Annotated in this window: 37 protein-coding genes and 2 pseudogenes (1 of these 39 running past the window's edge); 13 read left to right on the forward strand and 26 right to left on the reverse strand. The window is 36.5% G+C overall.

Annotation, left to right across the window (positions count from 1 at the left end; all coding sequences use genetic code 11):
• Positions 1-210: pseudogene (locus tag BW946_RS07895) on the reverse strand (T9SS C-terminal target domain-containing protein); the annotation flags it as partial.
• Between the two features lie 364 nt (positions 211-574).
• Between BW946_RS07895 and BW946_RS07900 the strand changes: the two are divergent.
• Positions 575-1,834 (forward strand): helix-hairpin-helix domain-containing protein, encoded by a 1,260-nt coding sequence (locus tag BW946_RS07900; RefSeq protein ID WP_076595655.1) that lies wholly within the window; start codon positions 575-577, stop codon positions 1,832-1,834.
• Between the two features lie 222 nt (positions 1,835-2,056).
• Here BW946_RS07900 and rluF read toward each other — a convergent pair whose 3' ends face one another.
• The 5 genes from rluF to BW946_RS07925 all read right to left on the reverse strand — a co-directional run bounded on the left by rluF (position 2,057) and on the right by BW946_RS07925 (position 5,833).
• Positions 2,057-2,779 carry a 23S rRNA pseudouridine(2604) synthase RluF gene (rluF, locus tag BW946_RS07905; protein WP_076595656.1) on the reverse strand — a complete coding sequence of 241 codons (723 nt, stop codon included), beginning with the start codon at positions 2,777-2,779 and terminating at the stop codon, positions 2,057-2,059.
• 222 nt (positions 2,780-3,001) lie between these two features.
• On the reverse strand, positions 3,002-3,700 hold the full coding sequence (gene truB / locus BW946_RS07910; protein ID WP_076595657.1) for a tRNA pseudouridine(55) synthase TruB: 699 nt from the start codon (positions 3,698-3,700) through the stop codon (positions 3,002-3,004).
• A 20-nt stretch (positions 3,701-3,720) separates the two neighbouring features.
• Complete coding sequence (locus BW946_RS07915; RefSeq protein ID WP_076595658.1) at positions 3,721-4,539, reverse strand: undecaprenyl-diphosphate phosphatase; 819 nt, start codon at positions 4,537-4,539, stop codon at positions 3,721-3,723.
• A 95-nt stretch (positions 4,540-4,634) separates the two neighbouring features.
• Positions 4,635-4,931: a DUF3098 domain-containing protein gene (locus BW946_RS07920; RefSeq protein ID WP_076595659.1), complete on the reverse strand. Its 297-nt coding sequence runs from the start codon at positions 4,929-4,931 to the stop codon at positions 4,635-4,637.
• 2 nt (positions 4,932-4,933) lie between these two features.
• Positions 4,934-5,833, reverse strand: coding sequence for a cell division protein FtsX (locus tag BW946_RS07925; RefSeq protein ID WP_076595660.1), 900 nt, complete (start codon positions 5,831-5,833; stop codon positions 4,934-4,936).
• 91 nt (positions 5,834-5,924) lie between these two features.
• Here BW946_RS07925 and rsmA point away from each other — a divergent pair, with 91 nt between their 5' ends.
• Positions 5,925-6,695 carry a 16S rRNA (adenine(1518)-N(6)/adenine(1519)-N(6))-dimethyltransferase RsmA gene (gene rsmA / locus BW946_RS07930; protein ID WP_076595661.1) on the forward strand — a complete coding sequence of 257 codons (771 nt, stop codon included), beginning with the start codon at positions 5,925-5,927 and terminating at the stop codon, positions 6,693-6,695.
• 128 nt (positions 6,696-6,823) lie between these two features.
• On the opposite strand, the gene BW946_RS07935 is transcribed toward rsmA, so the two are convergent.
• The 8 genes from BW946_RS07935 to BW946_RS07970 form a co-directional block, all read right to left on the reverse strand.
• Positions 6,824-9,079: a choice-of-anchor L domain-containing protein gene (locus tag BW946_RS07935; RefSeq protein WP_228402493.1), complete on the reverse strand. Its 2,256-nt coding sequence runs from the start codon at positions 9,077-9,079 to the stop codon at positions 6,824-6,826.
• A 550-nt stretch (positions 9,080-9,629) separates the two neighbouring features.
• Positions 9,630-13,214 (reverse strand): choice-of-anchor L domain-containing protein, encoded by a 3,585-nt coding sequence (locus tag BW946_RS07940; RefSeq protein WP_076595663.1) that lies wholly within the window; start codon positions 13,212-13,214, stop codon positions 9,630-9,632.
• Between the two features lie 168 nt (positions 13,215-13,382).
• Complete coding sequence (locus tag BW946_RS07945; RefSeq protein WP_076595664.1) at positions 13,383-15,743, reverse strand: choice-of-anchor L domain-containing protein; 2,361 nt, start codon at positions 15,741-15,743, stop codon at positions 13,383-13,385.
• A gap of 191 nt (positions 15,744-15,934) precedes the next feature.
• A complete protein-coding gene (locus BW946_RS07950) occupies positions 15,935-16,504 on the reverse strand; it encodes a DUF1003 domain-containing protein (RefSeq protein ID WP_076595665.1) in 570 nt (189 codons plus the stop codon).
• Between the two features lie 11 nt (positions 16,505-16,515).
• Positions 16,516-17,286, reverse strand: a complete 771-nt coding sequence (locus BW946_RS07955; RefSeq protein WP_076595775.1) for a TIGR02757 family protein — start codon at positions 17,284-17,286, stop codon at positions 16,516-16,518.
• A 7-nt stretch (positions 17,287-17,293) separates the two neighbouring features.
• Positions 17,294-18,208, reverse strand: a complete 915-nt coding sequence (locus BW946_RS07960; RefSeq protein WP_076595666.1) for a ribonuclease Z — start codon at positions 18,206-18,208, stop codon at positions 17,294-17,296.
• A 69-nt stretch (positions 18,209-18,277) separates the two neighbouring features.
• Entirely contained in the window at positions 18,278-18,853 is a 576-nt protein-coding gene (rdgB, locus tag BW946_RS07965; RefSeq protein WP_410493449.1) for an RdgB/HAM1 family non-canonical purine NTP pyrophosphatase, read from the reverse strand.
• Positions 18,854-18,893: 40 nt separating this feature from the next.
• Positions 18,894-19,724, reverse strand: a complete 831-nt coding sequence (locus tag BW946_RS07970; protein ID WP_076595667.1) for a CPBP family intramembrane glutamic endopeptidase — start codon at positions 19,722-19,724, stop codon at positions 18,894-18,896.
• A gap of 266 nt (positions 19,725-19,990) precedes the next feature.
• On the opposite strand from BW946_RS07970, the gene BW946_RS07975 reads away from it, so the two are divergent.
• On the forward strand, positions 19,991-21,586 hold the full coding sequence (locus tag BW946_RS07975) for a peptide chain release factor 3 (protein WP_076595668.1): 1,596 nt from the start codon (positions 19,991-19,993) through the stop codon (positions 21,584-21,586).
• Between the two features lie 362 nt (positions 21,587-21,948).
• The gene (locus BW946_RS07980) at positions 21,949-22,893 is read left to right on the forward strand and encodes a DUF4349 domain-containing protein (protein WP_076595669.1); all 945 of its coding nucleotides are present in this window, start codon (positions 21,949-21,951) and stop codon (positions 22,891-22,893) included.
• Positions 22,894-23,183: 290 nt separating this feature from the next.
• Here the strand turns inward: BW946_RS07980 and BW946_RS07985 are convergent.
• The 4 genes and pseudogenes from BW946_RS07985 to BW946_RS08000 all read right to left on the reverse strand — a co-directional run bounded on the left by BW946_RS07985 (position 23,184) and on the right by BW946_RS08000 (position 26,574).
• Positions 23,184-23,364 (reverse strand): annotated as a pseudogene (locus tag BW946_RS07985) (hypothetical protein).
• A 375-nt stretch (positions 23,365-23,739) separates the two neighbouring features.
• Positions 23,740-24,681, reverse strand: a complete 942-nt coding sequence (locus tag BW946_RS07990) for a hypothetical protein (RefSeq protein WP_076595670.1) — start codon at positions 24,679-24,681, stop codon at positions 23,740-23,742.
• 365 nt (positions 24,682-25,046) lie between these two features.
• A complete protein-coding gene (locus BW946_RS07995; protein ID WP_076595671.1) occupies positions 25,047-25,412 on the reverse strand; it encodes a hypothetical protein in 366 nt (121 codons plus the stop codon).
• 22 nt (positions 25,413-25,434) lie between these two features.
• Positions 25,435-26,574, reverse strand: a complete 1,140-nt coding sequence (locus tag BW946_RS08000; protein WP_076595672.1) for an acyl-CoA dehydrogenase — start codon at positions 26,572-26,574, stop codon at positions 25,435-25,437.
• A 335-nt stretch (positions 26,575-26,909) separates the two neighbouring features.
• Here BW946_RS08000 and BW946_RS08005 point away from each other — a divergent pair, with 335 nt between their 5' ends.
• Positions 26,910-28,688 carry an AMP-dependent synthetase/ligase gene (locus tag BW946_RS08005; RefSeq protein WP_076595673.1) on the forward strand — a complete coding sequence of 593 codons (1,779 nt, stop codon included), beginning with the start codon at positions 26,910-26,912 and terminating at the stop codon, positions 28,686-28,688.
• 294 nt (positions 28,689-28,982) lie between these two features.
• On the opposite strand, the gene BW946_RS08010 is transcribed toward BW946_RS08005, so the two are convergent.
• Positions 28,983-29,759, reverse strand: coding sequence for a zinc ribbon domain-containing protein (locus BW946_RS08010; protein ID WP_076595674.1), 777 nt, complete (start codon positions 29,757-29,759; stop codon positions 28,983-28,985).
• Between the two features lie 2 nt (positions 29,760-29,761).
• Entirely contained in the window at positions 29,762-30,859 is a 1,098-nt protein-coding gene (locus BW946_RS08015; protein WP_076595675.1) for a Nif3-like dinuclear metal center hexameric protein, read from the reverse strand.
• A gap of 447 nt (positions 30,860-31,306) precedes the next feature.
• Here BW946_RS08015 and BW946_RS08020 point away from each other — a divergent pair, with 447 nt between their 5' ends.
• Positions 31,307-32,134: an ion transporter gene (locus BW946_RS08020; RefSeq protein ID WP_076595676.1), complete on the forward strand. Its 828-nt coding sequence runs from the start codon at positions 31,307-31,309 to the stop codon at positions 32,132-32,134.
• Between the two features lie 44 nt (positions 32,135-32,178).
• Positions 32,179-32,337 carry a hypothetical protein gene (locus BW946_RS21370; protein ID WP_168801950.1) on the forward strand — a complete coding sequence of 53 codons (159 nt, stop codon included), beginning with the start codon at positions 32,179-32,181 and terminating at the stop codon, positions 32,335-32,337.
• Positions 32,338-32,525: 188 nt separating this feature from the next.
• Here BW946_RS21370 and BW946_RS08025 read toward each other — a convergent pair whose 3' ends face one another.
• From BW946_RS08025 to dnaE, 4 genes are all read right to left on the reverse strand, one after another.
• Positions 32,526-34,850 (reverse strand): GEVED domain-containing protein, encoded by a 2,325-nt coding sequence (locus tag BW946_RS08025; RefSeq protein ID WP_083688809.1) that lies wholly within the window; start codon positions 34,848-34,850, stop codon positions 32,526-32,528.
• A 171-nt stretch (positions 34,851-35,021) separates the two neighbouring features.
• Complete coding sequence (locus tag BW946_RS08030) at positions 35,022-37,799, reverse strand: T9SS type A sorting domain-containing protein (RefSeq protein ID WP_083688810.1); 2,778 nt, start codon at positions 37,797-37,799, stop codon at positions 35,022-35,024.
• 163 nt (positions 37,800-37,962) lie between these two features.
• A complete protein-coding gene (locus BW946_RS08035) occupies positions 37,963-41,241 on the reverse strand; it encodes a fibronectin type III domain-containing protein (protein WP_083688811.1) in 3,279 nt (1,092 codons plus the stop codon).
• A 346-nt stretch (positions 41,242-41,587) separates the two neighbouring features.
• Positions 41,588-46,255 carry a DNA polymerase III subunit alpha gene (gene dnaE / locus BW946_RS08040; RefSeq protein WP_076595680.1) on the reverse strand — a complete coding sequence of 1,556 codons (4,668 nt, stop codon included), beginning with the start codon at positions 46,253-46,255 and terminating at the stop codon, positions 41,588-41,590.
• A 264-nt stretch (positions 46,256-46,519) separates the two neighbouring features.
• On the opposite strand from dnaE, the gene BW946_RS08045 reads away from it, so the two are divergent.
• The 4 genes from BW946_RS08045 (at position 46,520) to BW946_RS08060 (ending at position 53,308) form a co-directional block, all read left to right on the forward strand.
• Positions 46,520-48,643, forward strand: coding sequence for a S8 family peptidase (locus BW946_RS08045; protein WP_076595681.1), 2,124 nt, complete (start codon positions 46,520-46,522; stop codon positions 48,641-48,643).
• 75 nt (positions 48,644-48,718) lie between these two features.
• On the forward strand, positions 48,719-50,791 hold the full coding sequence (locus BW946_RS08050; protein ID WP_076595682.1) for an alpha-ketoacid dehydrogenase subunit alpha/beta: 2,073 nt from the start codon (positions 48,719-48,721) through the stop codon (positions 50,789-50,791).
• Positions 50,792-50,997: 206 nt separating this feature from the next.
• Complete coding sequence (locus BW946_RS08055) at positions 50,998-52,029, forward strand: bestrophin family protein (RefSeq protein ID WP_076595683.1); 1,032 nt, start codon at positions 50,998-51,000, stop codon at positions 52,027-52,029.
• A 196-nt stretch (positions 52,030-52,225) separates the two neighbouring features.
• On the forward strand, positions 52,226-53,308 hold the full coding sequence (locus BW946_RS08060) for a serine hydrolase domain-containing protein (RefSeq protein WP_076595684.1): 1,083 nt from the start codon (positions 52,226-52,228) through the stop codon (positions 53,306-53,308).
• A 26-nt stretch (positions 53,309-53,334) separates the two neighbouring features.
• Here the strand turns inward: BW946_RS08060 and BW946_RS08065 are convergent, their stop codons facing one another.
• Entirely contained in the window at positions 53,335-53,793 is a 459-nt protein-coding gene (locus tag BW946_RS08065; protein WP_076595685.1) for an Lrp/AsnC family transcriptional regulator, read from the reverse strand.
• A 157-nt stretch (positions 53,794-53,950) separates the two neighbouring features.
• Between BW946_RS08065 and BW946_RS08070 the strand changes: the two genes are divergently transcribed.
• Positions 53,951-55,180 (forward strand): aminotransferase class I/II-fold pyridoxal phosphate-dependent enzyme, encoded by a 1,230-nt coding sequence (locus BW946_RS08070; protein WP_076595686.1) that lies wholly within the window; start codon positions 53,951-53,953, stop codon positions 55,178-55,180.
• A gap of 207 nt (positions 55,181-55,387) precedes the next feature.
• Here the strand turns inward: BW946_RS08070 and BW946_RS08080 are convergent, their stop codons facing one another.
• Positions 55,388-56,146: a glycosyltransferase family 2 protein gene (locus BW946_RS08080; RefSeq protein WP_076595688.1), complete on the reverse strand. Its 759-nt coding sequence runs from the start codon at positions 56,144-56,146 to the stop codon at positions 55,388-55,390.
• A gap of 538 nt (positions 56,147-56,684) precedes the next feature.
• On the opposite strand from BW946_RS08080, the gene BW946_RS08085 reads away from it, so the two are divergent.
• Positions 56,685-57,671 carry the 5' portion of a vitamin K epoxide reductase family protein gene (locus tag BW946_RS08085; protein ID WP_076595689.1) on the forward strand. 657 nt of this gene lie beyond the right edge of the window, so the window shows 987 of its 1,644 coding nt (coding positions 1-987); the start codon lies at positions 56,685-56,687; its stop codon lies off the right edge, out of view.

Consider the following 57,671-nt stretch of genomic DNA (forward strand, 5'->3'; position numbering starts at 1 on the left):
ATCATAACCGTTGTTTTGTTTGCTGTTCTGTTGAAGTTTATCGCTTTGAATGGAACTTCCTGAGACAAGATACTGTCCGTCAATGGTTGTAGTAACCTGGCTTAGAAAATCCTGGGTAGAGGATTGGATGTCCTTCTGCCATACCACTTCCTGAGCAGATAGGCCCAGGGCTGTGCATAAAGTAAATGCACCGAGATAGATTTTTTTCATTCTATGTTTTCTGAGTTAGTAATTAGTTTCTTAAAACTGCGTAAATTTAATACTTTTTAAGACACAAAAATCACTCTTGTGTGCTTTAATGCAAATCATACTATTAATAATCAAATCCTTTTTATTTATATTAAATTTTATTTCATTCTGATACAAAAATATCTGTGCACAGCGACAGAACTTGTCGTGTTAAAAAATAAAAATCAAATCAGAGTATTTCAGTATCAATTACGAAATTATATCATCTAAAAAGCAAGATTCCTATTAGCTTTTAAAGAATAAAAATACAATCTCTATACAATCTTTAACCATTTCATTATCAGCTATTGTCGCGCTTTATTTTTATCTATAAGTTTACTCCATAATGAGAAAAAGCTATTACCAGAAATTGGCGTTGATGGTCACATTGCTGACTGTTTTATTGGTATATCAGAAATATACCAGCCATGAAAAAGAACCGTTCCCTGAAGTTACGTTCATTTCAGATGCTTCAATATCAGCGAATCTATCAGATTTTGATCCCAATACACTTGACAAAGAACAGTGGCTGAAACTTGGATTTTCAGAGAAGCAAACGGCTACCATTCTTAAGTATAAAGATATCTTAGGGGGAAAATTTAGTTCAAAAGAACAGTTGAAAAAATGTTATGCTATTTCTGAAGATAAGTTTAGTGAGCTGGCGGCTTTCATTTTACTTCCTGAAACAGCAGAAAAAAAAGATCCGAAAGGATTCACTACGCGCGGAAAGAAAGAAATTCTGATATCAGGAAAATTCAATCCTGATCAGTTTTCTTCACAAGATTGGCTTAAGATGGGCTTTAGTGAAAAGCAGGCAGAAGCAATTATAAAGTATAAAAATTATCTCGGAGGAAGTTTTATAAGTAAGGAAAAGTTTAAAGAATGTTTTATCATTTCTCCGGAAAATTACAGCAAACTTGAACCTTATCTTTTACTGCCCGCAAAAACTCCGGAAAACTTCAGAAATTTCACGAAGAATAATACTGTAAAATCCGGAATTCAATATCATCCATTTGATCCTAATCAGTTGGACTTAGAAGGTTGGAAAGTACTTGGATTTTCAGAAAAACAAGCAGCCACAATCATCAATTACCGGGATCGGAATTTACGGGGAAGCTTTAAAAGTCTGGACGACCTGCAGAAATGTTTTGTAATTTCCGCAGAGAAATTTCAGGAAATGAAACCTTATATCAAGCTTCAGGAAAAACAACAGGAAAAAACAGATTTTTCAAAAACAGATCTTAATACCATTACTTTTAAACAGCTTATTGAATTCGGACTGGATGAAAGAAGTGCTGGTTCAGTGATTGGTTTCAGAAACAAACTGGGAGGTTTCATGAATAAGCAGCAAATTCTAAGCACTTACAACATCGATCAGGATCTGGTTCAAAAACTGATTTCCATAGCTCCACTGAATACGTCAAATGTTCCCCGATATTCATTAGTAGAGGCACCCGAGGAATGGCTTAAAAATCATCCTTATTTCAAATATTCGGCAGACAAAATCATATTCTACCGGATCAGTAATCCTGATGATAAAAAAATATGGAAACTTTTAAAACTAAAACCTGAATATGAAGGAAGAATGAAGTTATATATAAAATAATACCGGATTAAACTTCTCTATAGTCTTATTTCGGAACATTACTGCCCGATAAAAAGTACAAATACATTGAAAATAGCAATATTTAAGACATGAATTAACAGGTCGCCCCTCTGGAGCTGGATTTGATCCCATCGGGTTCTACTGTTAATAGAAGAAAGTAAGATTTCCGGTGTATAATACCGGAAAATTGAGAAAGTAAACAGTAAAGGATCTTTCTATATTTTAATCAAAGGTTTTGCTGGAATCTGCCAGCAAAGAGTTGAGCGTGTTAAGTTCTTCATCGGTCATATCTCTCCATTTCCCGATTGGCAAATCAAGTTTGATATTCATGATACGGATTCGTTTCAGTTTTTTTACTTCATATCCAAGATATTCACACATTCTTCGGATCTGTCTGTTGAGTCCCTGAGTAAGGATAATTCTGAAATTCATTTCATCAATCTTCTCTACCTCACATTTCTTAGTCACAGTATCAAGGATAGGAACACCATTTCTCATTTTTTCCAGGAATCTTGGAGTGACAGGTTTGTCTACACGAACAATATATTCTTTTTCGTGATTATTGCGTGCCCGCAGAATTTTATTGACGATATCACCGTCACTCGTTAAGAAAATAAGTCCTTCACTTGGTTTATCCAACCTTCCGATAGGAAAAATTCTTTTCGGGTGGTTGATATAATCTACAATATTATTTTTTTCACGTTTGGTATCGGTAGTACAAACGATTCCTACCGGCTTATTAAAAACGATATACACAGGTTTTTCCTGTGGCTCTCTGATGGGTTTTCCGTCTACTTCTACAAGATCTTCATCAGAAACTTTGGTTCCCATTTCAGGAATTTTCCCGTTTATCTTAATTCTGCCCTCCTCCAATAGCTTATCTGCTGCCCTTCTGGAACAGTATCCTGCTTCTGATAAATATTTATTAATACGTGTCTTTTCCATTAGTCTTTCCGTAACCGGTATCATTTTTATTGCTGAAATAGTACTTCCATAGTTTAAGCTTATGGAAAAACCATCATCTCGTTTTCTGTATAGGTAATTCAAAAATAATCCCTCCTTCCTGGGTCAATCTTTTTTGAACAGGAACTAACTTTGTATTTCCTACTGCAAATTTAGGAAGAAAATTATATCCTTAAAATATATTGAGAACTGTTGGTTTGATTATTACAGCCCCTCAAACCTGTACTCATTATTCAGGAACTGATCTGTAGCATCTTCAATGGCATAATCACCAATTTTGGTACGTCTTAATTGTGTAAGATAAGCCCCTACTCCCAATTCCTGGCCGATATCATGAGCCAGACTTCTGATATACGTTCCTTTTGAACATCCTACCATGAAACTCACTAAAGGAAAATCGATTTTAATATCCCTGATGTAGTGGATCGTTGTTTTTCTTGCTTTCATTTCCACTTCTTCACCAGCTCTGGCAAGGTTATACGCCCTTTCGCCATCAATTTTAATCGCTGAATAAACAGGTGGTTTCTGTTCAATTTCTCCAACAAATTTTTCCAGAACTTCCTTTACCTGTTCTTCAGTAATATGAGAGATATCCTGTTGAAGGATTTCAGGTTTTTCAGTATCATAGGATTCCGTCTGTACTCCAATTTTGATCTCTGTCCAATATTCTTTAGGAGCATCCTGAATTTCAGGAATTTTCTTAGTAAATTTTCCGCAGCAGACGATAAGAAGCCCGGTTGCTCTGGGATCTAAAGTTCCGGCATGTCCGATTTTAAATTTTTTAGGAAGATCAAATTCCCTTTTAAGTTTATATTTCATTTTATTGACAGCCTGGAAGGAAGTCCAGTCCAAAGGTTTGTCCAATAAAAAGATGTATCCTGATTTCAGTTCTTCAGCAGTCATGAATGGGTATAAAAGATTTCTTATTTAAAGAAATAAAAATAAATCAACAGAGCAATTCCTACAAAAATACGGTACCAGCCCCAAGGTTTGAATCCATACTTATTAAGCACTCCTATGAAAGCTTTGATCGCGATAAGTGCTACGATAAATGCTACAATATTTCCTACAACGAAGATCATAATGTGATCCTGTGAAGACATGATCATTTCATATCCTTTCTGCGGATTTGCGGTCTCTTTTCCCCAGGTTTTAACAAAAACTGAGTACACTGTTACGGCCAGCATCGTAGGTACAGCAAGGAAGAAAGAGAATTCTGCAGCTGCCTTTCTGGTAAGCCCTTGAGTCATTCCCCCGATAATAGAGGCTGCACTACGGCTTGTACCCGGCATCATGGCAAGACACTGCCAGAAACCGATGGTAACTGCTTTTCTTATGGTAATTCCTTTTTCATCATCAATCTTAGGATTTTTAAACCATTGATCAGCAAACAGTAAAACAACACCCCCTAAAACCAATACAGAAGAGATGGCAATCTGATTTCCAAGAACGGCTTCAATTTTATCATCGAATAAATATCCCAATACCAAAGCCGGAACTACGGCAAACGCAAGTTTAAAATAAAACTGAATATTATTTAAATCAAAAAACTTTTTCCAGTAGGCTACTACCACAGATAAAATAGCTCCAAACTGAATAGACACCTGAAACATTTTTAAAAATTCTGTTTCCTCCAACCCCATAAGATTGGCGGTAAATCCCATATGTGCTGTAGAGGAAATCGGAAGATATTCTGTCAGTCCTTCTACAATGGCAATGATAATTGCTTTGATTAAATCCATATTCTTTTAAAAAATTAAAAGATTAAGAGATCCGGAAATTCAGAATATAATTCTCAATTTCTTAATCTCTTAATCTCAAAAATGTAAAAATTTATTTATTTTCTTTTTAAGATCGCATACACTTCTATGGCAAATCCTATAACAACAAATAAAGGTGCTATTCTGATTCTTCTGATAGAAAAGATACCGTCATTCCATGAGTCAGGATCAAATTTTCCATCTACCGTATTGGCATCCGGTCCCATCATCAGTAGAAATCCTACTACAATAAATGCCAATCCTATCAGCATCCATTTGAAATTCTGCTGTCCGAAATAGAAAGCGTTTTCCTGTGGTACTTCAGCTTCATGTCCAAAGTCTGAAGCGGAAAATTTATTTGTTTTTTTGCTCATTATTAAGAGTAATATAAATCGTCAACGTTTGATTTTAAGAATCTCCATGTAGCGAAAATCGTACTTAAGACAGAAATAAAAATTCCAACACCAAGTACGAGGATTACTAACCAGAAGTATTGGTTGTTGTCCTGTACGAAAGCAGAGCCAATCTGACTTGTGAAATAATACCAGACTCCGCCCAAAGCAAGAAGACCTATTAAAGAACCGATAGCTCCTAAAATAATAGCCTCCACAATGAAAGGTTTAAGGATAAATCTTCTTTTCGCTCCTACCAGCTGCATTGTTTTAATAATAAATCTCTTCGAGAATATTTTAAGACGGATAGAATTGTTGATCAATACAACCGCCAATATCAGGAACAGAATTGAAAATCCTAAAATCCATTTCAGAATTCTGCTCAGGTTATTGTAAACATCCACCATCAAAGTACTGTCATTTTTAACATCGATAATTCCAGGAACGGATTTGATCTCTTTGATGGCTTCATCAATTTTTGCGGGATCCACGAATTCCGGTTTTAAAGCAACTTCAATTGAAGATGGAAAAATATTTTCTTCGAACAATGCATCACTGTCGATTCCCATAGTCTTTTTGGCTTCTTTAGCCGCCATATCCCTTGAAATATAAGTCGCTTTTTTTACAGGAGCTAATAACTGTACCTTTTTAAAAGTTTCATCCTCAAGTTTTGCAATTTTTACAGAATCTTTAGCGTCATAGTTTTCATCAAAGTAGGCATTCACCACCAGCTGTTCTTTGATATAGTCAGAATACTTCTGGGCATTAATCAGAATAAGCCCCATTAATCCTAACAAAAATAACACTAAGGCAATACTTATCACTACTGTAATATTGCTGGACCGAAGCCTTTTCTTATTAAATTCATCTACAGATTTAGCCATTAATATTAAAATTTTTGGCTAAAATAGAAAAAATCTTCCGAAATTTGGGACGAAATAAAGAAAATCACTGTTAATAAAATCATAAAAAACTTTGAGTGTAAAAGCAAAAAAACATCTTGGACAGCACTTCCTGACAGATGAAAATATCGCAAGAAAAATCGTAGAAGGTCTTAGTTTTGAGAACTATACCAACATTATGGAAGTAGGTCCCGGAATGGGCGTTCTTACCAAATATCTTCTTGAAAAGGATCAGAAGATTTATCTTGCCGAAATAGATACAGAATCTATCGAATACCTGAAAAACAATTATACAAAGGTAACTGAAGAGACTTTTGTAGGAGATTTTCTGAAGCAGGATTTCAGTTTTATCAAAGATGATCAGATTGCAATCATTGGAAATTTCCCTTATAACATTTCTTCACAGATCCTGTTTCAGATTGTAGATCATTACCAGCTAATACCGGAAATGGTAGGAATGTTCCAGAAAGAGGTAGCGGAAAGAACAGCTGCTGTTCCGAGAACTAAAGATTACGGTATTCTTTCTGTTCTGATACAGGCTTATTATGATGTATCTTATATGTTTACGGTACATGAGAATGTCTTCAACCCTCCGCCAAAAGTAAAATCGGGAGTGATCAGGCTTACAAGAAACCCGAAGGAAGGGCTTGCAGGCAATGAAGTTCTGTTTAAACAAATTGTAAAAACAGGCTTCAATCAAAGAAGAAAAAAGCTGTCAAATGCTTTAAAAATGCTCAATATTCCGGAAGCCTTAAAAGGACACGAGTTTTTAGATAAAAGAGCGGAAGAACTTAGCGTAGCAGATTTTATTCACTTTGCGAATCTGTGGAAACAAAATCAATAAACAATCATTATCAGCTCCTTTACCGGGAGCTTTTTTGTTGAATACATTATAATAAGATTATTCATTAAAAAGTAGAAAGCCTTTCAGATTTATTCTGAAAGGCTTTCTTTTATAGTACATTATCAATTTTAGTTTCTGTTCTTCAGCATGATCCATCCTGACCAGTTCATCTGAGCTTTTGATTTTGGATACTCAAAGTTGAACTTGTACCAGTATGTAGCTGTAGGAAGTCTCTTACCGCCTACTGTTCCATCCCAGACAGGATTTTCTTTTGAGAACCTGAACATTTCCACTCCATATCTGTCATAGATAGAACCGGTAAAGTTTTTAAAGTCTCCAAGAGCTTTAAGATCCAGTACATCATTGATTCCGTCTTCGTTCGGAGTAATGATATTGTTGATCTGCAAAGTAAAGAATTCAAGAGAGCCCACACAATGTGTTCCTACTCTTCTTACTAAAACAGTATAGTTTGTATTGTCTAAAAGATTCGCAAATACATTGGAATCCTGCCATGTGATACCACCGTCAAGAGAATATTCCAATGTACTTGGCGTATTGTTCATTGGCGGGTTTTCGGCTGTAATCGTTACTGTCTTTTTGATGCTTTCATAATTTAAAGCGGTAACGAAAGGAGTTGCAGCGCCCATTACTTTGGCTTCAAAAACTTTCTTACAGATACCGTTATCAATTTCCACTGAGTAGATGCCCCATTGGTTTACATTAATTTTCTGCGTTGTAGCACCTGTACTCCAAAGATATTTATAACCATCACCAGCTCCTGCATCAAGTGTTACAACATCACCAACACACATTTCAACATCTTTCAATGTAGAGGTAATTTCTGGTGTTACTTCAATTCTAATCGTTGCCGGATTAAGAGATTTACAGCCTTTTGCTCCAAGCGCATATACTGTAAATGTGGTAGTCTGGTACAGAGTAACGGTCTGCATATTGCCTGTTCCCATGAAATTGCTCCAAAGATAAGTATCTCCACCTTCAGCGGTAAGGGTTACGGATTCTCCCGGACATATTTTTATTCTGGAAGCTTTCACTTTAGCGGTTGGGGTTGCTTCTTTCTGTAATGTCAATTCTACAATTTTGCTACAGAATCCTCCATTGGAAACCAGAACATACAAAATCTGTCCATCGTTACCATTATAGTTTAAAGGAGTCTGAATATAGTTGTTATTTTGTGCAACAGCATCCGCCTGATTTTCGTAGAATTTAAAGATAGCTCCAGGCGTTGGGCTGATAGCAGGCATAATTGTACTTAAATCAAAAGTAGTAATATCCGGTGTGGTACAAAGCAGCAATGTTGCATCCTGAGCCTGAGGTGTTGTTCCTCCGTGAATCTGTATGGAAGCTTTCCCCGGACAAGGGTTACCAGGAACACTTACTTCGATGGTATAGGTCCCAGGCTGTATTGCGGTAATGGTATTTGTAGTAGCATTAGGCACAGGTGCACCATTATAATACCACTGATATACAAGGTTAGGGTCATTTACAGAAGCTGTAATTACCTGAGGTACATTATCACATACATTGATATCTGAAGGTAATTTCGTTCCTGCAGGATCTAAAAGATCTACCCCGATATTGAAAGATCCTCCTTCAAGGAATACTGCAGAGTCATAACTGTGGTCACTATAATCGGCAATTACCATTTTGAAGTGATATTGCTGTCCTGCCACTACTGTTGCTGTGGCAGTTAATGGAATTGTTCTTCCTTGAAAGTTGGTTTCAACATTACCTGTGTTGTACCCGGCAAAATACTGTTCGTTTACCGCACCACAGCTGGATCCGATTGCGGGGTGAATATTTGTAATACTCACAGGGCCTGCTCCTCCCGGAAGTACGGCCATATTTACATAAGGTCCTCCTGAAGTAGGCTTCAATAAGATAGCAAATGCATCTGCAAAGGTACAAGGGAATGAACCTGTATATTCTTCTGAAGCGATCAGATAATTAAACTTAATCTGAGAGGTTGTTGGAACGAAGTCAAACTCCAAAAGAACAGCATCATTCAATCTGCTTTCCACTACCCCAATCACCTGTGCAAGATCAGCATCTGACCCACCGCCATTATTATCACTTAGAGTATTTGATTCAAGACTGTTTCCCGCTTTTCTTGCATATCCTGTAGAAAGAATAAGTCCGTCTTTAAAAGGGAAGTTGGTTGTAGCTTTATGAAAGTATCCCCAGGCTCTGTTGGCATCACTTGCAGCATGATTCGGAGTAATCTTTACATTGGTTACATTAGGAGTCAGGCAGGTATTGGTTCCGGACGAGATCAATACATCTTTTACCATCTTCTCTATAGTGTAACTGGACTCAGCATATGACGGGGCATTCACATCAATAAAAGCTCCTGCCCTTCTGGACATTGGTGTACTGGGCTCCTTAATACTCTTTCTGGGTAAAGGGGTTTGCGAAAATAAAAAATTCGAAATGACTAAAAAAAATAAACAAAGCGGTAGATATCTTCTCATAATATTTTTGTTTCAACAAATTTAATTTTTTTTTAAATATATCATACACATATTTGTATTTTTTACAGTAAAAAATCAAAGCAAAAACCTTTTAGAATAAATTTTCATTAATCAACCCCTATTCGGACAAATGATAATGGTGTGGCAGCATTGCATTATAAATTATAGCGACTATATACAATTTTACACCATTGTCATTCTGACGAAGGAAGAATCTCATGTAAAACTTAGATTTTTCATTTCCCTGGGTTATATTCAGAATGACAGAGTCATAATAATAAAATAGCAGGATTAATGTAAAATTGCATATAATTACCTGAATTATTATAACATATTCCCTGCTTATTTCAGATAATTTACAAAGCACGATAGTATTTATTCATCAAAACAAAAAAATCTTTCATTAATGAAAGATTTTTTTGTCAATTTTATTTTATAAAAACATTTAGTTTCTGTTCTTTAAAAGAATCCAACCGGAGCGTTGTTCCATTTTTTTACTTGCCGGATTTTCCCATTGCACCCTGTACCAATAAGTTGCGGTAGGAAGATTAATTCCTTTTAAAGATCCTGTCCATATAACATTTCCTTTACTTGCTTTGAATACCTCAGCTCCGTATCTGTCGAAAATAGAGGCCGCGAAGTCTTTGTATCCGCTTATTCCGGTGAAGTCAATGGTATCATTTACCCCATCCATATTAGGTGTAATGGCATTACTGATAATGAAGGTAAAATAATCCAGTGAAGTACCACATTTGGCACCTTTCACTCTTACCATTACGGAATACATCGTATTATTTAAAAGACCTGTAAACACATTGGATGGCTGCCATGTCAATCCTCCATCTATAGAATATTCTAAAGTTCCACCTGTAGGATTGCTTGCCGTAAGGGTAAGAATATGATTATCATAAACAATATTGGTAAATTGCGGCAGATCAGGGTTAATAAGCTGTGCCGAGAAAGTTTTAGAACAAACTCCATTACTGATTGTCACAGAATACGTCCCGGGAATATTAGTGGTTATGGTTTGAGTGGTTGCTCCTGTACTCCATACATAAGTATAGTTTGGCCCTGCCCCTGCATCCAGAGTTCCTTTATCTCCGGCGCAGACAAACACGTCTTTTAAAGTAGAAACGATTGCCGGAACTACTTCAATTTTAACTTTAGCCGGGTTCACAGAACTACATCCGTTTCCTCCCAATGCATATACTGAATATTCTGTTGTAGTAGTAGGTGTAACGACCTGAGTATTCCCATTTCCGGTAAGTCCTATCCAGTTATAGGTAATCCCTCCGGAAGCTGTTAATGTTACAGATTCTCCTTCACAGATTTTTAATTTTGATGCGGTAAGCCCTGCAATAGGCGGACCTACCTGAACCGTTACACTTGCCGCTGTTGCAGAAATACAGCCGTTTGCTCCAACGGCGAATACCGTATATGTGGTAGTCACAGCAGGTGAAACAACCTGTGTATTTCCGTTTCCGGTAAGACCATTCCCCCAGTTATAGGTAACTCCTCCCGAAGCCGTTAATGTTACAGATTCTCCTATACATATACGAGGTACAGAAGAAACAACAGCAGCCACTGGTTTTACTTTATCTTCCTGCACTGTTACTGTTGAAGTAAAAGTACAGCTCAGGTTTCCTGGTTGTGATACATTGGTAACTGTTAAAGTATATGTTCCGCCTGCACTTACAACAGGGGTAAGCGTATTACCTCCTGAGACAATAGTTCCTCCGGTTGTTGTCCAAACAATTGTAGACCCTGCAGGCACAACAGATGCTGAAGCATTGAGCGTAATCTGCGGAGTTGTACAGGTAATTGTTTGTGGTGCTGCGATGGTAAGCGTAGTTTGAGCTGTGCTTAATAATTGCAGAGATACTACATAACTGCAGCCTCCGTTGCTAACCAATACATAAATTGTCTGGCTTCCTCCCGGAGGTGTATATGATGTAGGTGTTACAATAAAGTTTCCATTAGCCGCATTGGCATCAGCCTGATTGACATAGTAAGTAAAAGTTACCCCTGCAGTAGGTGTAATCTGAGGCTGAGCTTCAGTAAGATTATAAGTTAATCCTGGCTGATAACATTTATGAAGTATTGCATTTTGTGCTGTAAAAGGTTCTGAAACTTCTATTGTTATCGTTGCAGGGTTTTGAGAGACACAACCATTCGCACCCACCGCTGTTACGGTATAAGTAGTTGTCACAGTAGGTGAAACAACTTGTGTACTTCCGTTTCCTGTAAGCCCATTACCCCAGTTATAGGTAGCTCCTCCTGAAGCGGTAAGTGTGGTAGAATCTCCTTTACAGATTTTTATTTTGCCGGCCGTAAGCCCGGTAACCGGTGGAGCGCTGTTTCCTGTTACGGTGACAGTTCCTACCGCTGTACAGCTGATATTTCCGGGCTGATACACTTTTGTAATGGTTAAAGTATAGGTTCCTGCAGCGTTAATCACAGGATTTAAAGTAGTCGCCCCTGAAACAATATTTCCTCCTGTAGTTGTCCAGTTAAAAGTAGCGCCTGCCGGATAAACGGAAGCAGATGCATCCAGTGTAGTCTGAGAGTTAGCACAGGTAAGTACTGCCGGAGGGGCAATGGTAGGTATCATTTGTGGCGCTTTTACCAGTTGCAGCTGTGCTACTTTTGCACAGAAACCATTGGCTACTCTTACGTATACTGTTCCTCCTGCACTCGGATAAGCTGTTGAATTAGGAATGGTGTTTGCATTTCCTGCATTAGCATCTGCCAATGTGGTATAGTAGGTAAACACAGCTCCCGGAGTGTTGCTTATGGTAGCTTGTGCTGATGTTAAATTAAACGTTGCATTTCCGGCTGCATAACAGGCTGTTAATGTAGCATTCTGTACCGTAGGAGACGTCCCGCCTAACACAGTGATAGTAGCCTCTCCCGGACATGTATTTCCCTGGATGAACACCTTAACGGTATATACACCAGGTTGTGTTGCGGTGTAACTTGCATTGGTAGCTCCTGCAATCGGATTGGTACCCTGATACCACTGATATGTTATATTAGGTCCCTGCACAGAAGCAGTAAAAGTCTGTGGTGTATTATCACACATATTAACAGAGTCAGGAAGCTGCACGCCAGCCGGATCCAGGATTTTCACCCCGATATCGAATGATCCTGCTTCCAGAAATACTGCTGAATCAAAGTTGGGATCCTGATAATCCGCAAGCACAATTTTAAAATGGTAGGTTTCTCCAGGAATTACAGTTGCTTTTGCAGTAAGAGGAATGGTACGTCCATTGAAATTGGTTTCAATCTGAGCGGTATTGGTTCCTCCGTAATAGGCTTCATTTACAGGTCCGCAGTTTTGATATTGCGGGTGTATATTCGTTACACTTACAGGTCCTGCTCCTCCGGGAAGCACTGCAAGATTGGTATAAGTAGGATCAGATGCCTTTTTTAACAGCAAAGCGAAACCATCTGTAATAGTACATGGGAAGTTTTGCTGGTATTCTTTAGAAGCAAATAAATATCTGAAAGTAATTTCAGTAGAGGCGGCTACAAAGTCAAACTCTATAGAGGTTGCATTGGTTAGGTTATTGTTAGCAATCCCTAATGCGTTCGCAAGATCTACATCTCCTCCTGTTCCCAGATCATCACTTAAAGTTCCCTGAAAAGTATTCCCGGCTTTACTGGCATAACCGGTTGAAAGTATAATCCCTTTACTGAAAGGAAAGTTGGTATTTGATTTATTAAAATATCCCCAGCTACGGTTCTGGTTGGTGGCAGACAAGTTCGGGGAAACGGTTACATTGCTTACCGTTGAGCTGGTACAAGTGCTGCCTCCTGATATAAGAACATCATTGATCAGCTGAGTTATAGGATAGCCGGATTCCGGGTAGCTTGGTGCATTTACATCTATAAAAACACCTGCCCTCAAAGAAGCAGCTTTAGGTTTTGCAGCAATTTCTACCCTTCCTTTATTTTGAGCCCAAACAAAGTTCCCCATGAAAGCTAAAAATACCGCTAAAAATAAATTTCCTCTCCTCCTATTTAACATTTTATATTATTTTGAACAAAAATACTATTTTTTTTGATTGAAATTCAAGTTAACATAATTTACATTATTACTAACGCAAATTTATTTATATTAGAATATCAACTCTGTTTATTTTAAAATAATAAAAAAAAGACTGACAAAATAGTCAGTCTTTCAGTTATAGTTTAATTATTCTATATTTTTAAGTAATATCCATCCGGTTTTTACAGTAAGCTCCTTGCTTGCAGGATCTTCAAAGGTTACCTGATACCAATATGTTGAAGTAGGAAGCTTTTTGCCCTGGAAATATCCGTCCCAATATGGATTGATTTTCGCTGCTTTGAACACTTCTCTTCCATACCGGTCGAAAACCTGTCCGCTAAAATCTTTATAATTAACCACACCGCTGAAATCAATGGTATCATTGATATTATCACCGTTTGGAGTAATTACATTTTTCATCACGAAAGTAAAGAATTCAAGGAAGCCTACACAGCTTGTAAATTTAACTCTGACTCTGATTGAAATGATTTTATTTTTAGGTACATCATTAAACACATTGGAAGACTGCCATGTCACTCCGTTATCTACTGAATATTCCAGAATCCCATTACTTGGGTTGCTTGCTGTAATGATCATTATTCCGCTCTCATTATAATCCACTTTTATCACTTCAGGGATTACGGCTTTGATAACCTGAGTTTTAAACTCTTTTGAACAAACTCCGTTACTTATCGTTACTGAATATTCTCCAGGAGTAGCTACTGTAATGCTCTGACTTGTTTCACCGGAACTCCACTGATACGTATATCCGGGACCTGAGCCTGCATCCAGAACGATTTTATCACCCTGACAAATATGACCGCCTTTTAAGTTTGAAACGATAGCAGGTACTACTTCAATGGTAATACGTGCAGGCTGAAGAGATTTACATCCCTGTGCTCCGATAGCATATACAGTGTAGGTAGTCGTCTGAGTTGGGCTTACCGTTCTTATTCCTCCGGTAGTGGCTGCAGAATCACTCCATTCATAGGTAACCCCGCCAGAAGCCGTTAATACTACAGACTCTCCGGCACATATTTTCAATCTCGGTGCGCTAAGTAAAGCGGTTGGCGTTTCTTCTTTTCTTAAGGTTAACGTAGCAATCTTACTACAGAAAGCTCCATTGGAAACCAATACGTATAAAATCTGTCCATCTGTCCCGGCATAGTTGGTCAGGTTGGTAATATAACTGTTATTCTGAGCCTGTGCATCAGCCTGATTCGCATAAAAACGGAATACTGCTCCCTGTGTTGTACTGATCAGAGGTTTTGCTGTTTCCAGATTAAAACTGGTAATTGCGGGTGTTGTACAGAGTTTAAGTTCAGCATTCTGTACGGTAGGACTCGTTCCTCCGATAATTGTAATGGTGGCTTCACTTGGACACTGATTCCCCGGAACCATTACTTTTACAGTATACACTCCCGGTTGGGTAGCTAGATACACAGCACTGGTTGCTCCTGGAATAGCCACTCCGTCTTTATACCACTGATAAGTCATTCCCGGAATTGCTGCTACCTGTGCCTTTAACTGCTTTGGAGTATTATCACACATATTAATACTGCCTGGTAAAACGACTCCTGCTTCATCCACAATTTTAATTCCCACATCAAAAGATCCTCCTTCCAGAAAAACAGCAGAGTCATGAGATGGGTCTTTGGCATCTGCCAACACCATTTTGAAATGATATGTTTGTCCTGGAATTACATCTGCAACAGCTGTTAAAGGGGTTGTTCTTCCAAAATAGTTGATCACTAAGTGCGGATTCGCCAAAGCTCCAAAAAAGGTTGCATTGATAGGTCCACAGCTGAATCCATTTCCTGCAGGAACAATATTGGTTGCACTTACAGGCCCTGCACTTCCGGGCAACACAGCCAGATTAGTATAGGTAGGATCTCCAACTTTCTTTAATAAAAGTGCAAAGGCATCAGAATAGCCTAAGCAAGGATAATTAGACGTATATTCATCAGAAACGAATATGTAATTGAATTTTACCTGATTTGAATTCGGAACGAAATCAAATTCTAAAGCTACTGCATCGGTTAAGCTGACATTCGCTCCGGTAGCTGCTACAAGATCCGCATCACTTCCTGTTCCTACAGATTGTCCTACAGCAGATACATAATTATTACCTGCTTCAGAAGCATATCCTGTAGTCAGGACAATACCATCCGTAAAAGGAAAATTAGTTGTTCCTTTATGAAAATATCCCCAGAATCTGTTGCTGTTTGTCACATCATGATTGGGAGATACAGTAACATTGGTAACATTGGCTGTGGTGCAGTTGGTACCGCCATTGATCAAAATATTCTTTACCAGCTGCTCCGGCGTATAGTTTGAAGGAGTATAAGGAGGCACATTCACATCAATGAATGCTCCTGCTCTAAGACTGGCCGCAGAAGGTTTTATTCTCTCTGATTTTCTGACAGATTTCGTTTGAGAAAATGCAGAAGCAGAAATCAATAAAAAGGAAAAAAGGAAAAAATAGTTTTTTAGTCTATAAATTAACATTTTGTTTTCATTTGTTCAAATGTAACAAAAATAATTATACTAATCTCCCCTTAACCATTACTATTTTATAATTCATCACACACATTCACAATAAATTTTTCTTATCATTACATTTTCCACAAATCATTAAACATCAAAATTCAGACATAAAAAAACAGACCAATAAAATTGATCTGTTTATATTTTAATTGCTATTGTTCCGGCAGTTTATCGTCTTTTTTCAGCTGATCTATTTCATTCTGCAACTGGGAGATAATATCCTTTAACGCTTTTATTTCATTCTTGTTTGAGCTTACATTGCTCTTGAGTATTACGTTTTTCGCTCTTTCATTATGATCTTCTTCATCTTCTTCTTCGTTGATTTCCTCAATATCCTCACTGATTTCCTCAATATCTTCCTGGATATCTTCGATATCTTCGTTGATCTCTTCAATGTCTTCACTGATTTCCTCAAGATCTTCCTGAATGTCTTCGATATCTTCACTGATCTCCTCAATATCCTCCTGAATATCTTCAATCTTCTCGTGGCTTTTATTCACAGACATCTGAATGAAGATCGCAAGATAAATAGCTTCCAGGGAAAGTACCGTTGTGAGAATCAGAAGCATTTTATCAAAATCAACAATATTCAGCATCGGAAGTATAAACGAGGTAAGAAACAGCAGGGTATGCACAATCAGGGACTGAATAGATCCAATCCATGAAGTAATACTGTCCGCTATTTTTTCAAGAACTTCTTTTTTTTCGTTATATTTTTTCATCCTTTATATTTTTACAACAGTTCTTTAGTTACCCCTAATCCAAACAATGCAAAGTCATATTTCGCAGGATCTTTTTCATCAAATTTTCTGATGGCAATATCCAGCTCTTCTACCGTTTTCCAGTCATTCTGTGTTCTGAAAACCAATCCCAGTTTTCTGGAGATATTTCCGGTATGCACATCCAGAGGAATAGAAAGATATTTCTGATCTATATTCTCCCAAATTCCAAAATCTACTCCCCTTTTATCTTTACGTACCATCCATCTTAAAAACATGATAATCCTTTTTGCTGAGGAGTTTTTATAAGGTGAACTGATGTGTTTATGGCTTCTGTGTTTTTCTGTTTCCAGGAAACCACTTCTGAATCTTTCTATAGCATGGAGAAAATTATTCTCAGTTTTTTTCACTTCAAATAAACTTTCCAGACTTTCATTTTCTTTATAAATTCTGCTAAACTGTCTGATGAAATAAGAAAAATCCTGTCCGTTGAACGTTCTGTGAATACTTTTATCCTGAATACTTTTCAGATCCTTTTCGGAATAATTCATCACAAAATCATAGGGAGAATTTCCCATAATATCAAGCATTTTATCCGCAGAATTAATGATCGACTTTCTGTTTCCCCAGGAGATTGTAGCTGCCAGAAATCCTGCAATTTCAATATCCTGCTTTAAAGAAAAACGATGTGGAATCTGTATCGGGTCATTTTCAATGAAATCCGGAGCGTTATACTGATCTGCTTTTTCGTTGAGAAAATCTCTGAGTTCTTCAAACTTCAACATATTCATTCTAAATCTTTACACTCTCCAATGCTTTTGGTAAAAATGTATTGGGAAATATTTCTCTCGCTTCATCAGTAAATACGGTCAGGTCTCCATATCTATTGGAGAAGTGGCCTAAAATCAACTTTCCAACCTGAGCTTTCTGAGCAATGGTGGCAGCTTCCAAAGCTGTGGTATGCCCTGTATAATCAGCCATTTCTTTCAGATCATGCAAAAATGTTGCTTCATGATACAGAACCGTTACATTTTTAATAATAGGAATTACACTTTCCAGATAACGGGTATCACTGCAAAACGCATATGATACCGATGGAGCGGGATCAACAGTGAGAATCTCATTCTTAAGAACATAACCGTCGCTCAGTACAAAATCCTTCCCTGCTTTGATATTGTGGTAATCGCAGGTTTCAATTTCGCCGTACTTTGCAATCTCCTTCATATTAAGATGTCTGTCTTTCGGCTTTTCTTTAAAAAGATAACCATTACAGTAAATCCTGTGATCCAGCGGAATAGTATATACTTCTATCCTGTTGTCTTCATATATTTTTTCAGAATAATCTTTATCCAGTTCATGATAAATCACTTCAAAACCACGATGGGTTTCTGTAATCTGAAAAATGGTTTCCAGCATCTTCTTGATTCCTTTAGGACCATAAATATGCAATGGCATATCTCTTCCCAAAAGACGGAAAGAAGCTATAAGCCCGGGAAGCCCGAAACAGTGATCTCCGTGAAGATGGGAGATAAAAATATGATTGATTTTTGAAAATCTTGCTTTTGCCTTTCTCAGCTGTACCTGTGTACCTTCTCCACAATCGATCAGGAAGAGTCTTTCTTCCATTTCCAGCAGCTGTGCTGTGGGTGATGTGTTGATGGTTGGAATAGCAGAATTAAAGCCTAATATTGTTAAATAAGTACTCAAATCAATAATTTATGATAACAAATGTACAACAGAAAATCTAAATGGATGTTTTACCTTTAATATTTAAACCTAATCGGTCACTTTTAAAAAATCCATAAATAAGTCCAGTGCCTGTTTACGGTGACTGATTTTATTTTTGTCTTCAGGATCCATTTCAGCAAAAGTTCTTTCATATCCTTCAGGGACAAAAATCGGATCATATCCAAAGCCTTTGAAACCTTTGTTTTCTGTCAGTAAATTTCCATGAACTCTGCCTTCAAAATATTGAGCGCCGTTTTCATCATAGCAGCACAAAACTGTCACAAAATAAGCCTTTCTGTTTTCAATTGCCTGCATTTCTGCCAATACTTTTTCGATATTTTTTGCGAAATCATGATCTCCGGCATAACGTGCAGAGAAAATCCCGGGTCTTCCATCCAAAGATTCCACTACCAGACCGCTGTCATCTCCCAGGCTTGGAATTCCGGTCTTTTCAAAACAATATTTGGCTTTGATCAGGGCATTGGCATGAAAAGAATCTCCGTCTTCCACAATTTCTTCGTGAATATTATAATCGGTAAGGCTTTTCACCACGCAATCACTTCCCAGGATCTGTTGGATTTCTTCTTTTTTATGTTCGTTGTGGGTAGCTACTAATAATTCCATTTCTATATTCATTTTCAATTTTACTTTTTATAGCGGTAACTTACATTTCAGCATAATGCACTTTATACTTTTTCATAAACAGATAACAGAACAAAGAGAAAAGCACAATTCCAACAGCTAATACAAGCCATTCTGAAACATGAAAAACCTTTGCAAAACTCTCATCTTTACCATAAATTACCAATAACGAAAGCGTTAAGTTATTAAACGCATGCAGCAATATCGGCATCAGTAAAGACTTTGTCTTATAATAAACCAACCCCAGTACGCAGCCCAGCATTACTGCACTGATAAACTGCCATGGATTTCCGTGAACCACTCCAAAAATAACAGAGGCATACAGAATTGCCTTCCATGGTTCTACTCCTTTATTGATCAATCCTTTCTGAATAATTCCTCTGAATATAATTTCCTCAAAAATGGGAGCCATAATTACCGTCATGATAATCATTATTACTGGATTATCAGTTAATTGACCCATCATTTGGGTAAAATATTCATAAAAGTCTCCGAAAAACGGCCCTGTAGTTGGAATCTGAGCAGCAATAAATTCGGAAATAAACATCATTCCTGCCATCATTGGAAAGATGAGGAGATAGGTGGAAAAATTGACCGATGATAAGTTGAAGTTAAGCTTCTTTTGAGTAGTCCTCCTTACGATGAAAAAATCAAAAAAAGCAATAGCTGTAAGGAATCCTACAGAATTCACCACCATGAAAAACCAGTCTTTCAATTCAATATTTTCCCGGAAAACAACTTTCCATAAAGTACTGAATAAAGAAACTGCCATTGTTCCCACGAATAATCCAACCACCAAAACAACACCGCCAAACCATGTGAACGTAAACTTCGGATATTTGCTATTTTCCATCCTTTCTCTGTAAAAGTTTCTGAGAAACAAAGATAATTTTTTTGACTGCTACAGGCAACTAAAAAAGGAATTTCTTATTTTTGGCTCATCGTACTGAATACCATAATATCTCTATTGCAAATGGCTGAATCTACAGTGAGAAGCCTACAATTATTCGTTCCTTCAAACCCTTCTAACTCTTCACTCTCCCACCTGAAAAGCATTGTTGCAATTTAAATTTGAAAACCTCGCAAAAAATCACGATTTTTGCAACTTCAAAATACGATATGTCAGACTTAATCAAAGAAATACAAAAAAGAAAGACCTTCGGGATCATTTCCCACCCGGATGCCGGAAAAACAACTCTTACAGAAAAGTTACTTCTTTTCGGGGGAGCGATCCAGGAAGCGGGTGCGGTAAAATCCAACAAAATAAAAAAAGGAGCTACCTCCGACTTTATGGAAATTGAAAGACAGAGAGGAATCTCTGTGGCAACTTCCGTATTGGCTTTTGAATACAGAGATCATAAAATCAATATTCTCGATACTCCTGGTCACAAAGACTTTGCTGAGGATACCTACAGAACATTAACTGCTGTAGACTCAGTAATCGTAGTGATAGACGTTGCAAAAGGGGTTGAGGAACAGACCGAAAAACTGGTTCAGGTTTGTAGAATGAGAAACATCCCGATGTTGGTTTTCATTAATAAACTGGACCGTGAAGGTAAGGATGCCTTTGATCTGTTGGACGAAGTGGAACAAAAACTGGGATTAACAGTTTGTCCGCTTTCTTTACCAATTGGTATGGGAAGCGACTTCCAGGGAATTTATAATATCTGGGAAAACAACATCCAGTTATTCTTAGAAGAGAAAAAACAAAAGGTTGGAGATTCTATTAAGTTTGATGATATCAATGATACTTCCATTGATGATGTTATTGGTGAAAAAGCCGCAGCAACTTTAAGAGAAGAGCTTGACCTGATCCAGTCTGTTTACCCAGAATTTAACCGTGAGGATTATATGAAAGGAGATTTACAGCCTGTATTCTTCGGTTCAGCTTTAAATAATTTCGGGGTTCGTGAATTATTGGATGCTTTTATTGATATTGCTCCTATGCCGCAGCCAAAAGAAAGTGATACCCGCCTGGTAAAACCTGAGGAAAGCACTTTCACAGGATTTGTTTTCAAAATCCATGCGAATATGGATCCTAAACACAGAGACAGACTTGCTTTCGTAAAGATTGTTTCCGGAACTTTCAAAAGAAATGAGAATTACTTATTGGTAAGAGAAGGCAAAAAAATGAAATTCTCCTCTCCCAATGCGTTCTTTGCTGATAAAAAAGAGGTGGTAGAAGAAAGTTTCCCTGGTGATATCGTTGGTTTACATGATACAGGAAGTTTCAGAATCGGAGATACGCTTACAGGTGGAGAAAAGTTAAGCTTCAAAGGGATTCCGAGCTTCTCTCCGGAACATTTCCGTTATATCAACAACAATGATCCGTTAAAAGCCAAGCAATTGGCGAAAGGTATTGATCAGCTGATGGATGAAGGAGTGGCACAGCTCTTTACCCTTGAAATGAACGGAAGAAAGATTATCGGAACTGTAGGTGCCCTTCAGTATGAAGTTATCCAATATCGTTTAGAGCATGAATATGGTGCAAAATGTACTTATGAACCGTTATCCATGCACAAAGCATGTTGGGTAGAAGCCGACGAAAAATCTGAAGAATTCAAAGAATTTGCAAGATTAAAGCAGAGATTCCTGGCGAGAGATAAGTACAATCAATTGGTATTCCTTGCAGACTCTTCTTTCACCATTCATATGACGCAGGAGAAATTCCCGAATGTGAAATTACACTTCATTAGTGAGTTCAGAGAAAATTAAGACGTAAACAGTCAATTCGTATAAAGGCGAAATTGTTCACAATACAGATCCGCAGAAGTTTTTTTCTGCGGATTTTTCATAATATATCGTATGAAACCATCCCGGCAAAAATTCTTCGAATTTTTGCCGCCCCTCCGGAGGATGGGAATTTTTAGATTTCCGGACTAATATTTAGTGAAAAGACAAAGCTTTCGAATCATTTCAATACCCCAAAATCAGAAAAACGCTTTGTAAATTTTTTGTAAAACAAATACAAAAGATTGAAAATACAACAGTTATAATTTTACCAGCACAATACATCCTATTTACAATCTTTACAAGAACTTCCCTTCTAATTTTACTTCATCAAAAAAATTAATCTTATGAAAAAGTTCATACTACTCGCTGCTGTATCAGGCACTTTCATGATGTGTAAAAAAGCAGAAGCTACACAGGATAGAATAAATAAAGCCTTCCATTCTGCGGACAGTGCTGCCACAGTTGCTACAGAAACTATTGATCATGTCAGTAAAACGGCTGATAAAGCTCTGGACTCGGCCAGTATTAAAATAAAAGATTTTGAGAATACTAAAAATGACATCCAGCAAAAGATAGAACACACCTCCAAAATGGTGGATTCTTTATCTGATAAAATTGCCCATACAAAACTGGAATCCAAAATAGAAAAGAAGGATTCGGTGGAAAAGGAGATTGAAAAGATTGCAGTAAAAAACCCGGCTCCCAAGGTTATTAAAGAAACCAAAATCATTTATAAAGACAAGCCTGTAAACGACAGCTATGAACTTAATATGGCCAAAAATAAAATGGTGAAATCAGGATATCTTGCCATAAAAGCGGAGAATGCAGAAACAGTAAAGGAAATCATCCGAGAAGAAGTCAGCAGAAATAACGGTTATATCAAAAGTGAAAATCTTTCTTATGTGGAATCCGCATATCTTCATGGAGAGAATCAAAAAGTATACAGCCTGGATATCAAAGTTCCTATCCGGCATTTTGATGATTTGATAGATGCAATCAACAACAATGCGGGAGATATTGACACGAAAGACATTCAGGTTTCAGGACAAAACTATGCAGACAATACCATCTGTACAATTAATGTGAATATCAGTGACCAGGGTAAAACACAAACAGAACCTAAGAGCTTCGGTGGAAAATCACTGGCCGCCATTGAATCCGGCTGGAATGTTATCACTTCCATATTCCTGTTTATCCTTCCATTATGGCCTTTATTTCTTATTGCCGGCATTGTATACTATTTCTATAAAAAGAAGAATAAAAATACGGTTGATAATGATTCTCATTAGTTTTTTAATATTTTTTTAATGAGGTTTAAAACGGATGTTCGATTCTTATTTTTAATTTTATCAAACATTCAACGGAAGTATTTGCTTATTATAAAAATAACTCTTAACTTTAATTGTAAGCAAAATGCAATGAATCTTCGATTACACGAGGTTCAAAGATCAATTTGAAAATTTTATTTCATATATTAATATTTTGTGATTTGGTGTAAAATAAGGCCCTCATATTGAGAGCCTTATTTGTTTTATTTCATATTCACTACCTTATCTACAATAAGCTTTGTTTTTCTTATCTACGGAAGCGCTCCGTTGTACTCTTTATAATGCAGGTAAAAAGTTTTACCGCTGTTGCTTTCCTGAATCAGCTTACCTTCATAGGTTTTGAAGACAGAACCTTTTTTCATAGCATAGTTCAGGTATCCGGATTTTACTCCTTCTCCAAAAAACGAAACAGTACTTATACCAGACAAACACTCACAGTAATAACAGTACAACGTCGAGGGTGATCCATAAAGAACTGCTAATTTTAGGGGACTCTTTTTTCATTAAAGTTGTTTAAACTTTCCAAAACCACAAAAGGCACAAAAAGTTTCATTCTAAAACACTGGAGCTCACTTAAGTAAGTTTAATAGGATACCGCAGAAAAGTTCACTTAAGAGGAACATTTCGACTTCGCTCAATAGGCAAAGATTTTTTACACAACTCAGGTGTACTTATCACGCATAAGGTATGGTTCTGAAAAACTTAAGTGTTTAAAACTTTTGTGCCTAAAATAATGATTATAAAAGTTTAAACTGTCTCATTGTAAAAGTTTATACAAGTTCAATATATTTATAAAAAACAATCAAATTAAAACTCATTAATTTTAAAATACATTGTTCCTGATATTGTCCTGCTGTTTGAGGAATCAATATTAACAAAGCGTATCCTGACATTTGAAGTAGATGTAAGCCTCACAGAAGCAATAGCAACGGCTCCAGGCAGATCAAAATTAGGTGAAATGCTTACCACAGCCTGCGTAGTACCCGGCCTGCTTGCGGCAGGTATCGTTACATTAACATCTAACGTTCCTGCTGAATCAAAAAATCCAAAAGTAGTATTATTTGCACTGCTTATAGTACTATTAATAGTGGACGAAAAGGTAATGGAATTTTTCTGTACAGTTCCTGCACTTCCCAGTTTGTAGCCTCCATTTACGTCCAGGTTGGCAGAAGCAACCGGTGATGATGTATTAACACCTACAGTTGTGAATGTTTTTGTTCCTGCAAAAGACTGATTTCCTGTAGTAACCACTCCTCTTGCCGTGGAACTTGCGTCCGGAATATTAAGTGTCATACTTCCATCTAAGGAGGCCGGTGAACCGGTAACATTCACATTAGTGCCAGAAGTTCCCAGATTCAATGATATTGTACCTAAAGTAGAAGCAGAAACGGGCACCCATGTCGTACCATTCCATTGAAGCAGCTGTTTGTTGGATGCTCCATTCTGTCCCAGAACAACAGGATTAGCTGCTGTTCCGTTCCCTGTTAAAGGACTTGCTGTTGCTACAGAAACTAATGCATTTCCCTGAGCCACAATCTGTGAAGCCGTTACTTTTGTAAATACACCATCATTGTCAAATGCAACGATAGAGTCTTTTGCAGAGGCATTAGAAGCTGTTCCCATGATGTTTCGTACGCGTACTGAACCGTTCACGTCCAGTGTTTCTGTAGGATTGTGTGTGTTAATTCCAACTTGGGAGCTAACGTGCGTGATTGCTCCTGTAAGAAGCAACAGAAATAATGTTCTCATCTTGATGTGATTTATTTGTGAACTTAAAAATAATTAAATTATTGAGTTCCAACATATAAAATCATATTTTTTACTATTTAACACACAGCAATTTCAGACAAGACAGGTAAGCAAAGAGAGGTATGCTTCCAACAATAATATATTTTTCAGTATATCGTAATATTTTTAAAAACAGAGTATCAAAATTGATTAGAAAAAGTAATTCGATGGTATAAAAAGCAACACGATCCGGAAAAAAAAGAGGCTGTCCGAAAAGTTTGGACAGCCTCAATTTTTGCTGATTTTATTCTTACCCCTACAGAAGGAGTATATAAATATCCGAATCCCAGAAGGTGTTACCGACTTTTAGGACACTCCCCTTTCTGTTATTTCATATTCACTACCTTATCTACAATAAACTTTGTGTTTCCTCTCCACGGAAGCGCTCCGTTGTACTCTTTATAATGCAGGTCAAAAGTTTTACCGCTGTTGCTTTCCAGTTGTTTAAAAACTTCGGGGTCATCTACAGAAAATTCAAACTCATAGCTTGTAATAGTTCCTGTTTTTCCTCTTCCAAAGCCTTCCTGAATCAGCTTACCTTCATAGGTTTTGAAGACATAACCTTTTTTCATAGCATAGTTCAGGTATCCGGATTTTACTCCTTCTCCAAAAACGAAATAGTACTTATACCAGACAAACACGCCCAGTAACAGCAGCACGACACCAAGGGTGATCCACAAAGATTTTTTCATAGGTTGTGTGTTTTATAAAATGTTATTTTGCGATGCTTCTGGAAATCACGATCTTCTGAATTTCAGAAGTTCCTTCATAGATCTGAGTGATTTTCGCATCTCTCATTAATCTTTCTACGTGATATTCTTTCACGTATCCGTATCCACCGTGGATCTGTACTGCTTCAATAGTAGTATCCATTGCCACCTGAGAAGCGTATAATTTTGCCATAGCTCCGCTTTCAGAGATATCTTTTCCTTCATCTTTCTCACAAGCTGCTTTAAAACATAACATTCTTGCAGCTGTGATCTGAGTAGCCATATCAGCCAACTTGAATGCAATCGCCTGGTGGTTGATGATTTCAGTTTTGAAAGCTTTTCTTGTTTTAGCATATTTCAATGCCAGTTCGTAAGCACCTGAAGCAATACCTAAAGCCTGAGAAGCAATACCAATTCTTCCTCCGTTCAATACTGCCATAGCAAAGTTGAATCCGAATCCGTCAGCACCAATTCTGTTTTCTTTTGGAACTTTTACGTTATTAAAGATCAAGGAGTGAGTATCACTTCCTCTGATTCCTAATTTGTCTTCTTTCAGTCCGATTTCAAATCCTTCCCATCCTCTTTCAACAATGAAGGCATTAATTCCTTTATGCTTTTTCTCAGGATCTGTCTGTGCAATTACGATATAATAAGTAGCTGTTCCACCATTGGTGATCCAGTTTTTGATACCATTTAAAAGATAGTAATCTCCTTTGTCTTCAGCAGTCGTTTTCTGAGAAGTAGCATCAGAACCAGCTTCCGGCTCAGATAATGCAAATGCTCCGATAACCTGTCCGCTGGCCAGTGGAGTAAGATATTTTACTTTTTGCTCTTCAGAAGCGAATTTTTCAAGACCGGCACAAACCAATGAGTTGTTTACAGACATTACAACAGCTGCAGAAGCATCCACTTTTGCAATTTCCTCCATGGCAAGCACGTAAGAAACGCTGTCCATACCTGCACCTCCGTATTTTGGATCTACCATCATTCCTAAAAGACCCATTTCTCCCATTTTCTTCACCTGTTCTGCAGGAAATTTCTGGTCACGGTCTCTTTCAATCACTCCAGGTAAAAGTTCGTTCTGTGCAAAGTCTCTTGCTGCCTGCTGAATCATCAGCTGTTCTTCCGATAAATTAAAGTCCATAAAAAAAATAATTATATAGCCGTAAATTTACACTTTTTAAGCAAATCTGAAAAAATAAATTAAAAGTGGAAAAAAGGCAGGTTTAATGATAATTGACAGGCATTTCGGGATCCGGGATAATGCGTCAAGAAGACAATATAAAATACGTGGAGAAAAATAAATCTTTATAAAAGAATAATTAAAAGTAAAAAATCCCTATTTAAGAGCTTCCGGCCTTCTTTTTGATTCAAACTGTTATGGTAAGCATTCAACTAATTCCTAATTATCACATTCAAATGTTTTCAATTAAAAAAAATGCTTATATTTAAATTTCTTTATAAATTACGTAAAAAATCATGACGATCAAGAGATTATTCGATATTCCACACTATGCTTTAGAAAAATATCCTAAAACGGATATGTTTGTAACAAAATATCATGGCGAGTGGAGAAAAACTTCTACACAGGAGTTTATTAATGAGGGAAATAAGATATCCAGAGGATTATTGAAGCTTGGGATAAAACCGGGGGACAAAATTGCTTTGATTACTACCAATTCCCGCACAGAATGGGCAATTATGGATTTCGGGCTTTCTCAGATCGGAGTTGTTTCAGTACCGGTTTATCCAAGTATTTCTTCTGAAGACTATGAATTTATTTTCAATAATGCTGAAATTCAGTATTGTTTTGTTTCTGATAAAGAACTGCTGAATAAAGTAATGAAAGTAAAACATAATATTCCGAGTTTACAGGGAATTTTTACTTTCGATAATATCAGTGGAGCGGCCAACTGGAGAGAAATTCTTGACTTGGGCAAGGATGAATCTACGCAAATTGAAGTAGATGATCTTTCCAATGCAATCAACACAGAAGATCTCGCAACAATTATTTATACTTCCGGAACTACGGGAAGACCCAAAGGGGTAATGCTTACGCATAATAATATTGTTTCAAACGTATTAGGAGCCATTCCAAGAATTCCAAAGAGAAGAAGTCTGGATTACAAGGAGACGAGAGCATTAAGCTTCCTTCCTATCTGCCATATTTTTGAAAGAATGCTGTTCTATCTTTATCAGTACAATGGTTTTTCTCTCTATTTTGCTGAAAGCATCGAGAAAATGGGCGAAAACGTAAAAGAAGTGAAACCTCATTATATGACTGTAGTACCAAGACTGGTAGAAAAGGTATATGACAAAATCTATAATACAGGATCTTCAGCAGGAGGGTTAAAATCAAAAATATTCTTCTGGGCGTTGAACCTGATCAGTAAAAAGAAAGTAATTTCCAAACCATCCGGACTTCAGGAAATCATTGCAGACAAGCTTGTATTTTCCAAATGGAGAGAAGGTTTAGGCGGCGAAATTGTGACTTTAGTTTCAGGATCTGCGGCATTGTCTACGAGACTTAACCTGATGTTCCAGAATGCCGGTATTCCAATTCTGGAAGGATATGGTTTAACAGAAACCTCCCCTGTAATTTCTGTAAACAGCTTTGATAAAATGAGAGTGGGAACGGTAGGGATTCCATTGGATAATTTAAAGGTTAAAATTCAGGAAGACGGTGAGATTACCGTAAAAGGTCCTTCTGTATTCAAAGGATATTTTCAGAATGAAGAAATGACAAAAGAAGCTTTTACGGATGATGGCTTCTTCAAAACCGGAGATATCGGACATATCGACAGTGACGGATTTTTACAAATCACCGACCGTAAGAAGGAAATGTTCAAAACTTCCGGAGGAAAATATATTGCTCCCCAGACTATTGAAAATTTAGCAAAAGCGTCAAAATTCATAGAACAGATCATGGTGGTAGGCGATGGTGAAAAAATGCCATGTGCTTTGGTACAGCCTGATTTTGAATTTGCTAAAAACTGGGCGATGAGAAACAATCTTACTATTGGCACTACACCAGTGGAGATTGCCAAAAGTGCTGAGTTGAAGCAGAGAATTGAAAAAGAAATCGAAGGCATCAATGAACACCTTGGAAACTGGGAAAAAATTAAAAAAATTGAGCTTACTCCTGAAGTATGGAGTATTGAAAGCGGATTGCTTACTCCAACTTTAAAACTAAAAAGAAAAGCAATAAAAGAGAAGTTTATAGCTTTGTATAATAAGATGTATGATCATCAGGATTAAAAAATATCAACCGCTTCAAAATGAAGCGGTTTTTTTATAGGTTTAGGCTCTAAAGCTAAGAAGCATATTTGTTTTTGATTCACAGCATTGAGTTTTTGAATCCAATTATAACACAACCTTTGTCATTCCCAAGAATCTGAACTCTATTTTTATACAGTATGGATTCTTGGGAATGACAAGGGAGCATGTTTAAAAGTGGTATTTATTATAAGAAAAGTGGTGCAATATTCAGATCAAAAATAAAAAAAGCTGTCTCATTTCTGAAACAGCTTTTGTATAACTTAAAATCAATAATTAGAATTTAATTACAGATTTCATTTTTTCGTTTTCTTCCATTACCAATTCATCATCAACAAGAATTTTTCCAGAGTGCTCATCAATAATGATTTTCTTTCTCTGAGCAATTTCCATTTGCTTTTGAGGAGGAATAGTGAAGAAAGATCCTTTTGGAGCTCCTCTTTCTAATCCTACAACGGCAAGACCGTTGATAGAGTTTGTTCTGATTCTGTTATAAGAAGCCAATAATCTCTCATCAATTTTAGCTGCGAATTCTTTAGACTGCTCTAAAAGATATTCTTCTTCTTTCTGCGTTTCAGAGATCAAACCATCCAATTCTTCTTTTTTGAATTTCAAGTGGCTTTTCAAATCGTCGATCTTAGCATTCAGTTCAGCTAAAGTTTCGTTTTTGTGAGCAATTTTAGCTCCGAATTCTTTAATTCTTTTTTCAGCAAGCTGAATTTCCAGCTCCTGGAATTCCATTTCTTTTCCTAATGCTTCAAACTCTTTATTGTTTCTTACATTATCCTGCTGAGATTTGTATTTCTCAATTAAAGTTTTAGCATGGTTAATTACTTCATGCTTTGTTTTGATCTGATCGTCCTGCTCTTTTATCTCAGCATGAAATTTTTCAGCTCTTTTTTCAAGACCTTCAATCTCAATTTCAAGATCTTCAACTTCAATTGGCAATTCTCCTCTAGTATTTCGGATTTCATCCAATCTTGAATCAATGATCTGTAAATCGTATAAAGCTCTTAATTTTTCTTCAACTGAAATATCGTTGGTTTTTGCCATATTTAAATGAAATAATTTACTGGGTTTGTTTTTTCAATAGATTTTGAAATTGCAAATGTACTAAATTTTTGTGATAAAATTTCAAATAATTGTTGGGTAACAAATTGTTCTGATTCATAATGTCCTATATCACAGATCAGCATTTTAGACTCGGCTAGAAAATAGTCATGATATTTAAGATCTCCGGTAAGGTAAGCATCACATTTTCTGGATGCTGCAGATCTTATTCCACTTGCTCCTGAGCCTCCCAGCACCCCTACTCTTTTGATTTTTTTATTATTAAATGAAGAATGTTTTATCACCTCCAGACCAAATTTTTCTTTTACCAACCTGAGGAAATCTTTTTCATCCATTTCCTCTTCCAGATCACCATACATGCCTAATCCGGAATGATGATTTTTATTATCCAGACTATAAACCTGATAGGCTACTTCTTCATAAGGATGTGCAGCCTTCATGGCCCCCACAATCTGCCCTTGTTTAAAACCTTCAAAAATTACAGAGATCATATCTTCATCTGCATTTTCGCGAATTCCCTGCTGTCCGGAAAACGGATTTGCACCTTCTGCAGGTCTGAATGTTCCTTTACCGCTCACCGTAAAACTGCATTCATCATAGAATCCTATATTTCCTGCTCCGGCCAAGAACATCGCTTCTTTTACTTTTTCTGAATATTCTTTGGGAACAAAAACCGTCAACTGTTTTAAATTATTTTCCTTTGGCTGAAGAATCTTCATATTCTTTAATCCCAACTGGCTGCATATCCCGTGGTTGACCCCATAGAAATCATTATCAAATGCAGTGTGGACGGCATAGATGGCTACTTTATTTTCAATAGCTTTTAAAACAGCTCTCTCTACGTAGTTCTTTCCTGTTAAGGATTTTAGTCCGGAAAATATGATGGGATGAAAACATACAATCAGATTACAGTTTCTCTCAATCGCCTCATCTACTACATTTTCCAGGGCATCATGGCAAACCAGAATTCCTGATACATCGCGGTCATAAACTCCACACAGCAATCCTACATTATCAAAATCTTCTGCCTGTCTGATGCTTATCTCCTCTTCAATCTTTGCAATTACAGTTTTTAGTTTCATTAATTTATATTTTACGGTTACAGCGAAGATATTAATTTTACCAAAAATCCGGAAAAAATTACCGGCTTTCTTTAACCGGTTTCATTTTGATGGTAAAAAGAATTAAATAAGACTGTTAATCTTTAAAAAGAGATACTATGGTAAAGGATTCTATTACTACACTGCAGTTTATATCAGACTCCATAAAAGCCGATAGCCTTTTCCCGGATCAAAACTTGCAGGCGTTGCAATGGTATAAAAATAAAAGGTAAGAAAGTTACCTGAAATGTTATGTATTATTCGTGTTTTATCAATTATAACAAATTAAAAAACAATTCATTAATTTAAAATAATTCACTTTTCAATAACAGGTTTTTCGTTAACATTTGCAAGATTCTTTCAACAATCATATATTTACCGTATGCTTTATGGAAATTATTAACTTCGCTGTGAAATAACCCTATATAAATGGAAAGAGAACATAATCTGATTCCTGAGGACGCTCTTTGGAAAAGATTCCTTTACCGGATAATTTATCGCTCCGATACGAAGCTTGGAAAACTGTTCGATATCATATTATTATCGTTAATTCTTGCAAGCACTGCAATTATTATGATGGAAAGCGTACCTAAGCTTGATAAAAGATTCCATTATACTTTTCTGATTCTTGAATGGGTGATCTCAATTTTCTTCACCATGGAATATTCTATGCGTATTGCAGTGGTAAAAAATAAGCGGAGTTACCTATTCAGTTTTTTCGGAATTATTGATTTTCTGGCTCTTGTTCCTTTCTTCCTTAGTTTTTTCTTTCCTATTACTAAGTATTTCCTTATTTTCAGGATGCTGAGAATGTTGAGAATCTTCAGGATTTTCAATTTGCTGGATTTTATGAACGATGGATATTTAATTGTAAGGGCTTTAAAGAACAGTTCAAGAAAAATTTACATTTTCCTTTTGTTCCTGATTATTTTCTCGGTTATTGTAGGTTCACTTATGTTTATGGTAGAGGGTGGAAGACAAGGTTTTGAAACAATACCGCAGTCTATTTACTGGGCGGTTGTCACGGTAACTACGGTAGGTTATGGTGATGTATCGCCTATTACGCCTTTAGGGAAGTTTTTCGCTGTTGTTCTGATGCTGGCGGGTTATTCTATCATCGCAGTTCCTACCGGTATTGTAACAGCGGAAATGAGAAACAAAAGACAAAATCTGGAAATGATATGTGAACGCTGTGGTAATGAAGATATTGATGATGATGCAAGGTATTGTAAGAAATGTGGCAAGAAATTAGCTTAATACATCGGTATAAGTAAAATTTATTCACCAAATACCACAAAATCATGGAACCTAAAAAGAAAAACAGACCGAATAGCTTAGTAATTATTCTTTTTGCATTGATTGCACTCATGATCATTATCTACTTTATATTAGTAATGTTCTTCCCTACTGTTTTTGACCTTATGAATAAAGGAGAAATACAGCCTGTACCCAATAAATGATGAGTAATGGGTAATAAGTGACAGGAACAATTTATAATCAACCAGAATTTTCAGAACAAAATAAAAAAGATGAGTAAACAATTTTGCTCATCTTTTTTCATCAATACTTTTCAAATCAAATCCTATACAATTTTCATAAAAAAGGCGGATCAGTGATGATCCGCCTCCCTTTTTATTTAAATGATGAATTATTTTTTAATAGCTTTGATCGTCTGCTTAGATCCGTCTTTCATCTCAAGTGTTACTAAGTAAACTCCCTGCATTAAATCTCTTAAATGGATTGTAGATTCAGGATTAGCAATTGTTTTCACCAGTCTTCCAGCAGCATCAGTCACAGATACATTTTTTACATTTTTCACATCAGAAATATTCAGTGCATCCGTAAATGGATTAGGATAAACCTGGATAGTATTTTTCGCAATAGCCACCTCAGATGTTGCCAGATTAGCATTGTTAATGCTAATATCGTCAATATACAGATTATACTGATCCGGATCTGAATACGCATTAAATCCAAAGAAATACACTCCTGTTGTAGGAACTGTAAACGTTATAGATTCTGTATGGGCCATTTCATCATTGATTGAAGGATAATCTGCTATAGAGCCTGTCATAGCTGCTGCTGCAGGTGAAGTTCCATAGGCAACTTTCAATTTTTCAACATAAGTTGATGAGTTATTACCATATTTATAACTGATTGTATACTGCACTCCTGCGGTTAAGTTCAATCCTTGTGTAAAGAACCATGCATTTCCAGAATTGGAAGAGTTATACTGGTACTTCAACACTTTGGTAGTGAATCCCTGGCTATCGGAAGGAGGATCCATTGTTTCCCAATTGTTTCCTGTTCCGGCATTAACATTGATTGTACAAGCGGGCAGATCCGGAACAGTCACGTTTTCAAAATCTATCGTATAAGGAGTATTCACACTTGAACACAATGTTGTAAAAGCAGCATGATCACTCCATATACTTTTACTTGTTGCACTGCATGCAGATCTTACCCATACATAATAAGCAGTGGAGGCAGCTAAACCAGGAATATTGTAAGTGGTTGCTGTAACTCCTGTAAAATTAGGCGTGCTGGTTGCTGTAGGTGCTGTATTGGTTGTACTGTAATAAATATCATATCCATTTGCAGGCACTGGGGTAGCCGCAGTCCATGAAACCGTAGCTCCTGCAGCAGTAATATTTGAAACAGCTAATGCATTAGGTTCGCTACAAACAGGTGCTACATCTATATTGATATCATCAACATATAATTGATTCATGTTCGCATCAGAATACGCCTGAAATCCAAAATAATAAACTCCTGTGGTTGTGGGTGTGAAATTCGCAAAAGCACTTGTTGCTGTGCTGACAACAATATTTGAATGATCAGCTAATGTATTGGTCATTCCTGCTCCTGTAGCTGTAGTGCCGTAAGCTACTTTTAGTTTTTCAGCATATACAGTTCCTTCTGCATTTGCATATTTATATTTAATTCTGTAGGTCACTCCTGCAGTAAGATTAATACCATTGGTGAAAAACCAGGTATCCGCATTATCAGCATAGTCGTAAGAATACTGAAGAACATTCCCTGTGAATCCCTGAGCATCCAGATCACCTGTCTTCCACATATTTCCTGCACCATCATTAACTACTGAGGTACAACCTGGGATATCAGGCGGGGTTATACTTTCAAAATCCAATGCGTATGGTACCCCTACAGCAACACACGACGTCATAAATGTTGCCATTTGAGACCATGCACTCTTATTTGAAGAACTGCATACAGAACGTACCCATACGTGATAAGTAGTTGCTGGAGCAAGTGAAGGCAGGTTAGCAGTTAATCCGCTGCTTGTTCCGGAAACCACTGTAGCAGCAGTAGGATATGCACTGGAAGTTGAATAATAATATTCATAACCGCTTCCTGGCACTGAAGATGGAGCTGTCCATCCTACCTGGGCAGAATTGGCAGTTACAGCAGAAACAGTTAAAGCAGACGGTGCAAAACATGTTGGAACAGCACCGATTACGACCGTATAATCGTGAGCTTCTCCATATCCATTTGTATTACAAGGAATAGGATCACTGGAAAAGCGATCTGCCACCCTCATTCTATACGTGCCCGGAGTAACTGTAGAAGGAATTGTTATAAGTCCTGCGGTTATATTATTTCCTCCCACAAGCGTACTACTTGCTGAAGCTACAAGTTCCGGAGCTGCATCATCAAAAGTTCCGTCGTTATTGAAATCTATCCATATACGTACATTCTGATCACTATAACCATGTTTAACGCTAAAATCATAACTTAAACCTGCACTCAGGTTGATCATCATAGAAGTATAATCTCCATATGCATCAGTAGAACAACCTGTATTAGAATGATCAAATCCTGCACCCGGAATTGCAAAAGTATCTATCACATCCCCTCCACTACAGCCACTAGCAAATGCAGGTGTACAATACGTCTGCGCAGAGGATAAAAAGCCAGTCATTAATAAACCAACGAGTAAAAAGTTTTTCATATAAATCAATATTAGTTACTCAAATCTAGTGAAAATCAACAATAAAAAAAATATTTTTTTCATTATATGATAACAAATACAAATTTTCTTTTAACAAAAGATAATTTCACTTATAAAAAAAGAGACTGCTCGAAATGAACAGTCTCTCTTTTCTATTTATAAGAAATTATTTTATCTCTTGATTGCTTTAACGGTTTGTTTAGATCCGTCTTTCATATTCAAAACAACCAAATACAATCCTTCTTTAAGATCTCTCAACTGAAGTTCAGAGGAAGGTTTTTCAATGGTTTTAACCAATCTTCCGGCAGAATCAAGAATGGAAACTGATTTTACTTTATCCGGTTTTGCAATATTCAATACGCTTGTGAATGGATTTGGGTGTACTTCTATAGTTTCTGTGGCTTTAGAAACTTCAGAAACTCCCAAAGTCCCTTTGGAAATAGTAATTGTAAAAGGAAATTCTACAAAATCCACGGTTGAACTTCCATCCCCAACATTCACATAATACACAGTTCCCGGAACAGTATCAATAGATATTGGTGTTGAATGCCAAACACTGGTAATACAAGTTAAACTTCCACACCCTCCTTTATAAACTCCTACCCTAGGAAATCCATTTCCTATAGGTGATACTATAATTTTATGAGTAGAACCATCCCCTGTAAACGTAAACCATGTACCATCATTCATTGCCGGGCTACAAGCTGTAACAAATCCATTATTATTAGTTGCAGCTAACGCATCTGTTTGTGTGTAACTATAAGGAAATACAGAAGCAACCAAAGCTCCGGAACAACTGTCATTAACAGGAACCGGAGGCAATGTTCCAATACATATATTAAATCCGACAACTTCACTGGGGTATTTAGTATTAAATACTCTTATATAATAAGTTTGGCCTATTGTAAGTCCGGAAACCCCACCCATAAGATGTGCACATTTAATACTTGTAAGGTTACCACAATCACCACTGAAAAGCTGAAAGTAGGTTTCAGTACCGGACTGTACCCCAAGAGAGACCAAATCTTTCAAATGAATAAAATGACCTGTTGCAGTAGCCGTAAACTTAAACCATACATCTCCTGGTTTTGCAACACCATTGCATGTAGGAGCTGATATATTCGACGCTGTAGCCCCCATTGTACTTCCTGCTGTTACAACTGCACAATTCAAATCAGAATTTACAGGCAAAGTAATTGCATTTATACACTCATCATTGGAAGGTGGTGGCGTAAGGTCTGTCCCTATACATATACCAAAATCCATAGCACTGGATTGTCCTGTCAAGCTACTATAAACCCTTATATAATAAGTATCTCCTACTGTAAGATTATCTACAGCCAAAGCATTCAGATAAGAACAGGAAAGACTAGCTAAACTATTACAATCCCCCTTATAAACCTGAAAACGTAAAGTAGGAGCATAAAATACCGGGACTTTATAGATAATATTGCTTAATTTAATAACATGCTTACTGCCTGTTGCTGTAAATTTGAACCATACATCAGAATTAGGACTATTATAGCAAGTAACAGGTGACAGACTGGAATCTGTTGCGGATATAATGGTTCCTTGAGTAATGCTTGCACAATTCAAATCAGGATTTACAGGTAAATCTATTGCATTTCCACATTCATCATTGACTGGTGGTGGCGGAAACGTTACCACACATATATCAAAATTTTGAGCAGCACCATAATTAGCACGAGTAAATACTTTTACATAATAAGTTTCACCTGGAGTAAGATCATTTACAATTGAATAATATTGAGCTTCGTCGCTACATGCAATAGTTGTTAAGTTACCACAGCTTCCTTTAAAAACAGAAAAATATATAAACTTATTATTTACTGCTCCTACGGAGGTTATATTACTTAATTTAATCATATGTTTGGAAGCTATAGCAGTAAATTTGTACCACACATCATTATGACTATAAGAATTAATACATGAATTTTGCCCCTGATTAGATACAGACGCCATCAAATTTGTACCAGGAGTAAAATTTGTACAATCTATAGTTGGGCTCACAACCAATTCCACAGCGTCTGCACACTCATCATTAGATGGAGTTAATGATGCAGTTGTAAACTTGATATTAGCACAACCGTAGGATTCTCCTGTTGATCCTACTGCCGTCACCTTAAGATAATATGTTGTAGTCAGTGAAAGCGGAGACGATGGTGTGAAACTTGTTCCCGTTACAGATTGTTGATTTACCACATCAGTTCCTCCTGGTGTAGTCCCTATTGAAACTTTGTAACTTGTCGCTCCTTGTGATGCAGCCCAGGTAATCACGGATGAAGTAGGTACAAGCACTGCATTATTAACAGGATAAGACACTGCAGGGCATACTGGTAAAATACTCGGCACCAAACCCTTAAGAGTTATTACAGATTTATATGGCAAAACATTTCCCTGATTGTTGGTAGAAGGATCTCCAAAACCAGGATCTAAAATATAGAGCCCCCCTCCTTCTGTAGTATTGTAGACAAAAAATTGATTAGAAGGATTGTCATTAGATACCTTTCCATGAACTGCAACTATTAAGTTCTGGACATTATCATATGCAAAAGGAGTCGTAAAGGTTATATCTATAATTCCATTTACATTATAAATAGCACCAGAATAAACTTTTGTCATTTGTCCGCTTGAAATCCAGTTATCATTAGGCGCAAAGGTGGTTTTTGTAGTATGTCCTATGTATACATCCCAAGTTGACGAGTACCCTGGATTTGCAGAAGAAGTTACATAAAATTTAAGCCCGGTAATATTTCCTGCGGCATCAGAATTAATTTCTTGCTTTGTAAAAATCTGCTGAGAATAAGAAGTACTATAATCAGTATTGACCGGAGCATTACCAGTATCTGTACTTCCTGCACCTAATTTGATTTGAGCACTTAGTACAATATTTAACATCAGTAAGCATAAAAATAAGATTTTTTTCATGTATAAGTTTTTGGCTATTAATACGTCTACGAATTTACAATAATTTGAAACATCTTTTTTTTAAGTAAAAAAATAATGAGAAGTCCCTGGAAAAACACATCACAAATAACAAAAAAAAACGACAGCCAGAAGCTGTCGTTTCATAGGATATGATTAATAAATTTTATCTCTTAATTGCTTTAAGGGTTTGTTTAGACCCGTCTTTCATATTCAAAACAACCAAATACAATCCTTCTTTAAGATCTCTCAACTGAAGTTCAGAGGAAGGTTTTTCAATGGTTTTAATCAATCTGCCGGAAACATCAACAATTGAAACAGACTGTACTTTGGATACATCAGAAATTGTTAGCGTATCAGTAAACGGATTAGGATATACATTAATCTTATTTTCTTTTACTGCAGTTTCAGAAGTTGCCAGATTTGGATTTTGTTTTATTTCAACATTATCTAAAAGAACATCATCATAGTAATATCCATTACCACTCACATTTTTATCTACAGTAAACCTTACCTGAATAGTAGCTCCGATATAAGAAGCCGCTAATGGAACCACAACCGTTCTCCATTGATTTAAGTTGGTATTATCACTAAAGATGGCTACCCAGCCGTTTCCATCATTTACTTCAACGGTAAGCTTATTATTATCATAAGTAGAAGGTGAAACCGTAGTAGTAGATACTGTAGAGTGATTTTTAAACCAGTCAAAAGAAACAATAGGTGCAGTTAATCCTGTTAAATTTACAGAAGGAGTAACCAATTGCACGGTATTAACACCTGCTCCAGCATATGGTGAACTTGCGTCTACCCAAGCGTACGTACCTGCAGCCTTGCCGTTATTAGCCGGACTTGCACCATAATCTGCACTTCCTGCAAATTTCCAGAAAAGAGTAGCATCAGTAGTTGTTGCCGAAGGATTTATATTATTCCAGCAGTTTGGTGCTGCTCCACTATCAAAGTTTTGAACAAAAGGTGCCATAACAGTTCCACAAAGAGTATTAAATGTAGCAACAATACTCCATGCACTCTTATCAGAAGAACTACAAACCGATCTTACCCATAAATAATAAGTAGTAGAAGGAGAAAGCCCTGATAAAGGAGCTGAAGTTGTGGTACTCGTTCCTAAAGCTACAGTAGACGCTGTAGGAGCTGTACTGCTTGTAGAATAGTAATATTCATATCCAACTCCAGGAGCGGTAGCTGGGGCAGTCCAGGAAGCATTTGCTGCATTGACTGTCATCCCCGAAACAGTAACAGCCAATGGTTCAGAGCAGCTAGGAGTCACATCTATATTGATATCATCCACATAAATCTGGTTCATATCAGCAAGAGAATATGCCTGGAACCCTATATAATAAACTCCTGTTGCACCTGGCGTAAAGTCTGTAAAAGTATTTGTAACAGTTCCACCGATAATATTACCATGATCTGCTATGATATTCGTCATTGCTGCACTTGTAGCGGAAGATCCGTAAGCAACTTTTACTCTTTCAGGATACTGTGTTGCACCCGTTGCATTTGCATATTTATATTTAATTCTGTAGCTAACTCCGGCAGTAAGATTTAAACCTTGTGTGAAAAACCATGTATTGGCAGCATTAGAAGTATTATAGGAATAATTAAGCACTTTCCCTGTAAAGCCAGTAGGAGCAGTTGCTGTTTTCCATAAATTTCCGGAACCACTGTTAACCACTGTTGTACAAATTGGTAATGCAGGTGTTGTAACGTTTTCAAAATCTAAAGTATAAGGTAAATTAGATGAATTACATATGGTCTGGAATGATCTTACCGTACATGCCGTAGCAGGTCCTGCAATATTAGCTGTATAAGCAGTTACAGAATAATAATAAGTAGTCGCAAAACTTAAAGGAGCAGCGAAAGTGTAAGAATTATTGGCCCCACCAGTAATATCCATATCTACAATATCATTTCCTCCTGAGGTAGTTCCAACTTTCAGTTTGTAGCCGGCTGCGCCATTTATTGCATTCCATGTGATCGTAGGTGTTACACTTACTCCTGTAGCACTGGATGCAGGAGCTGTAACGGTAGGACACAGACCAAGTGTTGTAAAGTTAGCAGAGCTTGACCAAACTCCTTTATCTGTCCCATTACAGTTTCCTCTTACCCAATAATAATACTGAGTTGAAGGAGTCAGACCAGATATATTAGCTGTTGTTACGCCAGCAACTACAGATCCTGAAGGCGTAGCCGTTGCAAGCGGAGTTGTTGAAGATGTGGAATAATAATACTCATATCCATTACCCGGAGGTGTTGTAGAAGCTGTCCAGCTTATTGTTGCTGATTCAGGAGTTACAGCAGAAGAAGAAAGACCTGTTACCGTACTTGCACAGTTAGCTGTAGTTGTAAAAGATCCTGAAGAGGCATACCCATTCCCCGTTCCGGCTGCATTTGGAATATGAGAGTATATGGATTGTACCGATCCATTTAAAGCCTGAACCTGAACCTGGTAACTTGTATTCTGAGTCAGACCTGAAATTGTAGCTGAAGCAGCAGAAACCGGGTTACCAACAAGGTCGGTCCAATCACAGCTTCCAACTTCTCTATACTGAACATTGTAGGCTGTTGCACCTGTCGGAGCTGTCCAGTTTACAGTGGCAGCATTATTGGTAATTGCAGTGGCGGCCGTAAAAGTTCTAACCGGAGCCTGTGTGCCTGGTGTCCATTTATATTGCAACCCAGCCGGGATTTTAACACTAGCATTGGTTGCACTGGAAAAAACCATTGTGCTGTTATTAGCATTACCTGTAACAGCTTTAGACCAGTCGCAGGTAGTTCCGGAAGGCACATTTCCTATCATCAGGGAATTTACATTGGATGCAAAGGTAGTACTGTTTCCTCTTATTCCTACCTGTGGAGTACTTCCTGAAGTACTGGTTCCCGGATCTGTACAGCTTCCATAAATGATCTTTATTTCACCAGTAGCGTAAACCAATCTGATCTGAAAATTTAATTTTTCTGTAGATCGGTTAAAGTAGTTGGCATGATCCTGCCACTGTACAACAAATTCAGTTCCTAGATCTTCATATCGAACTTCATGATTTCCTGCGGGCTGAGTTGTATCAGATGATGAAAAACCTCCATCCTGTCCAAAAGCAGAAATTGCTCCTGTAGTAGAACCCAAAGAAGACAAAGGAGTATAATTTGTCCCTGAAGGAGCCGCTCCAAATGTTATAAATCCGTTGGCACTCACATAGCATGTTGTCATGGCAACACCTCCAAAATTAAAAGGAGAAGACAATGTAATCGCAGCAGACACATCATTGTCGTAAGTCGTATTAGTCCCGGAAGGGAATAATTTCGTACCTCCTGTAATGGAAGTATAAGCCACCCCGGTACTTTTTGAAAAAGTATAGTTGGCGACATCAGTTTGTGCATAAACTCCCATACTCACGGAAGCTAAACACGAAAGTAATAATTTCTTCATAAAATAGTAATAATAATAGTTAGGACGGTAAATTTATAAATATTAATTTAATTTTTAAACGAAATATTAAAAAATATCACAAAATATTAAATAAAAAATAAAAAAAACAGCTATTAAAATACAATAAAATCAAACGTTTATTTAATTTTAAGATTTATTTCATAATTCATTGAAAAATATTAATTAAATAATAATCAAATACTTAACTAATATACAATTAAAATAGACTTCAGATTTTTTTTCTATTTAACATAAAAAACTATTTAAAATTTTTCATGAATATTGACAATATATAAACAAAAAAAGAGTGACAGAAGCCACTCTTTATACATTATAATCTACTATTCTAGTTTAAATAAAACTCATATTTATTCAGAAGCTGAATTTCTTTAATCAGGTCTCCATTGAGATCCACCGAATGTTTCATAGACTGCACTTCAATATGAGAGTCATCTTCGAGGTTTTTGATAAAGAATTTCAGTTTTTGATTTCCTTTGTTTCTGTCGAGAACCGTTCTGAAAAAATCAAGATCTTCAGGCCTTACATCCATTACATCCATTACTAAAGATATACTTTTGGCAAATCGTTCAAATGCTTCCTGAAGTTCTATCACATCATTTACATTCACGAAGACTCTTCCATCTTTTACCTGCGCAAATTTTATTTTAAAAATAACAAATCTCTGAACTTCCAATTTCTCTTTCAATCTCATATAGTCCCTATCTCCAAGCCTGAATGAGTACGAACCGGAATAATCTTCCAGAGTAACAAAAGCTACTTTCTCACCACTTCTGAAACCATCCTGAACTCTATATTCGGTAATAAGACCGGCTACAGTATATTCTTTCCCGCCACCTCCATTTTCTCTTTCTTTCTGAAGGGTTTTCCAGTCTTTCTTTTTCTCTTCAAATAACTCTTCCTGTTTATTCGAAAAAGCCTGTTCCTTGTAAGCATCTACCTCATCAAGATTCAGGAATAAGAAGTTTCCTTTTGGCTCTGCTTTTTTAGTCACTTCTTCTATTACTTCTTCTTCACCCGCCATTACATCATCCGATACAATTTCTGTAAGATCTGCAGCTTCATCCTGGGCGTCCTGCTCCAAAACAGGTGCTTCATCTGTTACCACTTTATCTTCATCATTTTTCTCAAGAACCGATTTTTTGGAAAGCTGTCCCTGCATAAACTGGAACTGATACTTAAACTCATCCAGCGGATGTGCAGAAAGATAAAAACCAATAATCTCTTTTTCTTTATTAAGCTTATGCATATTCGGCCATTCGGGGCATGGTGCTAATTTTGGCTGTTCAATCTGAACTTCTTCTGCAAAATCAGCAAATAAAGAATGCTCCATTTCGTTTTTGCTTTCCTGGAAGCTCTGTCCATATCTGATCAGTCTTTCAAGATTTGTCTTTCCAGCCATGTCAATATCAAAATACTGTCCTCTGTGAAAAGCATCCAATTCGTCAAAAGCACCGGCAAGCACTAAACTTTCTGCTACCCTTTTGTTCATCTGTGAAGGCAATATCCTTTCAAAGAAATCGTAAATATTCTTGAATCTTCCGTTTTCTCTTTCTCTTGTAATTGCTTCACTCGGCCCTTCGCCAATTCCTTTAATCGCTCCCAATCCAAAACGGATCTGTCCTTTTTCGTTTACAGAGAATTTGTATTGAGATTCATTCACATCCGGCCCTAAAACATCTACTCCCATACTTTTACAATCTTCCATAAACATGGTAATTGAATCTGTATTGTTAATGTTGTTACTCATCACACTCGCCATATATTCTGCAGGATAATTGGCTTTTAAAAATGCCGTTTGATAAGCGATGAATGCATAACAAGTTGAGTGAGATTTGTTGAAGGCATATTCTGCAAAGGCCTTCCAGTCATTCCAGATTTTCTCTAATCTCTCTTCATTCAGGTTGTTCTTTCTACCTCCTTCAATGAATTTTGGGTACATTTTATTAAGAACGTCAATCTGCTTTTTACCCATTGCTTTCCTCAAAGTATCGGCTTCACCTTTCGTAAAGTTGGCCAATTTCTGGGACAAAAGCATTACCTGCTCCTGATAAACGGTAATCCCATATGTTTCTTTTAAATATTCTTCTGTTTCCGGTAAGTCGTAAACAATTTCTTCAATTCCATGTTTTCTGTTGATGAAGTTTGGAATGTATTTAATAGGACCAGGGCGGTACAATGCGTTCATAGCAATAAGATCGGCAAAAACTGTGGGTTTAAGCTCCCTCATGTATTTTTGCATCCCGGGACTTTCATACTGGAAAATTCCTACCGTTCTTCCTTCTTTAAACAATTGATACGTTTTGGCATCATCAAGCGGGATAAGATCAGGATCAATATCTATATTATATCTTGCTTTTACCAGCTTCAATGCATCTTTAATGATAGTCAATGTTCTCAACCCAAGGAAGTCCATTTTCAAAAGGCCGGCACTTTCCGCAACGGAGTTATCGAATTGAGACACCAGAATATCTGCATCTTTCGCCGCTATTGTCACCGGAACCAGATTACTTACATCTTCGGGTGTAATAATCACACCACAGGCGTGAATTCCTGTATTTCTGATACAGCCTTCCATCTTTTTGGCACTTGCCAACACTCCGTGTCGTGCATCATCAGGACTGTTAAGAACATATCTCATCTCATCAACAAGCATCTGTTCTTCCGGTTTTAATTTATCGTATTTCGCTAAAGCTTTTGCAATGTTCATTCCCGGACTCGGAGGAATCAGCTTAGCAATATTATTTGTGTCAGGAATGGGAACATCCAAAACTCTTCCGGCATCTTTAATAGCAGATTTACCACCCAACACCGAGTAAGTAATAATCTGTGCTACCTGAGTTTTCCCGTATTTTTCAACTACCCATTTGATAATTTTATCTCTTCCCTCATCATCAAAGTCAATATCAATATCAGGCATGGAAATCCTTTCCGGATTCAGGAATCTCTCAAAAAGGAGGTCATATTTAATTGGGTCCACATTGGTTATTCCGATGCAATACGCTACTGCTGATCCTGCGGCAGAACCCCTTCCCGGGCCAACCCAAACTCCCATATTCCGGGCTTCATTACAAAAGTCCTGTACAATAAGGAAGTATCCTGGATAACCGGTATTGGCGATAACCTCAAGCTCAAAGTCAAGACGTTCTTTAATTTCATCCGTTATTCCGGTTTCCACATATCTTTTCTTGGCTCCTTCATAGGTAAGATAGGTAAGATAAGCCATCTCCCCTCTCTTCCCTCCGTCTATCTCATCTTCTGCATGAATAAACTTTTCCGGAATATCAAACTTAGGAAGAAGTACATCTCTTTTTAAAGTATAGGGTTTAAATTTCGCCGTAAATTCTTCATAAGCATCAAACGCATCAGGATAAGCTAAAAAGGCTTCTTTTATTTCGTCGGAACTTTTGATATAATACTCGCCTGTTGCAAGACCTCTTCTTTTACCAAATCCTTTTCCAACGGGTGTTGTTAGTTTTTCCCCATCTTTAATACAGCTTACAATATCCTGGATATTAGAATCATCCTTATTGGTATAAAAAGTTTCGTTCTGAGCCAGGATTTTAACATCGTATTTATCCGCCAGATACAACAGAACTTCATTTAAATGCTCTTCTTCAGGCAGTTTATGATTCTGAATCTGTACATAAAAATCATCCTCAAAGGTATCTTTCCACCATTTGAAAAGCTCTTCCCCTTTCTGCTCACCGGTATTTAAGATCGCATCAGGAATATCTCCCATAATTCCGGAAGTTAAAGCAATAACCCCTTCTTTATATTGGGCTATCAATTCTCTGCTCACCCTTGGAACTCCAAAATAGAATCCTTTCAGGAATCCGATACTGGAAAGTTTTGCCAGATTTTTATACCCGTTAAAATCTTTTGCCAGCAGCACTACCTGAGTTCTCCTGTCCGGATCATCTTTGGTAAACTGCTTTTGCTCGTAACGCTCCGAAATATAAAATTCGCAACCTACAACTGGGATAAGTGGTTCGGAAACAGGCTCAACTTCATTAAACTCTGTTCCGTTTTCTTCTGCTTCCTGTTTTTTTGCCAGGTATTCCTTATGCTTCTTTGCCCTGTCACCATTAGCACTCTCCACCGCTGAAACGAATTTAAAAGCACCCATCATGTTTCCCAAGTCCACCATACCTACAGCAGGGAAGTTTTCCTCAGAAGCTTTTCTAATCAGATCATTGATGCTTGAAGTAGCGGTAAGTGTGGAAAAAACACTGTGATTATCAAAATTGAAATATTTACCTAAATCAATTTCATCAATACTTCCGAAATCCTGCTGCTTTTTCTTATTATGAAAATCTGCAACCTGCCTTCTGATAACAATATTGAAAGGCTTGATAGGATCCGGATAAAGACTTCTGAAATAAGCGAGCTGATCTTCGGAAATCTTTAATGTTTCAGCGGGTACTACTCCAATTCTCACCATTTCAAAGAAAGCTCTGGCAGTAGCATTTACATCGGCAGCGGCATTATGGGCTTCATCAAATTTGTTTCCAAAAAGTTTTTCATACAATTCTTCAAGTTTCGGGGGCTTGAATCTTCCTCCACGTCCTCCGCCAAGCTGGCAGAAATCGGTTCCCAAAATCATGGTATCTGCTTTGGGTTTTTCCTGAAGGTTATCCTTCATGTTTTTTCTGTAAAACTCTGCTCCTACAATATTATAGTCGAATTCTACATTATGTCCGGATACAACTCTTACCCTTTCAAGAACTTTAGAAAACTCTTCAAGAATCTCCTGCAGATCTCGTCCTTCTTCATTGGCAATCTTGGTTGTGATCCCATGAATACGTGCTGCGTTGAAGGGAATATCATATCCTTCAGGTTTTATTATATAATCCTGGTTTTCAATCAATTTTCCATCATCATCATGTACCTGCCATGCAATCTGAACCATTCTTGGCCAGTTATCCGAATCTGAAAGCGGAGCGTTGAAATTTTTTGGTAAACCGGTTGTTTCTGTGTCAAAAATTAAATACATATAATGTTCTAACTTTTATATAAAAAGAGAATGTAAAGTTACTTCATTTTTTCCAATTATTAGTTTATGATAAAACACAAAAACCTACAACATTCAGAATAGTTAAACAGTTATTTTTTGTAAAAAAACAACCAATTCAAATAATATTGAAATAAAATATTAAAAATTAATTAAAAAAATTAGAATTATTTACCAAAAATTATCAATAATTAAATATTCACCATATATTTGAAGGATTACAATTTTAATATTTCAACAACTAACATGAAGAAACATCTACTTCTCATCAGCACATTAGCAATAGCTTTAGTAAGTGCACAAAACAACGATGGTTTAAAGAGAGAATTTGAAAGACAAAACAAAGAGAATAATGAAAAGTTTGACTCTTATGTTTCAAAAAGATTTGGTAGTGATAGAAATCCTGAAACTCAAAAAAAAATTCAGGAAATGAGAGAAAATCTGGCAGGGTTTAGTGGAAATGTTCCAAACTTTTATCAGTCAGAAGATCAAACTCAAATTTTAAATAACAATGTTGATGCCTTAACAACTGCGGGAGGTGTCAATGGACTAGCCGGATCATTTAAAGGTGAAGGAATTGTATATGCAATTTTTGATGGAGGAAGGATTTATGAAGCTCATACCGCTTTTAATAACGCGGCAGGTAGAATTTCCAACAAAGAAGCAGCTACTAATGCTTATAGTGCCCATTCAACAGGTGTAGCAAGTATTATCGGTGCGAAATCTTCACCTTTATCAGGTACCAGTAACGGGGTGACAATCATAGGAAATGCAATGGGAATTGCATTAAATTCTACAATGGATTCTTACAGATTTGCAACAACAACATTACCTGGTAACTCAACTACAAGTACTGTATTTGATAAAATCTTGCTGGCCCAACCTAAAATATCCAATCACTCTTATGGTATAAATGCTGCCTGGGATTATAAAACTACGGCAAACGGATATCCTGCCAACGGATGGTATTGGGGAGGAAATTATATTTCCGGAACTAATTACGATCTAATGGGAACTTATTATACAAACGACAGATCATATGATGCTATTGTGTATAATAACCCAACGTATACTATCGTGAAATCTGCCGGAAATTATTTCGGATTCGGACCAGGATATTTAGGTAGTACTACAACAGCTTATTATTATAACGGATCAGGATATTCTACTTATGCAACAGGTACAGAACCACCTGCTAACTGTGCACAGGGCTATGACTGTATAGGTTACGGCTCATTGGCTAAAAACATTATTGTAGTTGGCGCAACTGATCCTATTACAACAAACAATAATAGATATACTGCAGCTACAGATGTTTTAAAGTCTGATTATAGCAGCGCAGGTCCTAGAGATGATGGTGGTATAAAACCAGATATTTCTGCTCCGGGCACCGATGTCTGGATGGCTTCTACAGCAGAAAATACAACAGGAAGTATAACTTGGCAAATTAATAGCGGAACCTCAATGGCAGCCCCTCAGGTAGCTGGGATTATTGGACTTTGGATGCAGATTTATAAATCGTTATTCAACAATGCTCAGCTTATTGCTTCTGCTTCAAAAACTTTAATGGTGCATTCTGCTCTTGAAGCTGGTCAAATAGGTCCAGATCCATGGTACGGCTGGGGATACATTAATGCCAAAAAAGGTGCTGAACTTCTTGTAGGAAAATCCAACAACACCATCATATTTAATGATGAAACATTAAATAATGGTAGTATTAATACTAAAACAGTTAAAGCATCAGGATCTGAACCCTTAAAAGTAACCATATCCTGGATTGATCCGGAATATACCAATATTACGAATCAATGGGATAATTTATACAACAACAGAGTCTCAAGATTAATTAATGATTTAGATGTAAAGATTATCAATACAGCAAACAATACAACATACCTTCCTTGGAAACTGAATGCAAACAATCCTATGTTGCCTGCAACAAAAGGGGATAACACAGTAGACAACGTAGAACAGGTAGTTATTGACAACCCAACACCAGGAGCTGTTTATAGAATTGAAATTTCCCATAAAGGAACATTAAAAAATAACGCTTCCCCAAGTGTTACTTCTCCCCAAAACTACTCTGTCATCGTAACAGGATTTACCGAAGTACTGGGAGCTAAAGAGACCGGATTTGCAATGAATGCTGTAACAGTAGCTCCAACTGTGGTAAAAGACTTTACCAATATATTAAAAGCTCCTAAAAAGTCGACTTTTAATGTTTATGATCTTTCAGGTAAAAAACTACAAACAGGTATTATTAACAATGATAAAGAAGCAGTAGATTTATCCGCCTACACAAAAGGAATTTACATCATTGAAATAAAAACAGACAAAGATGTTATTTCTAAAAAAGTGATCAAGGAATAACCTTTATAAACAAAGATTTTTCACAAAATACTAACAGTTGTTAGTATTTTGTTTTTTTATGTATATTTGCTTCCTATGGAAAATGCAATTCACGAAAAAGTTTCTCAGGATATATTACTCAAAGCGTATAATCATATGATGCTGGCCAAAGCCATGGCAGACATTTACGAAGAAAACCGAAACGTATGCAAATACGTTCACAGTACTTCCAGAGGTCATGAAGCTATTCAGCTTGCAACAGCTTATCAGCTCAGGAAAGAAGACTGGGTTTCTCCTTATTACAGAGATGAAAGTATTCTTTTGGGAATCGGTTTTGAACCCTATCAGTTAATGCTTCAATTACTGGCTAAAGCAGATGATCCTTTTTCAGGAGGAAGATCTTATTACTCACACCCTTCAAGCAGGGATGAAAATAAACCCAAAATTGTTCACCAGAGTTCTGCTACAGGAATGCAGACCATTCCTACAACAGGAGTAGCACAGGGAATTAAATACATTCAGGATTTTAGTCTTCAGGAATTTGAAAACAATCCTGTTGTGGTTTGCAGCCTTGGAGACAATTCCGTTACGGAAGGTGAAGTGAGTGAAGCTTTACAGTTTGCCGCTTTACACCAGCTTCCTATTATCTTCCTGGTTCAGGATAATGAATGGGGAATTTCTGTAACTAAAGACGAAGCAAGAACATGTGACGCTTATGATTTTGTAGCAGGATTCACCGGATTAAGCAGAATGAGAGTAGACGGAACTGATTTTGTGGAAAGTTTCGAAGCCATGAAAAAAGCCGTAGACTTTGTAAGAACAGAAAGAAAACCTTTGGTTGTCTGTGCAAAAACGGTATTGATTGGTCATCACACTTCCGGAGTAAGAAGAGAATTCTATAGAGACGAAGAAGATTTAACAAAACATAGAGCTAAAGATCCGGGAGAAATCCTTAGAAAACATTTACTGGAAACAGGTACTGATGAGGATCTTTTAAAGCAAATCACTAAAAAAGCACGTCTTGAAGCAGAAGAAGCTTTCGAAAAAGCTAAAAATGCTGAAGATCCAAAGCCTGAAAGCGTAATGCAGCACGTTTTCGCTCCTACTCCAATTACAGAGGAAACAGGAACACGCGAGCCTGCCAACGGAGAAAAAATTGTCATGGTAGATGCTGCCATCCACGCTATACAGGAATTGATGTGGAAACATCCTGAAGCGCTTCTTTACGGACAGGATGTAGGAGAAAGAATTGGTGGAGTTTTCCGTGAAACGGTGACGTTAGGGAAAAAATTCGGAAGCAAAAGAGTATTCAATACAGCCATTCAGGAAGCTTATATCATTGGATCTACGGCGGGAATGAGTGCTGTGGGATTAAAACCTATCGTTGAGGTACAGTTTGCAGATTATATTTATCCGGGAATCAACCAGTTAATTACAGAAATCTCAAAATCCAGTTATTTAAGTGGTGGAAAATTCCCTGTAAGCAACATCATCCGTGTTCCTATCGGAGCCTATGGCGGCGGCGGTCCTTACCACAGTGGAAGTGTTGAAAGTATCTTAGCCAATATCAAAGGAATCAAAATAGCATACCCAAGTAACGCTGCCGATTTTAAAGGATTATTAAAAGCAGCATATTATGATCCGAACCCTGTAGTAATGCTGGAACATAAAGGATTATACTGGAGCAAAGTTCCGGGAACTGAAGATGCTAAAACGATAGAACCTGCTGAAGATTATGTTCTTCCATTCGGAAAAGGTAAAGTGATCATTGAAGCTGATAAAGATGAAACTGAAAAAGGCAGAACTTTATTAGTCGTTACTTACGGAATGGGAGTTTACTGGGCTAAAGAAGCAGCCAAAAACTTCAATGGAAGAGTTGAAGTAATTGATTTAAGAACATTAATTCCTCTGGATGAAGAACTTGTTTTTGAAAGAGTGAAAGCCCACGGAAAATGCATCGTTCTTACTGAAGAACAGCTTAATAACTCTTTTGCAGAAGCATTTGCTCATCGTATTTCTAAAAACTGCTTCAAATATCTTGATGCTCCGGTAGAAACAATGGGATCGCTGGATGTACCTGCCGTTCCGATCAATCTGGTACTGGAAAAAGAAATGCTCCCAAATGCTGAAAAGCTCAGCAGTAAAATCGAAGAAATGCTTAAATATTAATTTTACATAAACTTAAAACCTCTACATATTTTTAGAGGTTTTTTTATGCAATTTTTTCACTACTTTTATTTAAGATTATCAATCTAAATTCTAGTCTATTATAAACCAGCAAAACTCAATTATCCATTATCTGACAGATATACGAAATAGAATTAATCCCAGTTTGGTACTTATTTTGTCTATACACGCAAAACACATCTATCTTTATGATTACAACCAAATACGTCAATTACAAACAGGTTCTCAATTTATCAGGTTTTCATCTTATACTGATTTCTATCTGGTGTACTCTGATAGCTGTCTTATTCTATTTTTTCAATTGGCAGTGGATGACAATTCCATGGGTTCCTGTAGCTCTGATTGGTACAGCAGAAGCATTCCTTGTGGGTTTCAAAAACAACCAGGCCTATGACAGACTTTGGGAAGCCAGAAAAATCTGGGGAGGAATTGTGAATTCCAGCCGCTCATTTGCTTCTATGGTGTATGCTTTTGATACAAAAAATGAAGAAATTGGTGTTTTTGATCTTGAAGACCGTAAAAGAAGAATCGTTTATCGTCATATTGCATGGTTATATACTTTCCGTGAACAGCTTCTGATTCCCACAGAATGGGAACATATCAGTACAGAAAATAATAAATTCGGGAATATTAACCTGCGAAGAAACAGATTGATTAAGGCTGGTTTTCCTGATTATGGGAGAGCGCCAATTTTCCTGCACAAATATCTTTCAGAAGAAGAATACGAGCTAAAAAATGATTATAAAAACTTTGCTACATATCTGATTGCCCAGCAGGCCAAAGATATCAATGAACTGAAAAACATGAATGCCATTACAGAATTCAACCAGACTCAGCTTCAAAACACTTTGAACGAATTCTATAATTTCCAGGGACAGGCAGAAAGAATCAAGAAATTCCCTTCTCCAAGACAGTTTGCCAGCACAGCCTTTGTTTTCAACATTCTGTTCATTATGCTTCTTCCGCTTGGATTGGTCAATGAATTTGCAAAACTTGGCGATTGGGGAATCTGGACCTCTATTCCGTTTTGCATCATCATCGGATGGATTTACATTATTATGGAGCTGGTAGGAGATTATTCTGAAAATCCTTTTGCAGGATTAATGTTTGATGTTCCGATGCTTTCAATCTGCAGAACGATTGAAATAGACCTCCTTCAGATGAGTGGAGAAACAGATCTGCCTGATCCTATTGCTTCCAAAAATGGAGTCTTAGTGTAATTTCTGAGTTCATTCTATAAAAAAAGAATTTAAGAATTTCGATAAAAACCAGAAATATTCAGTAAAATATGTTTTAAAGTTCATTGTTTTTCATAATTTAGAAGCATTGAAAGCATAAGCTATATTGATTCATCTTAATTGATTTGGCTTTTACTTTTTTCATCAGCTAATAATTTTATCCTTCCTTTTGTAAACAATGAGATCCAAGCAATTCCTGCAGGCTATGACAATGCTATGTCTTATCCTGTTCTGCTCTAAACTGAAGTCACAGACTGCCTTCAACAAAGAATTACCTAAAGACTTTACAGACCAATTCACCCAAGAAATTAACTACAGTATTCCTTCCATAGGCTCTTTCATTGTTTCACAAAACAATAAGGTAATTTATGAGCAGTATTTCCATGGAGCCAACAAAGAAACGATCTTCAGTATAAAATCTGTAACCAAAAGTATCGTCTCTGTTCTGGCAGGCATTGCACAGGATAAAAACATCCTTCCCAACCTCAATACTCCGGTTTTAAAAATTCTTCCGGAATATAATGTCTCAAGAAGCAGTTTCAAAAACATTTCCAATATTGAAGGAAAGGCAGCTCATGACTCTATCAGAAATACATTAACGCTAAAAAATCTTCTGACCATGCAGGGTGGTTTTGACTGGATTGAAAATTCAAAAATTTCAACAGCCATGTCTTTTTCCGGTGATCCTGTCAAATTTGTCCTGGATCTTCCTTTTGAAGAATATCCGGGAACCGTATTCAACTATAACAGTGGTGAAACCCATCTTTTCGGAGCTGCTTTGGCAAAGGTGGTAAAGACCAGCCTGAAACAATTTGCAGCTGACAATCTTTTTAAACCATTAAAGATAAATACCCCAAGATGGGACACGGATTCTATGAACAGGAATATTGGTGGTTCGGAAATGTTTATGAAACCTGAAGACATGCTGAAATTTGGTTTGATGATTCTCAATAACGGAAAATTGGGCAGCAAACAGATCGTCTCTTCAAAATGGATTCAGGAATCTACTTCAGAACATGTAAAACTGGATTCCTGGGATGTAATGCCGGATGCCAACGGATACGGCTATTACTGGTGGCGAAGAAAAACAAACGGACATCAGGCTTTCGTAGCCACCGGATATGGTGGGCAACTTATCTGCATCATTCCTGACCTAAAAATGGTCATCGTAACAACCTGTTTTTTGAATGATAAAAATAAAGGCAGGGCTGATATCAAAAAACTTCATCATTTTATTGACAAAATGACCAAAGCAGATTGATAACTGACTGGAAATTGATCAATAATCTATAGTACAATCGCTGTCGTATTTTTCACTTCAGAAATCATAAAAGAGCTGTGTGTACTTGCAATGTGCTGAAGCGTCGTAAGTTTCGTCAGCATAAAGCTGCGGTAGTCTTCGATGTCTTTCACTCCTATTTTAAGGATATAATCATAATCTCCGCTTACATGAAAACACTCTGTTACTTCCTGAAGATCCATCACTTCTTTTTCAAACTGAAGGACAAATTCTTTCTTATGCTGGCTTAGTTTCACATGACACAAAACGATAAAATTTTTCTTAACTTTATTCTTGTCCAGTAAAGCCACATATTTTGAAATAACTCCTGAATTTTCAAGCTTCTTTACACGCTCATAAATTGCTGTAACAGATAAACCAAGCTTGCCGGACAGTTCTTTGGTGGTTTGTTTACAGTCTTCCTGTAAAAAAGACAAAAGTTTCTTATCAGTTTCGTCAAGTTCCATAGATATTTTTTTGGTAAAAGTTTAACAATATCGAAGATACTAAATATTTTTTCTAAATAAACAAAATTTTACAGTTTTATATTCTATAAATTCAAATTTATATTGTAATTATTAGGAAATTAACGCAAATTGGAGCGATAAAATAAAAACAATTTTTATGGAAAACTTTAACGCAGCCAACGAGATCCAGGATCTTCAGTATTTTGGTGAATTCGGAGGAGTGAATCCTTCTATCTCAGACAGCTCTACCTATACGTTCCTTTCTGCAAAGACCATGTTTGATACTTTCGAAGGAAATGCAGAAGGATGCTATCTGTATTCCAGACATTCATCACCAATGAATCTTTATCTGGCGCAGGCTCTTGCCAAGATGGAAAACACAGAATCCGCCAACGTTACAGCATCCGGAATGGGAGCGATCACTTCTGTTTTGATGCAGGTGTGCAAAAGTGGAGACCATATTATTTCAAGCCGCACCATTTACGGAGGAACTTATGCTTTTCTTAAAAATTTCTTCCCTCAATTCAATGTAGCTACCACTTTTGTTGACATCAACAATTTTGAGTCGATAGAAAAAGCAATCACGCCCACTACTAAAGTTATATACTGCGAAAGTGTGAGCAACCCGCTTCTTGAAGTGGCAGATCTTAGAAAGCTTTCCGAAATCTGTAAAAAACACAACCTGAAACTGATTGTAGACAATACCTTCTCGCCTCTTTCTATCTCTCCGACATTATTCGGGGCTGATGTGGTGATTCACAGTTTGACAAAGTTCATCAACGGAAGCAGTGATACAGTAGGAGGAGTATATTGTGCAGCTCAGTCATTTATTGATGACACCAAAAATGTAAATTCCGGGGCATGTATGCTTCTTGGCCCAACCATGGACAGCTTAAGATCTTCAAGCATCTTAAAAAATCTGAGAACCCTGCATATCAGAATCAAACAACATAGTCACAATGCCATGTATCTGGCTGAAAGATTCGAAAAAGACGGACTAAAGATCTCTTATCCGGGTTTACCTTCCCATAAAAACCATGAATTAATGAAAAGCATGATTCATGATGAATACGGATACGGAGGACTACTGACTCTGGATGCCGGAACAACAGAAAAAGCAAACGAACTGATGGAACTGATGCAGGCCGAAAACCTGGGCTATCTTGCCGTAAGCTTAGGGTTTTATAAAACCCTATTCTCATGCTCTGGAAAATCTACCTCATCTGAGATCCCCGAAGAAGAAAGAGCTTCCATAGGCATTTCTGACGGACTGATCAGATTCTCCATTGGTCTTGACCATGATATCAAAAGAACTTACCAAAAAATGAAGGAGTGTATGCTGAAAGTAGGAGTTCTTAACCACCATGAAAACATTTCTACCATTTAAATTTATTATTATAAAGACCGTTCTTAATTCAACGGTCTTTATTTTTTGTGATATGGCATATCAACACATAAAAAAAGATAATTCAACAAGTGCTTTATTAGGAAAAATACTTCCTCAAAATGCTAAAACTTCAACACAGGAAAATAAAAGAAGTATTATAAAACCAATTAAAGGCTTTTTATTACCACTTTCGTAAAAAATCACTTTTCATGCCTTAATAGGACACCTTGAACGAATATGTTCTTCTGATTCTATCTGCAGCTTCCTTCCTTCTGATGTTGCATGATCATTTTGTGAATGAAGCCGATAACAATATAGCACATTGGATATACAAATACATTTTTCAAATCCAGCAATTTCCATTAATGGAAACATGATAGCCATATCATAAGTAGAAGGGTAAAAATTGGTGTCATCTATTTTAAGAATACTCACAGCAGGATCTATACCTAAAAGTCTTTTAAACAGACTATATTTGAATGTCTTAAGATGTGTTGCTTTCCATGGAGCTAATCTTAGTTTTTTGAATTCATCTTTTGTGTATGGTGATATATTACTGGTATTACCATATGAATCGATAAACTGTCCATAAGTAAGATAGGCTGAAGAGTTATTATATGTGAAGTTGATGATTGATAACGAATGTTCTCCAAACAATTGATCATCACCATCTACAATTGCAACAATATCATTCTCATTAATAGATATTTTAGTTAATCCCTGATATATATTAGCTAGTGCACCAATTCTATTATTATTTCTTGAATAGTGAAAATTAGATGTAGTTTCTACAAGTTTCTTTATTTGTTCATCCAACATATCATCAGAAGCATCATCCAATAAATAAACTTCGTAAGGAGAATATTGCTGTATAATTATAGAGTTAATGCACTCAACAATATATTTATTTGCATTTCTAAAAGGAATTAATATAACAATTTTGTGTTGAATATACAAATCTTTCATATATCGGAATGTGAACTTGTTCAAGTAAAAAGAAAGAATGAATATCAACTGAAAAAGTTGTATAATTCTTTCAAAAAAAGTTTGTTAAGCAAAGATATAATAAAAAAAGAACTTTGTTCTTATCTATCGTTTGGAGCAAATAAAAAAGGATACAAAAGTATCAATAGAACATAAATTTTAACAAAATGAATGATAATATATCAGAAAGAGAAGTTTTTTTTGATATAGAATTCCACAAAAGAAGTTTGTCATTAAACGAATGGATGCGTGGCTAGCCTGTTTCAATGCCTTATTAGTCTGATATAAAACAAAGGTAAAACACTTGAGAGATTTACACATGCGCTTTTTAGCATTATTCTTGGGAATCTTTAATCAAATTTAGTATATACAATATTATCAAGTATTAAAATAAAATCAATTAAAAATAACCTACAAAAATCAAAAATAAATCACAATTAGTAGAAAATAACAAATATTTAAAAACAAAACTTGTAATTAGTTTTTATTAAAAATAATTTTGGATCAATATAAAATTCAAATGAGATTTCTTAGAAAACTTACACAACATGAAGATAATCTGTTTACAATATGTAAGCTTCTATTTAATATATTAGAAATAAAAGTTACAAATACTTCTTTAAAGGACAAAATAAATAACCATACATACTTTCCCAGTCTGCTTACCATTACCGATACATTAAATACTTTTGGTGTAAGTTCTGCAGCAATAAAAATGGGAAATAATCATTTAGAAGATTTTCAAACTCCGTTTCTAATTCCAATCCAAAAAAAGGGATGGGATCAAGAATATATTACTATAATAAATAAAATATCATCTAATTTAGTTATATATTATGATCCTGTTAATTTAAAATGGAAAGAAGAAAAAAAAGAAATATTTGAAAAATGGACTAGCAATAAGATTATTTTATTTGAAAAAAAAGATTTTAGTGGTGAAAAAGATTTTAATCAAAAAAAGCAATATGAAAATAATAAAAGGGCTATAAAAGCTTTACCTTTAATTGCTTTTTTATTTTTAGCCATAACCAACATTATTATTTTAAATTATACTGATTTAATATCAGTCTATGGTTATTTTTTTCTTAGCCTCTCTATTGTTGGTTTTGCTATTTCTTTTTTAATTATTTCATATGAAATTGACAGTCAAAATCCTTTTTTAAGGAAAGTCTGTTCAGGCATCCAAAGTGTTAATTGTGGTGCTGTATTAAAATCTCAAGGAGCAACTTTTTATGGCTTGGAATGGTCTGTACTTGGCTTGTGCTATTTCGCATCCGGGCTCTTTACATTGTTTTTATTTGGGTTGTCTAACTTTTCAGTAATAAATATTTTAAGTTTCTTTTCGATTCTTGCCTCATTTTACATATTCTATTCCTTATACTATCAATTTAAAATTATCAAACAATGGTGTTTGCTCTGCTTAGTTATACAAATTATACTTTTCATGCAAGTAACTCTTGCGTTCCAATTTTACTACACTCATCTAGAATTACTAAAAAACACTGAT

Source organism: Chryseobacterium sp. RU33C (assembly GCF_900156015.1).
GTDB lineage: Bacteria > Bacteroidota > Bacteroidia > Flavobacteriales > Weeksellaceae > Chryseobacterium > Chryseobacterium candidae.

Bases quoted from the DNA above. Each gene is read 5' to 3' on its own strand.
- BW946_RS07900 (WP_076595655.1), top strand. From the start codon at position 575: ATGAGAAAAAGCTATTACCAGAAATTGGCGTTGATGGTCACATTGCTG.
- rluF (WP_076595656.1), bottom strand. From the start codon at position 2,779: ATGGAAAAGACACGTATTAATAAATATTTATCAGAAGCAGGATACTGT.
- truB (WP_076595657.1), bottom strand. From the start codon at position 3,700: ATGACTGCTGAAGAACTGAAATCAGGATACATCTTTTTATTGGACAAA.
- BW946_RS07915 (WP_076595658.1), bottom strand. From the start codon at position 4,539: ATGGATTTAATCAAAGCAATTATCATTGCCATTGTAGAAGGACTGACA.
- BW946_RS07920 (WP_076595659.1), bottom strand. From the start codon at position 4,931: ATGAGCAAAAAAACAAATAAATTTTCCGCTTCAGACTTTGGACATGAA.
- BW946_RS07925 (WP_076595660.1), bottom strand. From the start codon at position 5,833: ATGGCTAAATCTGTAGATGAATTTAATAAGAAAAGGCTTCGGTCCAGC.
- BW946_RS07935 (WP_228402493.1), bottom strand. From the start codon at position 9,079: ATGTCCAGAAGGGCAGGAGCTTTTATTGATGTGAATGCCCCGTCATAT.
- BW946_RS07940 (WP_076595663.1), bottom strand. From the start codon at position 13,214: ATGTTAAATAGGAGGAGAGGAAATTTATTTTTAGCGGTATTTTTAGCT.
- BW946_RS07945 (WP_076595664.1), bottom strand. From the start codon at position 15,743: ATGTTAATTTATAGACTAAAAAACTATTTTTTCCTTTTTTCCTTTTTA.
- BW946_RS07950 (WP_076595665.1), bottom strand. From the start codon at position 16,504: ATGAAAAAATATAACGAAAAAAAAGAAGTTCTTGAAAAAATAGCGGAC.
- BW946_RS07955 (WP_076595775.1), bottom strand. From the start codon at position 17,286: ATGTTGAAGTTTGAAGAACTCAGAGATTTTCTCAACGAAAAAGCAGAT.
- rdgB (WP_410493449.1), bottom strand. From the start codon at position 18,853: ATGGAATTATTAGTAGCTACCCACAACGAACATAAAAAAGAAGAAATC.
- BW946_RS07970 (WP_076595667.1), bottom strand. From the start codon at position 19,724: ATGGAAAATAGCAAATATCCGAAGTTTACGTTCACATGGTTTGGCGGT.
- BW946_RS07975 (WP_076595668.1), top strand. From the start codon at position 19,991: ATGTCAGACTTAATCAAAGAAATACAAAAAAGAAAGACCTTCGGGATC.
- BW946_RS07980 (WP_076595669.1), top strand. From the start codon at position 21,949: ATGAAAAAGTTCATACTACTCGCTGCTGTATCAGGCACTTTCATGATG.
- BW946_RS07990 (WP_076595670.1), bottom strand. From the start codon at position 24,681: ATGAGAACATTATTTCTGTTGCTTCTTACAGGAGCAATCACGCACGTT.
- BW946_RS07995 (WP_076595671.1), bottom strand. From the start codon at position 25,412: ATGAAAAAATCTTTGTGGATCACCCTTGGTGTCGTGCTGCTGTTACTG.
- BW946_RS08000 (WP_076595672.1), bottom strand. From the start codon at position 26,574: ATGGACTTTAATTTATCGGAAGAACAGCTGATGATTCAGCAGGCAGCA.
- BW946_RS08005 (WP_076595673.1), top strand. From the start codon at position 26,910: ATGACGATCAAGAGATTATTCGATATTCCACACTATGCTTTAGAAAAA.
- BW946_RS08010 (WP_076595674.1), bottom strand. From the start codon at position 29,759: ATGGCAAAAACCAACGATATTTCAGTTGAAGAAAAATTAAGAGCTTTA.
- BW946_RS08015 (WP_076595675.1), bottom strand. From the start codon at position 30,859: ATGAAACTAAAAACTGTAATTGCAAAGATTGAAGAGGAGATAAGCATC.
- BW946_RS08020 (WP_076595676.1), top strand. From the start codon at position 31,307: ATGGAAAGAGAACATAATCTGATTCCTGAGGACGCTCTTTGGAAAAGA.
- BW946_RS21370 (WP_168801950.1), top strand. From the start codon at position 32,179: ATGGAACCTAAAAAGAAAAACAGACCGAATAGCTTAGTAATTATTCTT.
- BW946_RS08025 (WP_083688809.1), bottom strand. From the start codon at position 34,850: ATGAAAAACTTTTTACTCGTTGGTTTATTAATGACTGGCTTTTTATCC.
- BW946_RS08030 (WP_083688810.1), bottom strand. From the start codon at position 37,799: ATGAAAAAAATCTTATTTTTATGCTTACTGATGTTAAATATTGTACTA.
- BW946_RS08035 (WP_083688811.1), bottom strand. From the start codon at position 41,241: ATGAAGAAATTATTACTTTCGTGTTTAGCTTCCGTGAGTATGGGAGTT.
- dnaE (WP_076595680.1), bottom strand. From the start codon at position 46,255: ATGTATTTAATTTTTGACACAGAAACAACCGGTTTACCAAAAAATTTC.
- BW946_RS08045 (WP_076595681.1), top strand. From the start codon at position 46,520: ATGAAGAAACATCTACTTCTCATCAGCACATTAGCAATAGCTTTAGTA.
- BW946_RS08050 (WP_076595682.1), top strand. From the start codon at position 48,719: ATGGAAAATGCAATTCACGAAAAAGTTTCTCAGGATATATTACTCAAA.
- BW946_RS08055 (WP_076595683.1), top strand. From the start codon at position 50,998: ATGATTACAACCAAATACGTCAATTACAAACAGGTTCTCAATTTATCA.
- BW946_RS08060 (WP_076595684.1), top strand. From the start codon at position 52,226: ATGAGATCCAAGCAATTCCTGCAGGCTATGACAATGCTATGTCTTATC.
- BW946_RS08065 (WP_076595685.1), bottom strand. From the start codon at position 53,793: ATGGAACTTGACGAAACTGATAAGAAACTTTTGTCTTTTTTACAGGAA.
- BW946_RS08070 (WP_076595686.1), top strand. From the start codon at position 53,951: ATGGAAAACTTTAACGCAGCCAACGAGATCCAGGATCTTCAGTATTTT.
- BW946_RS08080 (WP_076595688.1), bottom strand. From the start codon at position 56,146: ATGAAAGATTTGTATATTCAACACAAAATTGTTATATTAATTCCTTTT.